The organism is Ruegeria sp. BF7 (assembly GCF_056538605.1).
Genome location: NZ_JBQFTM010000013.1, coordinates 53,037 through 106,985, shown reverse-complemented (window position 1 = coordinate 106,985; position 53,949 = coordinate 53,037). Strand labels below are relative to the sequence as shown.

The 53,949-nt window shown below is 59.6% G+C and carries 65 protein-coding genes (1 of these 65 cut by a window edge); 31 read left to right on the top strand and 34 right to left on the bottom strand.

Translation table 11 applies throughout. From position 1 onward, the window contains the following. A protein-coding gene (gene parC / locus ACR0IK_RS19940; RefSeq protein WP_480594590.1) for a DNA topoisomerase IV subunit A crosses the window boundary here: on the bottom strand, positions 1-1,143 show its 5' portion. The gene continues 1,206 nt to the left of window position 1, outside the view; the window shows 1,143 of its 2,349 coding nt (coding positions 1-1,143); the start codon lies at positions 1,141-1,143; its stop codon lies beyond the left edge, outside the window. A 200-nt stretch (positions 1,144-1,343) separates the two neighbouring features. Here parC and ACR0IK_RS19935 point away from each other — a divergent pair, with 200 nt between their 5' ends. From ACR0IK_RS19935 to ACR0IK_RS19910, 6 genes are all read left to right on the top strand, one after another. After that, complete coding sequence (locus ACR0IK_RS19935; RefSeq protein WP_480642912.1) at positions 1,344-1,952, top strand: SH3 domain-containing protein; 609 nt, start codon at positions 1,344-1,346, stop codon at positions 1,950-1,952. 69 nt (positions 1,953-2,021) lie between these two features. Then, positions 2,022-2,849: an SDR family NAD(P)-dependent oxidoreductase gene (locus ACR0IK_RS19930; RefSeq protein WP_480642910.1), complete on the top strand. Its 828-nt coding sequence runs from the start codon at positions 2,022-2,024 to the stop codon at positions 2,847-2,849. A gap of 80 nt (positions 2,850-2,929) precedes the next feature. Further along, complete coding sequence (locus ACR0IK_RS19925; protein WP_170333664.1) at positions 2,930-3,133, top strand: twin transmembrane helix small protein; 204 nt, start codon at positions 2,930-2,932, stop codon at positions 3,131-3,133. Continuing rightward, entirely contained in the window at positions 3,134-3,706 is a 573-nt protein-coding gene (locus ACR0IK_RS19920; protein WP_480594587.1) for a cob(I)yrinic acid a,c-diamide adenosyltransferase, read from the top strand. A gap of 162 nt (positions 3,707-3,868) precedes the next feature. Further along, on the top strand, positions 3,869-4,627 hold the full coding sequence (locus ACR0IK_RS19915; protein WP_480594586.1) for an electron transfer flavoprotein subunit beta/FixA family protein: 759 nt from the start codon (positions 3,869-3,871) through the stop codon (positions 4,625-4,627). Next, positions 4,627-5,556, top strand: coding sequence for an electron transfer flavoprotein subunit alpha/FixB family protein (locus tag ACR0IK_RS19910; RefSeq protein ID WP_480594585.1), 930 nt, complete (start codon positions 4,627-4,629; stop codon positions 5,554-5,556). The genes ACR0IK_RS19915 and ACR0IK_RS19910 overlap by 1 nt, the downstream gene beginning before the upstream one ends. Positions 5,557-5,615: 59 nt before the next feature. Here the strand turns inward: ACR0IK_RS19910 and ACR0IK_RS19905 are convergent, their stop codons facing one another. Beyond that, entirely contained in the window at positions 5,616-6,425 is an 810-nt protein-coding gene (locus tag ACR0IK_RS19905) for a DUF6473 family protein (RefSeq protein ID WP_480642907.1), read from the bottom strand. Positions 6,426-6,589: 164 nt separating this feature from the next. On the opposite strand from ACR0IK_RS19905, the gene ACR0IK_RS19900 reads away from it, so the two are divergent. Continuing rightward, positions 6,590-7,465: a 3-hydroxybutyryl-CoA dehydrogenase gene (locus tag ACR0IK_RS19900; protein WP_170328295.1), complete on the top strand. Its 876-nt coding sequence runs from the start codon at positions 6,590-6,592 to the stop codon at positions 7,463-7,465. Positions 7,466-7,540: 75 nt separating this feature from the next. Here ACR0IK_RS19900 and ACR0IK_RS19895 read toward each other — a convergent pair whose 3' ends face one another. Genes ACR0IK_RS19895 through ACR0IK_RS19865 form a run of 7 tightly spaced genes read right to left on the bottom strand, consistent with a single transcriptional unit; the run spans position 7,541 to position 12,964 of the window. Beyond that, positions 7,541-8,440: a lysophospholipid acyltransferase family protein gene (locus ACR0IK_RS19895; protein ID WP_480594583.1), complete on the bottom strand. Its 900-nt coding sequence runs from the start codon at positions 8,438-8,440 to the stop codon at positions 7,541-7,543. Between the two features lie 39 nt (positions 8,441-8,479). Continuing rightward, a complete protein-coding gene (locus ACR0IK_RS19890; protein WP_170328297.1) occupies positions 8,480-8,749 on the bottom strand; it encodes an HPr family phosphocarrier protein in 270 nt (89 codons plus the stop codon). 2 nt (positions 8,750-8,751) lie between these two features. After that, positions 8,752-9,159: a PTS sugar transporter subunit IIA gene (locus ACR0IK_RS19885; RefSeq protein ID WP_480594582.1), complete on the bottom strand. Its 408-nt coding sequence runs from the start codon at positions 9,157-9,159 to the stop codon at positions 8,752-8,754. Continuing rightward, positions 9,156-10,037 (bottom strand): RNase adapter RapZ, encoded by an 882-nt coding sequence (gene rapZ, locus ACR0IK_RS19880; protein ID WP_480642905.1) that lies wholly within the window; start codon positions 10,035-10,037, stop codon positions 9,156-9,158. Before rapZ ends, ACR0IK_RS19885 begins: the two co-directional genes overlap by 4 nt. Beyond that, positions 10,034-10,504, bottom strand: a complete 471-nt coding sequence (locus ACR0IK_RS19875; protein ID WP_480642904.1) for an HPr kinase/phosphorylase — start codon at positions 10,502-10,504, stop codon at positions 10,034-10,036. Before ACR0IK_RS19875 ends, rapZ begins: the two co-directional genes overlap by 4 nt. 4 nt (positions 10,505-10,508) lie before the next feature. Then, the gene (locus ACR0IK_RS19870) at positions 10,509-12,227 is read right to left on the bottom strand and encodes an ATP-binding protein (RefSeq protein ID WP_480594579.1); all 1,719 of its coding nucleotides are present in this window, start codon (positions 12,225-12,227) and stop codon (positions 10,509-10,511) included. A gap of 32 nt (positions 12,228-12,259) precedes the next feature. After that, a complete protein-coding gene (locus tag ACR0IK_RS19865) occupies positions 12,260-12,964 on the bottom strand; it encodes a response regulator transcription factor (RefSeq protein ID WP_480594578.1) in 705 nt (234 codons plus the stop codon). A gap of 347 nt (positions 12,965-13,311) precedes the next feature. Between ACR0IK_RS19865 and ACR0IK_RS19860 the strand changes: the two genes are divergently transcribed. From ACR0IK_RS19860 to ACR0IK_RS19850, 3 genes are all read left to right on the top strand, one after another. Beyond that, a complete protein-coding gene (locus ACR0IK_RS19860) occupies positions 13,312-14,910 on the top strand; it encodes a phosphoenolpyruvate carboxykinase (protein ID WP_480642902.1) in 1,599 nt (532 codons plus the stop codon). 362 nt (positions 14,911-15,272) lie between these two features. Continuing rightward, positions 15,273-15,563 (top strand): hypothetical protein, encoded by a 291-nt coding sequence (locus ACR0IK_RS19855; RefSeq protein ID WP_170328304.1) that lies wholly within the window; start codon positions 15,273-15,275, stop codon positions 15,561-15,563. Positions 15,564-15,590: 27 nt separating this feature from the next. Continuing rightward, on the top strand, positions 15,591-16,142 hold the full coding sequence (locus tag ACR0IK_RS19850; protein ID WP_480642901.1) for a hypothetical protein: 552 nt from the start codon (positions 15,591-15,593) through the stop codon (positions 16,140-16,142). Here the strand turns inward: ACR0IK_RS19850 and ACR0IK_RS19845 are convergent. After that, positions 16,139-16,903, bottom strand: a complete 765-nt coding sequence (locus ACR0IK_RS19845; protein WP_480642900.1) for a sulfite exporter TauE/SafE family protein — start codon at positions 16,901-16,903, stop codon at positions 16,139-16,141. The two genes, ACR0IK_RS19850 and ACR0IK_RS19845, sit on opposite strands and share 4 nt — an antisense overlap. Positions 16,904-17,048: 145 nt before the next feature. Between ACR0IK_RS19845 and ACR0IK_RS19840 the strand changes: the two genes are divergently transcribed. The 3 genes from ACR0IK_RS19840 (at position 17,049) to ACR0IK_RS19830 (ending at position 19,885) form a co-directional block, all read left to right on the top strand. Next, positions 17,049-18,740 carry an acyl-CoA dehydrogenase family protein gene (locus ACR0IK_RS19840; RefSeq protein ID WP_480642899.1) on the top strand — a complete coding sequence of 564 codons (1,692 nt, stop codon included), beginning with the start codon at positions 17,049-17,051 and terminating at the stop codon, positions 18,738-18,740. 159 nt (positions 18,741-18,899) lie between these two features. Next, the gene (locus tag ACR0IK_RS19835) at positions 18,900-19,454 is read left to right on the top strand and encodes a hypothetical protein (RefSeq protein ID WP_480642897.1); all 555 of its coding nucleotides are present in this window, start codon (positions 18,900-18,902) and stop codon (positions 19,452-19,454) included. 38 nt (positions 19,455-19,492) lie between these two features. Then, a complete protein-coding gene (locus ACR0IK_RS19830; RefSeq protein ID WP_480594570.1) occupies positions 19,493-19,885 on the top strand; it encodes an META domain-containing protein in 393 nt (130 codons plus the stop codon). On the opposite strand, the gene recO is transcribed toward ACR0IK_RS19830, so the two are convergent. Next, a complete protein-coding gene (gene recO / locus ACR0IK_RS19825) occupies positions 19,869-20,594 on the bottom strand; it encodes a DNA repair protein RecO (RefSeq protein WP_480594569.1) in 726 nt (241 codons plus the stop codon). The genes ACR0IK_RS19830 and recO overlap by 17 nt on opposite strands. Positions 20,595-20,817: 223 nt before the next feature. On the opposite strand from recO, the gene ACR0IK_RS19820 reads away from it, so the two are divergent. Continuing rightward, on the top strand, positions 20,818-21,207 hold the full coding sequence (locus tag ACR0IK_RS19820) for a VOC family protein (RefSeq protein ID WP_480642896.1): 390 nt from the start codon (positions 20,818-20,820) through the stop codon (positions 21,205-21,207). A 49-nt stretch (positions 21,208-21,256) separates the two neighbouring features. Here the strand turns inward: ACR0IK_RS19820 and ACR0IK_RS19815 are convergent, their stop codons facing one another. After that, the gene (locus tag ACR0IK_RS19815; protein WP_480594567.1) at positions 21,257-21,586 is read right to left on the bottom strand and encodes a DUF1491 family protein; all 330 of its coding nucleotides are present in this window, start codon (positions 21,584-21,586) and stop codon (positions 21,257-21,259) included. Beyond that, positions 21,583-22,491 carry a GTPase Era gene (gene era, locus ACR0IK_RS19810; RefSeq protein ID WP_480642894.1) on the bottom strand — a complete coding sequence of 303 codons (909 nt, stop codon included), beginning with the start codon at positions 22,489-22,491 and terminating at the stop codon, positions 21,583-21,585. The genes ACR0IK_RS19815 and era overlap by 4 nt, the downstream gene beginning before the upstream one ends. 156 nt (positions 22,492-22,647) lie before the next feature. Here era and ACR0IK_RS19805 point away from each other — a divergent pair, with 156 nt between their 5' ends. Continuing rightward, a complete protein-coding gene (locus tag ACR0IK_RS19805; RefSeq protein ID WP_480642893.1) occupies positions 22,648-24,024 on the top strand; it encodes a multicopper oxidase family protein in 1,377 nt (458 codons plus the stop codon). A 124-nt stretch (positions 24,025-24,148) separates the two neighbouring features. On the opposite strand, the gene rnc is transcribed toward ACR0IK_RS19805, so the two are convergent. From rnc to folK, 9 genes are all read right to left on the bottom strand, one after another. Beyond that, positions 24,149-24,829 carry a ribonuclease III gene (gene rnc, locus ACR0IK_RS19800; protein ID WP_480642892.1) on the bottom strand — a complete coding sequence of 227 codons (681 nt, stop codon included), beginning with the start codon at positions 24,827-24,829 and terminating at the stop codon, positions 24,149-24,151. Then, positions 24,826-25,665: a signal peptidase I gene (gene lepB, locus ACR0IK_RS19795; protein ID WP_480594563.1), complete on the bottom strand. Its 840-nt coding sequence runs from the start codon at positions 25,663-25,665 to the stop codon at positions 24,826-24,828. The genes rnc and lepB overlap by 4 nt, the downstream gene beginning before the upstream one ends. 56 nt (positions 25,666-25,721) lie before the next feature. After that, positions 25,722-26,141, bottom strand: a complete 420-nt coding sequence (gene acpS / locus ACR0IK_RS19790; protein WP_480594562.1) for a holo-ACP synthase — start codon at positions 26,139-26,141, stop codon at positions 25,722-25,724. Continuing rightward, on the bottom strand, positions 26,138-26,608 hold the full coding sequence (locus ACR0IK_RS19785; RefSeq protein WP_480642891.1) for a hypothetical protein: 471 nt from the start codon (positions 26,606-26,608) through the stop codon (positions 26,138-26,140). Before ACR0IK_RS19785 ends, acpS begins: the two co-directional genes overlap by 4 nt. After that, the gene (locus ACR0IK_RS19780) at positions 26,608-27,354 is read right to left on the bottom strand and encodes a pyridoxine 5'-phosphate synthase (protein WP_480594560.1); all 747 of its coding nucleotides are present in this window, start codon (positions 27,352-27,354) and stop codon (positions 26,608-26,610) included. The genes ACR0IK_RS19785 and ACR0IK_RS19780 overlap by 1 nt, the downstream gene beginning before the upstream one ends. Beyond that, positions 27,347-28,045 carry a DUF2062 domain-containing protein gene (locus ACR0IK_RS19775; RefSeq protein WP_480594559.1) on the bottom strand — a complete coding sequence of 233 codons (699 nt, stop codon included), beginning with the start codon at positions 28,043-28,045 and terminating at the stop codon, positions 27,347-27,349. The genes ACR0IK_RS19780 and ACR0IK_RS19775 overlap by 8 nt, the downstream gene beginning before the upstream one ends. Positions 28,046-28,061: 16 nt before the next feature. Continuing rightward, positions 28,062-30,194, bottom strand: coding sequence for a RelA/SpoT family protein (locus ACR0IK_RS19770; protein ID WP_480642890.1), 2,133 nt, complete (start codon positions 30,192-30,194; stop codon positions 28,062-28,064). 26 nt (positions 30,195-30,220) lie between these two features. Then, positions 30,221-30,574: a DNA-directed RNA polymerase subunit omega gene (gene rpoZ, locus ACR0IK_RS19765; RefSeq protein WP_480594557.1), complete on the bottom strand. Its 354-nt coding sequence runs from the start codon at positions 30,572-30,574 to the stop codon at positions 30,221-30,223. 94 nt (positions 30,575-30,668) lie between these two features. Next, the gene (gene folK, locus ACR0IK_RS19760; protein WP_480642887.1) at positions 30,669-31,238 is read right to left on the bottom strand and encodes a 2-amino-4-hydroxy-6-hydroxymethyldihydropteridine diphosphokinase; all 570 of its coding nucleotides are present in this window, start codon (positions 31,236-31,238) and stop codon (positions 30,669-30,671) included. Positions 31,239-31,378: 140 nt separating this feature from the next. Here folK and ACR0IK_RS19755 point away from each other — a divergent pair, with 140 nt between their 5' ends. From ACR0IK_RS19755 to ACR0IK_RS19725, 7 genes are all read left to right on the top strand, one after another. Then, positions 31,379-31,954 carry a LabA-like NYN domain-containing protein gene (locus tag ACR0IK_RS19755; RefSeq protein ID WP_058283597.1) on the top strand — a complete coding sequence of 192 codons (576 nt, stop codon included), beginning with the start codon at positions 31,379-31,381 and terminating at the stop codon, positions 31,952-31,954. Between the two features lie 197 nt (positions 31,955-32,151). After that, the gene (ispH, locus tag ACR0IK_RS19750; protein ID WP_480594554.1) at positions 32,152-33,102 is read left to right on the top strand and encodes a 4-hydroxy-3-methylbut-2-enyl diphosphate reductase; all 951 of its coding nucleotides are present in this window, start codon (positions 32,152-32,154) and stop codon (positions 33,100-33,102) included. Continuing rightward, positions 33,099-33,551 (top strand): DUF3429 domain-containing protein, encoded by a 453-nt coding sequence (locus ACR0IK_RS19745; RefSeq protein ID WP_480642886.1) that lies wholly within the window; start codon positions 33,099-33,101, stop codon positions 33,549-33,551. Before ispH ends, ACR0IK_RS19745 begins: the two co-directional genes overlap by 4 nt. Beyond that, positions 33,548-34,132 (top strand): class I SAM-dependent DNA methyltransferase, encoded by a 585-nt coding sequence (locus ACR0IK_RS19740; RefSeq protein ID WP_480594552.1) that lies wholly within the window; start codon positions 33,548-33,550, stop codon positions 34,130-34,132. Before ACR0IK_RS19745 ends, ACR0IK_RS19740 begins: the two co-directional genes overlap by 4 nt. Next, entirely contained in the window at positions 34,125-34,592 is a 468-nt protein-coding gene (rnhA, locus tag ACR0IK_RS19735) for a ribonuclease HI (RefSeq protein ID WP_480642884.1), read from the top strand. The genes ACR0IK_RS19740 and rnhA overlap by 8 nt, the downstream gene beginning before the upstream one ends. Next, positions 34,589-35,212 (top strand): trimeric intracellular cation channel family protein, encoded by a 624-nt coding sequence (locus tag ACR0IK_RS19730; protein WP_480642883.1) that lies wholly within the window; start codon positions 34,589-34,591, stop codon positions 35,210-35,212. The genes rnhA and ACR0IK_RS19730 overlap by 4 nt, the downstream gene beginning before the upstream one ends. A gap of 18 nt (positions 35,213-35,230) precedes the next feature. Continuing rightward, entirely contained in the window at positions 35,231-35,833 is a 603-nt protein-coding gene (locus ACR0IK_RS19725; protein WP_480642881.1) for a COG3904 family protein, read from the top strand. Positions 35,834-35,835: 2 nt separating this feature from the next. Here ACR0IK_RS19725 and speB read toward each other — a convergent pair whose 3' ends face one another. The 6 genes from speB to def (ACR0IK_RS19695) form a co-directional block, all read right to left on the bottom strand. Next, the gene (gene speB, locus ACR0IK_RS19720; RefSeq protein WP_480642880.1) at positions 35,836-36,657 is read right to left on the bottom strand and encodes an agmatinase; all 822 of its coding nucleotides are present in this window, start codon (positions 36,655-36,657) and stop codon (positions 35,836-35,838) included. Between the two features lie 62 nt (positions 36,658-36,719). Next, positions 36,720-36,956: a GlsB/YeaQ/YmgE family stress response membrane protein gene (locus tag ACR0IK_RS19715; protein WP_480642878.1), complete on the bottom strand. Its 237-nt coding sequence runs from the start codon at positions 36,954-36,956 to the stop codon at positions 36,720-36,722. 1 nt (position 36,957) lies between these two features. Further along, positions 36,958-37,194 (bottom strand): hypothetical protein, encoded by a 237-nt coding sequence (locus tag ACR0IK_RS19710; RefSeq protein WP_170328331.1) that lies wholly within the window; start codon positions 37,192-37,194, stop codon positions 36,958-36,960. 5 nt (positions 37,195-37,199) lie between these two features. Beyond that, positions 37,200-38,114 (bottom strand): methionyl-tRNA formyltransferase, encoded by a 915-nt coding sequence (gene fmt / locus ACR0IK_RS19705; RefSeq protein WP_480642916.1) that lies wholly within the window; start codon positions 38,112-38,114, stop codon positions 37,200-37,202. A 2-nt stretch (positions 38,115-38,116) separates the two neighbouring features. Next, positions 38,117-38,611, bottom strand: coding sequence for a peptide deformylase (def, locus tag ACR0IK_RS19700; RefSeq protein ID WP_480594546.1), 495 nt, complete (start codon positions 38,609-38,611; stop codon positions 38,117-38,119). Then, the gene (gene def, locus ACR0IK_RS19695) at positions 38,608-39,126 is read right to left on the bottom strand and encodes a peptide deformylase (RefSeq protein WP_480594593.1); all 519 of its coding nucleotides are present in this window, start codon (positions 39,124-39,126) and stop codon (positions 38,608-38,610) included. The genes def (ACR0IK_RS19700) and def (ACR0IK_RS19695) overlap by 4 nt, the downstream gene beginning before the upstream one ends. Before the next feature lie 94 nt (positions 39,127-39,220). Between def (ACR0IK_RS19695) and ACR0IK_RS19690 the strand changes: the two genes are divergently transcribed. Beyond that, complete coding sequence (locus ACR0IK_RS19690) at positions 39,221-40,393, top strand: MalY/PatB family protein (protein WP_480642876.1); 1,173 nt, start codon at positions 39,221-39,223, stop codon at positions 40,391-40,393. 4 nt (positions 40,394-40,397) lie between these two features. Further along, the gene (locus ACR0IK_RS19685; protein WP_480642875.1) at positions 40,398-40,925 is read left to right on the top strand and encodes a L,D-transpeptidase family protein; all 528 of its coding nucleotides are present in this window, start codon (positions 40,398-40,400) and stop codon (positions 40,923-40,925) included. Here ACR0IK_RS19685 and ACR0IK_RS19680 read toward each other — a convergent pair. Then, complete coding sequence (locus ACR0IK_RS19680; protein ID WP_480594543.1) at positions 40,922-41,275, bottom strand: hypothetical protein; 354 nt, start codon at positions 41,273-41,275, stop codon at positions 40,922-40,924. The two genes, ACR0IK_RS19685 and ACR0IK_RS19680, sit on opposite strands and share 4 nt — an antisense overlap. Positions 41,276-41,488: 213 nt before the next feature. Here ACR0IK_RS19680 and ACR0IK_RS19675 point away from each other — a divergent pair, with 213 nt between their 5' ends. Then, entirely contained in the window at positions 41,489-42,478 is a 990-nt protein-coding gene (locus tag ACR0IK_RS19675) for a glutathione S-transferase family protein (RefSeq protein ID WP_480642874.1), read from the top strand. On the opposite strand, the gene ACR0IK_RS19670 is transcribed toward ACR0IK_RS19675, so the two are convergent. Further along, positions 42,460-42,822, bottom strand: coding sequence for a response regulator transcription factor (locus tag ACR0IK_RS19670; RefSeq protein WP_170328338.1), 363 nt, complete (start codon positions 42,820-42,822; stop codon positions 42,460-42,462). The genes ACR0IK_RS19675 and ACR0IK_RS19670 overlap by 19 nt on opposite strands. A gap of 182 nt (positions 42,823-43,004) precedes the next feature. On the opposite strand from ACR0IK_RS19670, the gene ACR0IK_RS19665 reads away from it, so the two are divergent. The 4 genes from ACR0IK_RS19665 (at position 43,005) to ACR0IK_RS19650 (ending at position 46,938) form a co-directional block, all read left to right on the top strand. After that, positions 43,005-43,970: a threonine-phosphate decarboxylase gene (locus tag ACR0IK_RS19665; RefSeq protein ID WP_480642915.1), complete on the top strand. Its 966-nt coding sequence runs from the start codon at positions 43,005-43,007 to the stop codon at positions 43,968-43,970. Then, complete coding sequence (gene cbiB, locus ACR0IK_RS19660) at positions 43,967-44,887, top strand: adenosylcobinamide-phosphate synthase CbiB (protein WP_480642873.1); 921 nt, start codon at positions 43,967-43,969, stop codon at positions 44,885-44,887. Before ACR0IK_RS19665 ends, cbiB begins: the two co-directional genes overlap by 4 nt. A 10-nt stretch (positions 44,888-44,897) precedes the next feature. Beyond that, entirely contained in the window at positions 44,898-46,061 is a 1,164-nt protein-coding gene (locus tag ACR0IK_RS19655) for a lytic murein transglycosylase (protein WP_480642872.1), read from the top strand. Positions 46,062-46,206: 145 nt separating this feature from the next. Further along, positions 46,207-46,938 carry a hypothetical protein gene (locus ACR0IK_RS19650; RefSeq protein WP_480642871.1) on the top strand — a complete coding sequence of 244 codons (732 nt, stop codon included), beginning with the start codon at positions 46,207-46,209 and terminating at the stop codon, positions 46,936-46,938. Between the two features lie 43 nt (positions 46,939-46,981). On the opposite strand, the gene ACR0IK_RS19645 is transcribed toward ACR0IK_RS19650, so the two are convergent. The 4 genes from ACR0IK_RS19645 to ACR0IK_RS19630 form a co-directional block, all read right to left on the bottom strand. Next, complete coding sequence (locus ACR0IK_RS19645) at positions 46,982-47,332, bottom strand: hypothetical protein (protein ID WP_480594537.1); 351 nt, start codon at positions 47,330-47,332, stop codon at positions 46,982-46,984. Positions 47,333-47,386: 54 nt separating this feature from the next. Next, positions 47,387-50,842 carry a chromosome segregation SMC family protein gene (locus ACR0IK_RS19640; protein WP_480642869.1) on the bottom strand — a complete coding sequence of 1,152 codons (3,456 nt, stop codon included), beginning with the start codon at positions 50,840-50,842 and terminating at the stop codon, positions 47,387-47,389. Between the two features lie 139 nt (positions 50,843-50,981). Then, the gene (locus tag ACR0IK_RS19635; RefSeq protein WP_480642868.1) at positions 50,982-51,389 is read right to left on the bottom strand and encodes a hypothetical protein; all 408 of its coding nucleotides are present in this window, start codon (positions 51,387-51,389) and stop codon (positions 50,982-50,984) included. A 44-nt stretch (positions 51,390-51,433) separates the two neighbouring features. After that, a complete protein-coding gene (locus ACR0IK_RS19630) occupies positions 51,434-52,633 on the bottom strand; it encodes an aminotransferase-like domain-containing protein (RefSeq protein ID WP_480642867.1) in 1,200 nt (399 codons plus the stop codon). Positions 52,634-52,772: 139 nt separating this feature from the next. Between ACR0IK_RS19630 and ACR0IK_RS19625 the strand changes: the two genes are divergently transcribed. After that, entirely contained in the window at positions 52,773-53,543 is a 771-nt protein-coding gene (locus tag ACR0IK_RS19625; protein ID WP_480642865.1) for an FCD domain-containing protein, read from the top strand. Then, complete coding sequence (locus ACR0IK_RS19620) at positions 53,543-53,896, top strand: hypothetical protein (protein WP_480642864.1); 354 nt, start codon at positions 53,543-53,545, stop codon at positions 53,894-53,896. The genes ACR0IK_RS19625 and ACR0IK_RS19620 overlap by 1 nt, the downstream gene beginning before the upstream one ends. The last annotated feature ends 53 nt before the right edge of the window (positions 53,897-53,949 follow it).

The window sequence follows — 53,949 nt, the reverse complement described above, 5'->3', positions numbered from 1 at the left end:
CAGACGGTGACGCGAACGGCGGATCAGCACCTCTTGCCGGTGATCAAGGAAAGCGCGCAGCACCTCTTTCATCGAGCAGACCTTGGGCGTCACGCCGTCGATCAGCACGTTCATGTTCAGGCTGAACCGCACCTCAAGGTCCGAGTTGCGATAGAGCATGCCCATCAGCACCTCGGGGTCCACGTTCTTGGAGCGCGGCTCGAGGATCAGGCGGATATCATCGGCGGATTCGTCGCGGACATCGGCGAGGATCGGGACTTTCTTGGTCTGGATAAGTTCAGCGATCTTTTCGATCAGCTTGGATTTTTGAACCTGATAGGGAATCTCGGTGACCACGATCTGCCATTGACCACGGCCAAGATCTTCGACCTCGAATTTACAACGCAGGCGGAAAGACCCACGTCCGGTGCGATAGGCCTGCGCGATGTTCTCGGGCGGTTCAACGATCACGCCACCGGTCGGAAAGTCCGGACCTGGCACGTAGTTCAGCAGAGTGTCGTCGCGCGCGTCGGGCGTCTTGATCAGGTGCAGACAGGCGTCGCACAGCTCAGAAATATTGTGTGGCGGGATATTCGTCGCCATGCCCACCGCAATACCGCTGGCCCCATTGGCAAGCAGGTTGGGGAACTGCGCAGGCAGAACCACAGGTTCGGTCAGGGTGCCATCGTAGTTATCACGGAAATCAACAGCGTCTTCGTTCAGACCTTCAAGCAGCGCCTCGGCCACAATGGTCATCCGCGCCTCGGTGTATCGCGAAGCCGCCGGGTTGTCGCCGTCGATATTGCCAAAGTTCCCCTGTCCGTCGACCAGCGGATAGCGGACATTGAAATCCTGCGCCAGACGCGCCATCGCATCGTAGATCGCGGCGTCGCCATGCGGGTGATAATTGCCCATCACGTCGCCAGAAATCTTCGCAGACTTCCTGAAACCTCCGGTTGCACTGAGTCGCAGCTCGCGCATCGCGTAGAGGATTCGCCTGTGCACAGGCTTCAAACCATCCCGTGCATCCGGCAGTGCCCGGTGCATGATGGTGCTGAGCGCATAGGTCAGATAGCGTTCACCGATCGCGCGGCGCAGCGGTTCAGCTATCTCTCCCCCATTGCCGGGGGCCTTCATGTTGGGGTCATCGATCGTATCGTTCATATATGATGTGATACGCCGCAAGAGCGTCTTGGTAAAGCAAGCAGCACATATTTTGCTGGGGACAAGTGGCGCTTTTTGCAACAAGGGGAGCCAACCCCCGGATTTCCCCCGTTTTTCGACTCAGGGTAGAATTTATGATACCCTGAACGAATTGGACTGCTGACTATTTGTTGTTTCTTACGATTGCCGGGGGATGCGCCATGACGCGCCTGATTGTTATGACTTTCGCCGCACTTGGATGGTGCTTTTATGTAATGAGTGGTGGACCGGATTTCGAACCGCGCGGCGTGCGTGCCGAACAACCCGTTCGCATCGCCTCAGTTCCGAGCCCATCTGTAGCTCCTGCCAGGGCCGAAGAGCTTGTGACCAATGTCACGGCCCGCATTCCAACCGTTCGTATTCAGTCGGAACCGGCGGTGGAGGAAGTGGTCGAGTTCGTGGCGGATGACGCCACCCTCGAATCTTTCTCGCCCCTGTCGGTGTTCGAGGATCAGAGCGCCAACATCACGCTGGCCTCGCTTGAGGACGGCGTGGTCGGTCTGACACAGATCACCGACGAGGCGCAAGTAGACGTGGCGGCAACACCTGCCCTGCCCGAACCGGAGAAGGACATGCGCGAAATCTCGGGCACCCGGGTGAACATGCGCGACGGGCCGGGTACGATCTATCCGATCATTGGCAAGGCCACCATTGGCCAGCAGGTCGAGGTGCTGAGCGAATCCGGCACCGGCTGGCTGCGTCTGCGCGTGTTGCCGCAGCAACAGGTCGGATGGGTTTCTGCCTCGCTGGTGCGAAAAACCTCGAACTGACGTCGTGCTGACATTGTCCTGACCCGAACCTCGCAATAGCTTAAGCACAGGTTCAAAGTCAGGAAGATCATGCAAAAGACCATTCTTATCACCGGTTGCTCCTCGGGCATTGGCCTGGACGCGGCCCATGGGATGCGTGCGCGTGGATGGCGGGTGTTTGCATCCTGCCGCCAGCAGCGCGATTGCGACCGTCTGAGGGCGCAGGGATTCGAAAGCCCACAGATTGATTACACCGACGCAAACAGCATCACCTCGGGACTGGCTGAGGTTCTGGAGGCCACCGGCGGCACGCTGGACGCACTGTTCAACAACGGCGCGCATGGCTTGCCCGGTGCGGTCGAGGACCTGCCGACAGATGGTCTGCGCGCCATTTTCGAATCCAACTTCTTTGGCTGGCACGAGCTGACCCGGCAGGTGATTCCGGTCATGCGGGCGCAGGGGCATGGGCGAATCGTTCAGAACTCTTCGGTACTGGGGCTGGTGGCTTTTCCGTGGCGCGGGGCCTATGTGGCGACGAAATACGCGATCGAAGGTCTGACGGACACGCTGCGCCTGGAACTGGCCGACACCGACATCAAGATCATTTTGATCGAACCCGGCCCGATAACCTCGAAAATCCGCGAAAACTCGATCCCGTTTTTCGAACGGTTCATAAACTGGCAGAACTCGGCCCTGCGGGACCGGTACGAGGCATCCCTGTTGAAAAGACTGTACGAATCTTCGGGGCCAGACCGGTTCGAGCTGCCGGCCTCGGCGGTCACTGACAAACTGGCTCATGCAGTCGGATCGAAACGCCCCCGGGCGCGGTACTATGTGACAACGCCCACCTATATCGCCGGATATCTGCGTCGCATCCTGCCCACCCGCACCATCGACCGCATCCTCTCGGACGTATGAGGCAAAATTAACCGTTCGCTTTTCGGCCCTGTGGGTCTAGATGATAGACCAACGAAACAAGAAACGCGGACGGTGCACCCATGGACCTTTTGATGGTCATTTTGCTGTTGGCCATGGCGGCAGTGGTCGTCGTGCTGGCGATTGGCATCTCAAACTTCGGTAAAAGCGGCAAAAGCGCAGCTATGAAAAGTAACAGGATGATGCAACTGCGCATCCTGTTTCAGTTCATTGCCGTGGTGCTGATCGTGCTCTACGTCTGGCTGCGTGGACAAGGAGCACAGTAAATGGTTGTTCTGAACAAGATTTACACCCGCACCGGCGATGACGGGAAGACGGCGCTTGGCAATGGTGAACGGGTTGCCAAATACTCGGGCCGCGTAGCCGCCTATGGCACCGTGGACGAGTTGAACGCCTTTGTCGGCGTGGCCCGCACCGAGGCCGAAGGCGAGGTCAACGCCGCCCTGTCGCGTATTCAGAACGACCTGTTCGATCTGGGTGCCGATTTCTGTCGCCCCGACATGGAAAAGGACGCCGAGGCCGACTATCCACCTTTGCGTGTTATTGCCTCTCAGATCGACCGGCTTGAGGCTGAAATCGACGTCATGAACGAATCACTGGAACCGCTGCGCAGCTTCATCCTGCCCGGTGGATCGCGGCTGGCGGCGCAGCTGCATGTGTGCCGGACCGTGTCACGCCGGGCCGAACGGCTGGCGGTGGAACTGACCAACATGGAGCCGGTGAACGAGGTCGCGGTGAAATACCTCAACCGCCTGAGCGACTGGTTCTTCGTGGCCGCGCGCTGCGCCAATGAAAACGGCAAGCAGGACGTGCTGTGGGTTCCGGGCGCAAACCGCTAAGTTTCGGGCCGCAACGTCAAAAAACACGAAACGCGACGTCCCAAGCCCATGACGTGACGATTTTGCTCTGTTGCAGGGCGAATTCAGACGCTATTGAAACGTCCGAGAGCATTGGTGGAGTCGCGACGCGGCTTACCGGTATTTGTGAGGAGTAAGCGCAAAATGAAGGTACTCGTGCCTGTCAAACGCGTGATTGACTATAATGTGAAGGTCCGCGTGAAAGCGGACGGGAGCGGTGTCGATCTCGCCAATGTCAAAATGTCGATGAACCCGTTCGACGAGATCGCGGTGGAAGAAGCGATCCGCCTGAAAGAAGCGGGCAAGGCTGACGAAGTTGTTGCCGTTTCGATCGGCGTGAAGCAGGCGCAGGAAACACTGCGCACCGCGCTGGCCATGGGCGCTGACCGCGCGATCCTGGTTGTTGCGGCTGATGACGTACATCAGGACATTGAGCCTCTGGCCGTTGCCAAGATCCTGGCCAAAGTGGTCGAGGAAGAGCAGCCGGGCATCGTTCTGGCGGGCAAGCAGGCGATCGACAATGACATGAACGCCACCGGCCAGATGCTGTCGGCCCTGCTGGGTTGGTCGCAAGGCACTTTCGCGTCCGAGCTGGACATCGAAGGCGACAGCGCCAAGATCACCCGCGAGGTGGACGGCGGTCTGCAGACCATCAGCGTCAAAATGCCGACAATCGTCACCGTTGACCTGCGCCTGAACGAGCCGCGCTATGCGTCGCTGCCCAACATCATGAAGGCGAAGAAAAAGCCGCTGGATGAGAAAACCGCCGCCGATTACGGCGTCGACGTCACGCCGCGTCTGGAGATCGTCAAAACCGAAGAGCCGCCGGCACGCGCCGCAGGCATCATCGTGGGCTCGGTCGACGAACTGGTCGGGAAACTCAAAGAAGCGGGGGCTGTGTAATGGCTGTTCTTCTTCTCGCCGAAGTAAACAATGGTGAGCTGTCGCTGGACGCCACCGCCAAGGCCGTCAATGCCGCAAAGGCACTGGGCGACGTGACCGTTTTGGCCGCAGGTGGTTCTGCCGCCGCTGCCGGTGAGGCCGCCGCCAAGATCGACGGTGTGTCAAAGGTTCTGGTTGCCGAAGACGCTTCGCTGGGCCACCGCCTGGCGGAATCGACCGCGGCGTTGATCGTCTCGCTGGCCGATGGCTACGAACACATCGTCGCCCCCGCCACCACCGACGCCAAGAACGTGATGCCGCGCGTGGCCGCGCTGCTGGACGTGATGGTGATCTCGGATGCGTCCGGTGTCGTCGACGGCTCGACCTTCGAGCGTCCGATCTATGCGGGCAACGCGATCCAGACCGTGAAATCGAACGACGCCAAGAAGGTTGTCACCCTGCGGACCGCCAGCTTTGACGCGGCGGGCGAAGGCGGTTCGGCCCCGGTTGAGACCATCTCGGTTCCGGGCTCCGAAGGCCTGTCGTCCTGGGTCGAGGACAAGGTCGCCGAAAGCGATCGTCCGGAGCTGACCTCGGCTGGCGTTGTGGTCTCGGGCGGCCGCGGCGTTGGCTCGGAAGAGGACTTCAAACTGATCGAAACCCTGGCCGACAAGCTGGGCGCTGCGGTTGGCGCGTCGCGTGCCGCTGTTGACTCGGGCTATGCCCCGAACGACTGGCAGGTGGGTCAGACCGGCAAGGTGGTTGCCCCAGACCTCTATGTCGCCGTCGGCATCTCGGGCGCGATCCAGCACCTGGCGGGTATGAAGGACTCGAAGGTCATCGTTGCGATCAACAAGGACGAAGAAGCACCTATCTTCCAGGTCGCCGACTTCGGCTTGGTCGCAGACCTGTTCCAGGCTGTGCCGGAACTCACCGAGAAGCTCGGCTGAGCAAAGGACTGGAGTTTTCACGAAAAGTCTTGGAAGGCCCGCCTATTGGCGGGCCTTTTTCAGTTCAGGTTCCGAATCGGGCCAACTAGTGCATCAGCGATTGCCTTATGCGCCGCCGGGCCGATCATATGCTCAGCCATCGGCTGTTGCAGCGTGCCGAACAGCATATCCTCAAGCTCATCGGATTGACCGGACACATGGGCCGCAACCTCGACGCAGTCGGCGGTGTGCGATCGGACGGCCTCCAACATCTCAGCCGTAACCGTGACCGGCACCCTCTGACTGTCGTTGTCCTGCAGGACGCGAAGGCCCAGAAGAATGACCGGAATCTCAAGCCTACCCAGCAGGTCGCTGGTTTTTCGAACCCAGTTGCGGCGCAACTCCTCGGCTACAACCTCGAAACGGGCATCCTGACAGCCCTGCAGCAGGCGCATCAGGTGGCACACGAAATGGACATCGGCAAAATCCACCTCAGGGTACAGACCGATCAGATCCCGCGTTGGCGCTAGCACCCGGTCATTGCGCCGGGGGTGGACGCGGTAGAAGCGATTCGACTGGCTCAGAACGCCCGGAGCTTGCAGAATACACAGCTCTGCCCCGTTCAGCAGCGAGAACAGCCCCGCATCACCGCAGAGCCCGTCCAGCCCGCAGAACAGACTGCCCAGATTCAAACACCTACGGTCAAGCCGGTCTTCAAGAATCGCCGCAAAGGGTCGCTCGACAAACCGTCCATAGGTCTCATCCCCGCCAGCGCAAACCATATAGGCCGTGTCCAACGACCGCTGTGGCCCGCGGAACCAAAGGCGCGATTCACGGTATTGGCATACGTCATGCCCGGCCCCCGCCGAGCCTGTTTGATGATAGCTCATAACACTCACCCATTTTTCACCCGATTGCCATCTTGCGGCCCCATGTCTTTAGAAAGTGCTAATGTGCGCATTTGAAGCAAATTGTATGGGCTCGATCCCCTTGCCGCCCCTACCGATCTGCCGATACTGTCCTTCTCAATCCCGAGACACAGAGGCATCAAAAAATGGATGTAAAATCAGTCGGAGTGATCGGCGCGGGCCAGATGGGAAATGGCATCGCCCATGTCCTGGCGCTGGCGGACTATGATGTCCTGCTCACCGATGTGAACCAGGACGCGCTGAACGCCGCCGTGGCGACGATCGAAGGCAATATGGCGCGCCAGGCCTCGCGCGGGAAAATCACGGATGACGCGATGCAGGCCGCGATGGGGCGGATCAAGACGACGCTGCAACTGCCGGAACTGGGCCAAACGGATCTGGTGATCGAAGCCGCCACCGAGCGTGAGACAATCAAACAGGCGATTTTTGAAGACTTGCAGCCGCATCTACAGCCGCACACGATTCTGACCTCAAACACCTCGTCCATCTCGATCACGCGTCTGGCCAGCCGTACGGACCGGCCGGAAAAGTTCATGGGTTTCCATTTCATGAACCCCGTGCCGGTGATGCAACTGGTCGAACTGATCCGCGGCATCGCCACGGATGAAGAGACCTTTGGCACCTGCAAGGCCGTGGTGGACCGTTTGGGCAAGACTGCCGCCAGCGCCGAGGATTTCCCCGCCTTTATCGTGAATCGCATCCTGATGCCGATGATCAACGAAGCGGTCTACACCCTGTATGAAGGTGTCGGAAATGTGCAGTCGATCGACCAGTCGATGAAGCTGGGCGCGAACCATCCAATGGGGCCATTGGAGTTGGCTGATTTCATTGGCCTGGACACTTGTCTGGCTATCATGAATGTGTTGCACGACGGGTTGGCCGACACCAAGTACCGCCCTTGCCCGCTACTGACCAAATATGTCGAAGCCGGGTGGCTGGGCCGCAAGACCGAACGTGGGTTCTATGATTACCGGGGCGAGGTTCCGGTTCCGACAAGGTAAGGCCGAGGGCCAGTCCGCCCGGTTACCATCCGGGCGCACCCCCCGGGGCATTTTTTTGCCCGATAAAAAAGCGGCTCAGCGTTTGAACGACTCGCCCAGCGACAGGGTATGCTTTCTGAGCCATGCCATGAAACCGCGCGGATCGCGTTCCAATAGCTGCATATCCTCGTCCGAGATCGGTTCACCGATGACAGGGGATTGCGGTTTGTTGCAGGAACGCACGATTTCATGCAGCAAAAGCCCCTGCCGCAGGATCGCAGACAGCTTGTTCGCGATCTGATAGGCGCGCGAGTTACTGCCGGGGAAATAGATCGGTACCACGCGGGCTCCAGACCGGCGGATCATCTTGGCGGTGAACACGTTCCACTCCCGCTCTTGCGCCGGGCCGAACCAGTCATCCGATGACATCACCACACCCGATGGGAACAAGGCCACAACGCCACCCTCTTTCAGGTGGTCCATCGCCTTGCCGCGCATTTCCAGCATCTTGGTTTGCGCCTCGGGGTCATGCGGGAAGGGCACCGGGATCATGAAAGAGGTGGCGGCTTCGTCCAGGCCCGTCAGGACCGAACGGGTCAGAATACGATAGTCGCTGCGAACCCGACCGATCAGTTCAGCCAGAATCATGCCGTCGACCATACCGTGGGGATGGTTTGCCACTACGACCACAGGACCTTCTTTCGGGATACGCGCAAACTGCTCCTGCGGCGTGGTCAGGTTGATGCCCATGACCTCGAGCGCACCGCCCCAGAACCGCTGGCCGCGATAGTATTCGTTCTTTTTCTCAAACTTGTTGACCATGCGCAGGATGGTCAGCTTGCCCGTACACCATTCGATGGCGCGAATGGCTGTTGACGTCCAGGCATCATCGAACGAGTTCGCGTAGGTCAGGGTTCTACGGTCGTAGATTTCGCCCTGATCCGCTGTCCCATCCACAATCGGGCCTGTCTTGGTCTCGTGCGTCGTTTCCGCCAATTCCTGGTCTTCCCGTTCTTCGTAGCCCGGCCGATGGGATCAGAACCCTTCCCCGAACTTGTCGTTCACCAGGGTTTCCAAAGCATCAGCCAACGCCTCAGCATCCGGTCCGGACGTCTCGACGTCAATAGTCGTTCCGCGCGAGGCTGCCAACATCAAAAGGCCCATAATACTGTCGCCCGATGCAGAAAAGCCGTCCTTGGACACTTCGGCCTGTGCGTCAAAGCCCTCGACCACCTCAACCAGCTTGGCCGAGGCGCGGGCGTGCAGACCTTTTTCATTAATGATTTTCAAGCTTCGATTGGTCATTCTTAATCAATCCGGTCTTCTTCCAACGTCACATTTTGCGCATTGATATATTTGCGTCCAGCCTCCATCGCCTGCCGCACGGCATCCGCGATGGGTAGGTGGCGGGTTTTGGCCAATTTAATCAACATAGGCAGATTTGCACCGTAAAGAATTCGGCGATCCTGCGGCGCACAGGCTCGCAGACTCAAATTCGACGGGCTGCCTCCGAACAGATCTGTCACGACAACAACGCCATCTCCGGCATCAACGCTGTCGGCGGCCGCACAAATTTCGGCTTGTTTGGCCTCGCGATCATGATCGGGTTCGATCGATATGGCAACGAGGCCGGGTTGTTTTCCGACCACATGCTGCATGGCGGCCAGGTATTCCTGCGCCAGCCCACCATGTGCTACGAGTACAATCCCGATCAATCCGGCCTCACATTCAACGATCGACGTTCCATTTCGCGGTGCCTAATTGCCACTTGCTGCCCCTCCTCTGCAAGTGCCTTTGCAACTGCTTCGGCCATGGCCACCGATCTGTGTTGCCCTCCGGTACATCCAAAGGCCACGGACAGGTGCGCTTTGCCTTCGGCCCGGAAGGTCGGCAACAAGAGTTTAAGTAGGTCAACCACTCGGTCAAAAAACGGTGCGTAGTTTGTATCCGACTGAACATAGCGCGCCACATCCGGGTTTCGACCATCTTCTGCTCGCAACTCAGGTCGCCAGTAGGGATTAGCCAGAAACCGACAGTCGAACACCATGTCCAAACCCCGCGGCAGGCCGCGCTTGTACGAAAAAGACTCGATAGCCACCGCCAGATGCCGCCCGCCCTGTGGGGCGAACCAGCGCTCGACCTCTTCGCGCAGTTGATGGACGTTCAGTGGGCTGGTGTCGATCAGGATATCGGCGATTTCGCGGATCGGGGCCAGCAGTTCTTTTTCCTGCCGCACACCGGTTGCCGGGCTGGCATCTGACGCAACCGGGTGGCGGCGGCGGGTTTCCGAGAATCGCCGCAGCAGCACGTCGTCGCTGCAATCCAGGTACAGCGTCGTCAGATCAACCTGCTCCATTCGCCGCAACCTGACGGCCAGTTCGATAAAACCCGTGGTCGAGAAATCACGGTTTCGGGCGTCGATGCCCAGCGCCATCGGACGGTCGCTTTGCGGGCCTTCCAGCAGGCGCATCAAAAGACCCATCGGCAAGTTGTCGATAGCCTCAAAACCCAGATCTTCAAGAACACGTATTGCTGTCGAGCGGCCCGCGCCCGAGGGGCCGGTCACCAGGACGATGCGCCGTTGCGTTGTCATGTGCTGGGCCATTCCGGGTCCACGCGCCCCATCTTCAACAATTGCATAAGTGCCGCGGCCAAATTGGGCACACCTGCCGCCCGAAGCAAGGGAACAGTTTGCCTCAGCACCACGGTTCTTACCGGTTCCGGCAGACGTGCCGGTTCGCTCTGATCAAGGTCCACTACATAGCTGACCGGCACCGCCCCTGCAGCCTGTGCGCGAAGCAAGCCAATGCCGCGCGCCTCAATCAACCCTCGCAGATTCGGGGCGGCATCAGCCATGACTCCCTCACCGACCATACGCAGGTCTATCCGGTCGTCGCCAACCAACGACGCCCCAAGCCCCAACATTTGCAGTGCCAAGGTAGATTTCCCGACCCCCGATCGCCCCAAGATCAGCGCACCCCGCCCTTCGACGGCAACACATGTGGCGTGGAGTATGGCGGTGTCCTGATGCTGGATATCCTCGAGGATCTGACTGCGCATACGCTTACACAGGCAGACCCACGACGAAACGCGCGCCTTGCGGATCCGACGTGATGTCCGCTTCGGTCGGGCGGATGTTCTCGGCCCAGATCACGCCGCCATGCGCCTCGACAATCTGCTTCGAGATTGCCAGCCCAAGACCCGAGTTGTTGCCGAAGTGCTCGGCCGGGCGCTGCGAATAGAACCGCTTGAAAATTTTGGTCAACGCCTGCTCCGGAATGCCAGGGCCAGTATCCTCGACTACGATCAGAACGCGATTTTCACGCCGCCGCACCCACACCCGGATTGCGTCGCTTTCTTCGCAGAAGGAAATTGCGTTGGTGATCAGGTTGACAAAAACCTGCGCCAGACGTGCTTCAAGCCCGTTGATTGTGATCGGCTTGGACGGCAGGTCGGTGATATAGTCGATACCTTTGGCGCGGGCGTCCTCACCCAGAAACTGGCTGATATTGCCCAACAGTTTGAGCAGATCGAAAGGCTGTTCCTCTTCCTTGACAAGTTCGGCATCCAGCCGGGACGCGTTCGAGATATCACTGACCAGACGGTCCAGCCGCCGCACGTCATGTTCGATTACGCCCAGCAGCTTGTCGCGCTGATCGTCGCGCTTGACCATGCGCAGAGTACCCACCGCCGATTGCAGACTAGCCAGCGGATTCTTGATCTCGTGTGCCACATCGGCCGCGAACTGTTCGTTTGCATCAATACGATTGTAAAGCGCCGTCACCATCCCGCGCAGCGCACGGCTGAGGCGTCCGATTTCGTCCGGACGTGCGCTGAGGTCGGGGATTCGAATACGGCCCGGATTGACCCCGGCGCCCCGGTCCTTGCCCATTTCAGCAGCGGCTGCAAGATCGGCCAGAGGGTTGGCGATGGTCGAGGCCAGTACAAGGCTAAGCCCGATAGACACCAGCAGCGCTACAATAAACATCTGAAGAATGCGCTCCTGTTCTCGCCGGGCCAGCGCGTCAATCTCACCGGCGGGGCCAGCCATGGCCACTGCTCCAACTGGCTCTGCCTCCAGCAGGATTGGTGCCGCGCCAACGATGACGGTTTTACCCATGTCGTCCTGCACGGCCTGCACCTGCATCTGACCCTGCAGCGCTTGTGGAATGATTTCCTGCACCCTTTGCGCAAGGGTCGGTGCATCAGTGTCGACCCCGCCCGCAAAAACCCGGGACAAACCGGTCCAGACTGCGTTCAGCGCGTCGCTGATCAGTGTGCTGCCGGTCTGAACCTCGGATTCAGCCCTGAGAAGAACCGGCATTTGCGATAAGGTCGATGCCCCCCGGGTCCAGCCAATCAGAGTGCCACCACTATCATAGACAAAGACCTCACCTCCGTCAGGAAGGCTGAGGCCCGCAAGCGTGTCTTTCACGTTCAGCGCCGCCGTTTCCGAAGAACCCGCGGCCTGATTCTGACGCAGCTGGGCCTCGAACACGTTGCTGACCAGTTGCGCATCCCCAATCAGGTTGCGCGCGGTCTGCTGAACCTGTTCCTCACGGGAATCGTCAAGATACAGCAACCCGGTGACAAGGATCACCAGCGCGATCAGGTTCAAAGTGATAATCTTCCGTGCCAGCGGAGAGCCGCGCAACGAAAACAGGTTGCGCCGACGACGCGAGGCGCGCAGCTCGGCCGACTCCGGATCCTGCGGGATGACCCAATCATCCCCCAGAACGACATCACCGTCCCGTACTTCGATGGCTTGTTCCGTATCGCGCACCAGATCCGGTTACCCTTTTTCAGCGGCTACGCTTATTCTTCGTTATACCTGTATCCGATGCCATACAGCGTTTCGATGGCCGAAAACTCGGGATCTGCTGCCCGCATCTTTTTACGCAGCCGTTTGATATGGCTGTCAATGGTCCGGTCATCCACATAAACCTGATCGTCATAGGCAACGTCCATCAACTGATCGCGACTTTTGACGAAACCCGGACGCTGCGCCAGCGCCTGAAGCAGCAGGAACTCGGTCACAGTCAGAGAGACTTCCGCACCCTTCCAGCTGACCGCATGGCGCAACGGATCCATTCGCAGATCACCCCGCTCCATCACCTTGGTGTCGCCAGTATTGGAATTGGTGACATCGCCCGAATTCGCCTCTTGTCGGCGCAGCAGCGCGCGAATGCGTTCGACCAGCAAACGCTGCGAGAACGGCTTTTTAACATAGTCATCTGCGCCCATGCGCAGACCCAACACCTCGTCGATCTCATCATCTTTCGAGGTCAGAAAAATAACTGGCATCTGGGTTTTCTGCCGCAACCGTTGCAGCAGGTCCATGCCGTCCATCCTTGGCATCTTTATATCCAGCACGGCCATATCGGGCAGTTTTTTATTGAATGCATCCAGGGCCGCTTGCCCATCATTATAGGTTTCGACCTCGAATCCTTCGGCTTCAAGTGTCATGGACACAGACGTCAGGATATTTCTGTCGTCGTCCACTAGTGCAATCTTTGACATCGGGATTACCCCTATTCCTGCTCACTCACGCAATATTTCGCTTATTAGTAAGGCATCTTTGTCGATTTTGCGGCCGCGAATCAATCCGTATCTGCGAATCGCTCGTTTCTTGTCACACAGTTGCGGCAAAAAAGCCGTTTATCCGCGCAGAAAAGCGCCTTGTCTTTAGACATAAGAATCGTGATGGCGCTAAACCTTTGCTTGGTTGCGCTAACTACGCCAAACCTACCTGTTCATGCCCCAAATGACCGTGATAAGAGGCGCCCAGCCGCCGGACTTTCCCGGCACACTGCCCCAAGAGCGCACGTGGCCCAACCGCCGCAGCGCCGCCACAGGAGAAGACACACATGACATCTGGACGGGTTAACCCGCAATTCCGCCTCGAAGATCAGGGCATCGAGGGTCTGGGAAATGTCTATTACAACTTCATGGAACCGGCGCTGATCGAAGAGGCGCTGAAGCGCGGCGAAGGCACACTTGGCAATGGCGGTGCCTTTCTGGTCACCACCGGCAAGTTCACCGGCCGCTCTCCCAAGGACAAACACGTCGTCAAAACCGACAGCGTTGCCGACACCATCTGGTGGGAAAACAACGCCGCGATGAGCCCCGAGGGCTTCGACGCGTTGTACGAAGATATGCTGGCACACATGAAAGGCCGCGACTACTTTGTGCAAGACCTCGTCGGCGGCGCCGATCCGGCTTATTCTATCAACGTGCGTATGGTCACCGAACTGGCCTGGCACAACCTGTTCATCCGCCACCTGCTGCGCCGTCCGGATCGTGAAGATCTGAACGAGTTTACCGCAGACTTCACCATCATCAACTGCCCCAGCTTCAAAGCCGACCCGGCCAAGCACAACTGCCGCAGTGAGACTGTGATTGCGCTGAACTTCGACCGCAAAATGATCCTGATCGGCGGCACCGAGTATGCTGGCGAAAACAAGAAGTCGGTCTTTACCCTGCTGAACTACATGCTGCCGGAAAAAGGCGTGATGCCGATGCACTGCTCGGCCAACCACGCCGTTGGCAACCCGGTCGACACCGCGGTGTTCTTTGGTCTTTCGGGCACCGGTAAGACCACCCTGTCGGCCGATCCCTCGCGCATCCTGATCGGCGACGACGAACATGGCTGGTCGGATCGCGGTACCTTCAACTTCGAAGGCGGCTGCTACGCCAAGACGATCAACCTGAACGCCGAGGCTGAGCCGGAAATCTACGCGACCACCAGCAAGTTCGGTACAGTGATCGAGAACATGGTCTTCGATCCCGAAACCAAGGAATTGGATTTCGACGATGACTCCCTGACCGCGAACATGCGCTGCGCCTATCCGCTGGAGTACATCTCAAACGCCTCAAGCAGCGCTCTTGGCGGTCACCCCAAGAACATCATCATGCTGACCTGTGATGCATTTGGTGTTCTGCCTCCGATCGCACGGCTGACACCGGCGCAGGCGATGTACCACTTTCTGTCGGGCTTCACTTCGAAGGTCGCCGGAACCGAGCGGGGCATCACCGAGCCACAGCCCACCTTTTCGACTTGTTTCGGCGCGCCGTTCATGCCGCGTCGGCCCGAGGCGTATGGCAACCTGTTACGCGACAAAATCGCCCAGCACGGCGCGACATGCTGGCTGGTGAACACCGGATGGACCGGTGGCGCCTATGGCGTTGGCTCGCGGATGCCGATTAAGGCGACCCGCGCCCTGCTGACCGCAGCGCTGGACGGGTCGCTGCGCGACGCCGAATTCCGCAAGGACGCCAATTTCGGCTTTGACGTGCCTGTATCGGTGCCCGGCGTGGCCGAGGTTCTGCTGGACCCGCGCCGCACCTGGGACGATCAGGCCGCGTTCGACAAACAGGCGGAGAAGCTGGTGCAGATGTTCGCCGAGAACTTCGAACAGTATCTGCCCTTCATCGACGAAGATATCAAAGCCGTCGCAATCGGCTAACAAGAAAAGGGGGGCGCTTTCGCCCCCTTTACTTTTGATACCCCGCCACGAAGAAATCTCCCCCAGGTTGCATTATGCACAACACGGTTGCAAATACGTTGCCCGAGAACGTTTCATGGGGTAATTGATGACGTCATTATGACGAAAAAGCCCGGCGCAATTCTGCACCGGACCTAACTTGAAAAGACCTTGGGGTGGCTCGAGCAGACGATCACATCAGCAAATTGAGCAACCTAATCAGATACGTACTGTATTACAAAGGGGAAAAGTGTCAAGGTGAGACGCACTGATATCACTCAACTCAGCTTGTCAAACGGTGTCGCGGAACTGCGGCTGATGGCACTTTAAACGATGGGTAGAATATGACTGAAATCTCGAAACTGACCGAATTGCGCAAGCTGATGCAAAGCATGGAGCGGACACTGGGGCTGGAGCAACTGTCTCCGGTTGAGCGCGATATTTACTACGCCGCCGAAGAGCTTTCCAAATCCGACGAAGAGGTGCGTACCTTCGGACTGATCGAGCACACTCTTGTTCAAAGCGTCTCGCGCCCAACGTTCTTTCGTGCGTTGAAATCCTTGGTGCAGAAAGGTTACCTGTCACAAAGCGGCAGCGCCAACCGGGGCCGGTATATCGTTCATGCCCCCAAGTGATGCCTTGAACCTGCGCACAGGTAGCTGATGATCGACGTGCGCAGGTGGGCGATGGACACATTCTGTGCCTCGCTGGCATATATCGTGGCTTCGTACCTTACATTCCAGGTTCTGATGCCGCTTCAGAATGTGTTCTTTCCGGAATACCCAAGTCGGGCCAGTTTGCTTTTCCTTCCACACGGGGTGCGGGTTCTGTCGGCGTGGCTATTGGGATGGCGGGCGATCTTTGCCCTTCTGCCCGGCGTCTTTCTGGTCTTTGCCTTTCTCGGCGGTAGTGACGTGTTTCTACCAAGCCGGTTGATGGCAATCGTCATTGCCGTCACAACGGTGCCAGCGGTGTTTTATCTGTTCAAATGGGTCGGGTGGGATCTGTTTCCCCGACCAGACCGCAATCCCTGCTGGTCCTGCGTCATGGGGGTCGGGATTGTAACGTCCTTCCTTGTCTCAGGCTTGACCAACCTGGCCTTTGGCAGCGCGCGCGTGGAATACGTCGCCTTTCTGATAGGCGATATCTCGGGCCTGTTTTTCCTGATGCTGGGTCTATACTTCACCTTTCGGTTTGCCGACCGCCACAACTAGCCGATCAGTCCGCGCCGCAGAAGGTTCATGCCTGCAACCAGCAGAACCAGCAGCGTCACCTTGCGAAACACCGCCTGATCGATGCGTGACTGCAACCCCAACCCGATCCACATCCCAGTTAACGCCGGGAGGATCAGCACTGCCGAAAACGGCACCGTCTCGGCCCGCAGGATGCCTGAGCCCAGATGCGCCAGCATCAGCGCCACCGCCCCTAAACCGTATATCACGCCCTGCACGCGCATCTGCATTGCTTTGGGTGTGTTCAGCGCAGTCAGATAGGCAACAGTCGGCGGCCCCCAGATGCCCGACATCCCGCCGACAAACCCTGCAACCGCGCCGATCCCAACCTCAATCCGTGCAGACGGCTTACCCAGGGACAGTTTTACCCCCAGCACCTGAATCAACGCGAAGAACGTGACCGGAATGCCGATCATAAGCAAAAATGTTCGGGCGGGCACGGCGCTGACCAACTGTGCGCCGAGCAGCAGGAACACAAGCCCGACCATCAGAAATATCCGGAATTGTTTGATTGCCGAGACAGCGGCAGGCACGCCCTCGCGCAGGGCCTGAACGCTGTTGGTCACCAGCGTCGGCAGGATCAGTCCGGCAATCGCCAGATCGGGCGGCAGGAACATGCTAAGTCCGGACACCAGAACCATCGGCATCGCAAAACCGACTATGCCCTTGACCCACCCCGCCACGAAGGCGACGACCAGAGCCAGCATCAGATCTTGCGGAGTGAGTAACGAAAACAGGGTCATACGCCCGTGATATCACTCTTGGCGTGTGCTGCACCGCAAAATCGTCAAAGCAATTTTCGAACTTTTTAGCCGCACTTCACGTATTTTTGTTGCGCTGCACGTGCAGCATGATATGACCGGACGACACCAGAGAAGGACCTGATTCATGGCCCATGACGGACACGATATGACCCAGATGACAACATCCGCGATTTTGCCCGAGCTTCTGACGCTGACCCGTGCCGCCCTACCCGCGGTCGAAACCGTGTTCGAGCGCGCCCGCGAAACGGTTCGTGAGATGGTCATACAAGATGGCCGTGTTTCTGGCGCGCTGATCGAGGCAAACCAGACCGCCGCGCATGGCCTGGCCTGGCTGGCGACATACAACCAGTCTCTGCAACAGATGCAACGTTGGGCCGATGCGCTGCAGGCGGACGGCAAGTTGGGCGAAATGGAGCAACTGCTGCACCAGATCGCCTTTGGTGAATACCTGCATCAGGTCGCAGGCGGCATCCCGATGAACCAGGGCGAGGTTGTGCGCCTGCAGGATATGGGCCTTGGCTGGGACGCGCTGTCCGGCTTCCAATGCACCGAAGTGCAGACGCTGATGACACAGGCAAACTCCCAGGCCGCCCGTACGCGTCTGGTCGCGCTGATGGAAGATCAGGCCGGCGCGACCATGTTCGGAGCCTCGGGTCTGGATGAAGAACTGGAAATGATCCGCGACCAGTTCCGCCGATACGCGCAGGAAAAGGTCGAGCCCAACGCGCATGACTGGCACCTCAAGGACGAACTGATCCCGATCGAAATCATCGAAGAACTGGCCGAGATGGGTGTATTCGGCCTGACCATCCCTGAGGAATTCGGCGGCTTTGGCCTGTCCAAAGCCTCGATGTGTGTGGTCTCCGAAGAGCTGTCGCGCGGTTATATCGGCGTCGGCTCGCTGGGCACCCGGTCCGAGATTGCGGCTGAGCTGATCATCGCGGGCGGTACTGACGAGCAGAAAGCCAACTGGCTGCCAAAACTGGCCAGCGCGGAAATTCTGCCGACCGCCGTGTTCACCGAACCCAACACCGGTTCAGACCTTGGCAGCCTGCGTACACGCGCGGTCAAGAACGCGGACGGGGATTATGAGATTACTGGCAACAAGACATGGATTACCCATGCGGCACGCACCCATGTGATGACCCTGCTCGCGCGCACCAACCCCGACAGCACCGACCACCGCGGCCTGTCCATGTTCCTCGCTGAAAAAACACCGGGCACGGATGAGAACCCCTTCCCCACCCCGGGCATGACCGGCGGTGAGATCGAGGTTCTGGGCTATCGCGGCATGAAGGAATACGAGCTTGGCTTTGACGGTTTCAAGGTCAAGGGCGAGAACCTGTTGGGTGGTGAAGAAGGCAAAGGCTTCAAACAGCTTATGGAAACCTTCGAGAGCGCCCGCATTCAGACCGCAGCCCGTGCTATCGGCGTGGCGCAAAGCGCACTGGATATCGCCATGCAGTACGCGCAGGATCGTAAGCAGTTTGGCAAATCGCTGATTAACTTCCCTCGCGTGTCCGGCAAGCTGGCTATGATGGCGGTTGAGATCATGATTGCGCGCCAGCTGACCTATTTCTCGGCCTGGGAAAAGGATCATGGCCAGCGTTGCGACCTTGAGGCCGGAATGGCCAAATTGCTTGGCGCGCGGGTGGCATGGGCGGCTGCGGATAACGGTCTGCAGATCCATGGCGGCAACGGTTTTGCGCTGGAATACAAGATCAGCCGCGTCCTGTGCGATGCGCGCATTCTGAACATTTTCGAAGGGGCTGCCGAAATTCAGGCACAGGTCATCGCGCGGCGTTTGCTGGGCTGACCTTTCTCGGCATTCCTGTTTCCCCGACTGGCCCGGCCTTTGTGCCGGGTCTTTTTCAGTTAGGCGCCGGTTGTGATCCGCCGACCCGTGAACTTCCCCTTTGATCTCTGACGGCAACCCGGTTACAGCACCTTGCGCTTCAAAAGAACGGCATCCGGAATGACCAGACGACTTTTCGCACTTTGGGCGGTCCTTGCAGCCCTCACTCTGGGCGGCTGCGCCAAGACACAGCCGACCGCCACACAAAACGATATCGACGATCTTGCACAGGCCATTCGATCCCTCGACCCGAAAGTCGACCCAACCGAGGCGCAACAGGCCGCCACAATCGCCTATACCTACTCGCAACAGTTGAAGCACGAATGGAACGTCACCGACCCGGCCATCATTCACAACGCCAAAGTCATCAACGGCTTTCGCGAAAAGGGTCTGTGCAATGACTGGGCGCAAGCCATGACCACGCGCCTGCGGCAGGCAAATTTCCGTACACTGGACGTGCACTGGGCCACATCTCCGCCGACAGAATTTCGGATCATCCACCACTCGGGTCTGATTAGCGCCAAGGGGGAGTCGATGTATGAAGGGATCATCCTTGATCCGTGGCGTGCAAGTGGCGCGCTGACATGGGCACCGGTGCGAGAGGACACCCGGTACAACTGGCGTCCTCGTCTGGACGTACGGGAGGAGTTGATCAGCGGCGAACTCCCCTACTAGCGGTTCCGTCGACCGCCCTGCTGCGCTAAGACCGACCTATGACACGCCTGATCCTGACCCTGCCCCTGCTCGCCCTGTTTCAATGCGACAAGGATGAGACGGTTGCCGCCTACGGCGCAGCGCAGCGGACATGGGCGCTGCAAGAGATCGACGGTCAACCATTCGAAGCCAGCGCCCTGCTGCGCTTTCCCGAGAAAGGCAGGATCGAAGGCAACGCGCCCTGCAATAGCTACAGCGGCACACTGAACGCGCCCTACCCCTGGTTCGAGATCGCGGATTTGGCCGCCACCCGCGCCGCCTGTTCCGGACTTGAGGACGAGGGATTCTACTTCGCCGCCCTCATGGCCATGACTCAATCTGAGGTATCAGGTGATGTGCTGATCCTGAGCAACGAAGATGGGCACGAGATGGTGTTCACAGCCGTCGAATAAACTGATCCACAAACCGAGCCCGCGCCTCGGGCAGCGGATAGTGACCCAGCGAGGGCGCAACCCTGTGTTCCAAAAAGTACCCGGTCGCCCGCATCGCCTCGGCGATCTCGGCATCCGGCGCAGCCCCTTCGCCACGCAAGCAGGGCGGTAGCGGCAACAGCTTTTCCGCCCACTCCCCCGCACCTTGAACGCTGACGGCCCGGCCGGTCTTGGGTGAGACATAGACCAAATCCTCGGTCGCCCCTGTCACCGCACAGGCAGACAGGTCCAGACCAAAGCCCAACTCCTCAAGCAGCGCCAGTTCCCAGCGCAGGTAGGCCAGCGGCCAAATATCGTCCTGACCTAGCAGATCCATCAGTTGCTCGGTCTGCTTGTAAATTGCCGGGTGCGGTTCCCGTTCCGGCAAGCAGAACGACAACAACGACACCACTGCATTTAGCCCGGCCAGCGCCAACCGCCCCGAAAACGCCGCTGCTGCCCGAGACCGCAAGGGTTCCACCTGAAACGTCCCGATATGCTCTTCAAGCCGCGCGCGCCACGACACATCCAGCTGCGCGCCGGGCTGCAGGATTGGCGCAATCTTGCGGCTGGTTCCGCCGCGCACAACACCGGCATGGCGCCCATGACCTTCGGTGAAGACCTCGATAATCGCCGCCGTTTCACCGTGGCGGCGGGAGGTCAGAAGTATGCCATGATCGCGCCAGTCCAAAATTGGCTCCGTTAAGTCCGTGGATCAGTGTGCAGAAAATCTTAAGGCAGTTGCGCGTGCAAGGTACAAACTGGCTCAGGTGCATAAACACTAACGGCAATCTGCCGAACGCCAACCACATTTGCGGTTGAAGGTCGTTTATGCAACACGGCAGAAACACATTGCATGCGACTAAGACACACATTAATGTTCCCCTTACGTTCCAGATGTCAGGATTTAAAAAATGTCACTGAACTATGTTATGCTCGGTTCAAACGATGTCGCTAATGCCCGCACCTTCTACGACGCGGTCATGGCCGGAATTGGCGGCAAAGTCATTGCTGAATACATGCCATACGCCGTCTGCTATGAACTACGCGGCGGCGGGCGCGTCTGGGTTTCTGTGCCACACGATCAAAAAACGGCAACACCCGGAAACGGCAACATGGTCGGTTTGTTGTGCCAGAGCGAAGAAGAGGTGCGCGATGTCCATGCGGCGGCGCTGGCCAACGGCGGCGCCAACGAAGGCGATCCTGGCCCGCGCCCGCAGTATGGCCCGGATTTTTTTGGCGCATATGCCCGCGATCTGGATGGCAACAAGATGAGCTTTGTCTATTTTGCTGACGCGAGTTGATCGCATTTGCGCTCAGTAAACTGAATGGGTTTTGACTCCTCTTGAAGTGTCAATCCAACCCTTCTTCGCCCAGCAAATGCCGCCCTTGACTGTCCTCGACCTCGATCACCCAGAGGTCGGGGTCAAAGCTGCGCTGGCGTTGGATGGCGGTGTCCACATCGGCCTCGGGGCCGGAGGACAGTTCGACCCATTTGCGCTCGCCGCTCATCAGGTCAAAGCTGCGCTGGAAGGCTACCGCCTGACCGTCCAGCGTGTTCAGCTTGACCATTACTGCACCCGCCGTGTCGTCGCCATGGGTCACGACAAAGGCCGGTATCTCCTGAAAGCGGAGCCGTGCCAGATAGGCATGGACCCAGAATTCGGCCGTCAGGCGGCTCATGCGTTGCCGTCTTTGAAATCCAGACCCATTTCCGAATAGCGCTCGGATTCCTCCAGCCAGTTGGGCCGGACCTTGACCTGCAGGAACAGATGGATCTTGCGGTCGAGGAACTCTTCCAGCTCGGCCCGCGCCGCTTGGCTGACGGCCTTGATCGTCTCACCGCGTTTGCCCAGAACGATGCCCTTGTGGCCGTCGCGCATGACATAGATGACCTGATCGATCTTGGCCGAGCCATCCTTGCGCTCTTCCCAGCTCTCGGTCTCGACGGTCAGTTGGTAGGGCAGTTCCTGATGCAGGCGCAGGGTCAGTTTCTCGCGCGTCATCTCGGCCGCGATCATGCGCAGGGGGAGATCGGCGATCTGGTCTTCGGGGTAGAGCCAGGGACCTTCGGGCAGTTCCGAAGCGAGCCATTTGCGCAGATCGTCAACGCCATGACCCTTTTCAGCGGAAATCATGAAGGTTTCAGAAAAGGGATAGCGCCCGTTCAGGTCGCTGGTCAGCGCGAGCAGCTTCTCGGAGGGTATCTTGTCGATCTTGTTGATCGCCAAAGCGATGGTGCGGCCCTGTCCGATCTCGTCCAGACCTTCGAGGATGCGTTCCACCCCTTCGGTGATGCCACGATGCGCTTCGACCATCAACACAACGATATCGGCATCCGCGGCGCCACCCCAGGCGGCGGCAACCATGGCGCGGTCCAGTCGGCGGCGCGGTTTGAACAGGCCGGGGGTGTCCACGAAGACCAGCTGCGCATCGCCCTCCATCGCCACGCCGCGAATGCGGGCGCGGGTGGTCTGCACCTTGTGCGTCACGATCGAGACCTTGGCCCCGACCATGCGGTTCAGAAGGGTGGATTTGCCTGCGTTGGGCTCTCCGATCAGAGCGATAAATCCGGCGCGTGTGGTCATGTGTTATGCGATCCTGTTTGCAAGTGCGCACCCCTATAGCAGAAAGGTCCCTTGGACCAGAGGGATTTGTCGCATTGCGGTCATGCAGTTATGGTGGCAGGACCACATCACGCCGTGCCAGATCCAGCCAGGCATTCCTTCTTCTATGAGGCGACAATGAAACGTCGTGAGTTTCTTTTCGGCAGCGGAGCCGCTGCCGGTGCGTTGGGCTTGGGTGGCTTCGGACTGGCAGCCGACGCGCAGGAGCTGGTTGTGCAACCCGCCAGCTTTGTTCTGCGTGATCACGTGACCACCGGCATGATCAGCCTGTCGCCGGACGCGCCACCTCCGGTTCTCTATGGCAAACAGGGTGAGGCGATGCGCTTGCCGGTGCGTAGTTCCCTGCCCGATTACACGGCGATGCACTGGCACGGGTTACGCATTCCCAACAGAATGGACGGGGTGCCCTATCTGACCCAGATGCCGATCGGGCCGGGTGAAGTGTTCAACTATGAATTCACGCCTCCGGACGCGGGCACCTATTGGTACCACCCCCATTGCATGACGATGGAGCAAATGGCCCATGGTCTTACCGGCGTGATGGTGATTGCCGAGGCCGATTACCCTGGGTTTGACAGCGAGCAGGTAGTCAACCTTCGCGATTTCCGTCTGGATGATGACGGCTCTTTCCTGCCGGTCTACACAGCGCGTGGAGCAGCGCGGGCCGGTACATTCGGCAACGTCCAAACGGTGAATTGGCTGAGCGGCCCGGTCTATGATCACGCGGCAGGCAGTCTGGTGCGGCTGCGGGTGGTCAACACGGACACGACCCGTATCTACAAGATGCGTCTGGACGGCGCCGAGGCCCGGATCCTCGCCTGGGACGGCCACCCGGTCGAAGTTGCGGTGCAGATGCCCAACGCAGAAGCCCCTCTGCTGGTTGGGCCCGGGCAAAGAGTGGACTTTGCGGTGCAGATGCCGGTGGGTGAAGGACAGACCGTTGACCTGATAGTAAAACTCCCAGGCCAACAGCATCAGGCGATGACCCGTTTGCGCGCGATTGGCGCGTCCGCGGCACGCGATCTGAACGAGTTGCACCCCTTGCCGGTGAACCCGGTGGCCAAACCCGATCTGAACAAGGCTGAGCTGCACGAATTCGTCTTCGGCTGGACGCCCGAGGGTGGTGAACCAACCAACGGGTTTTGTGGCTCGCTAGGCTATAACTTCTGGTCGATCAACCGGAAACCATGGCCCGGTGACGCGGCGCAGGGGGTTGGCCCGCTGGCGACGCTTGAGATGGGTAAAAGCTATGTCCTGCGTCTGCGTAACGAGTCGCCGAACCTACACCCGATCCATTTGCACGGGCTGGTCTTTATGCCCATCAAGTCAAACCTGCGCAGCTTGCCGCCGCTGACGACAGACACAATGTTGCTGCTGAAGGATGAAATCGTGGACATCGCTCTGGTTGCAGACAATCCCGGAGACTGGGCGTTCCATTGTCATGTGATCGAGCATCAGAAAACCGGGCTAACCGGGTTCATTCGGGTGGTCTGAGTCTCGAATTGGCTGCGCCAATTCGACCGGCAGGGGGCCGGCCCGCTAGCTCTGTTTTCGCCCGACCTCACCCCCGAGGCATGTGTAGCCAGATGAAGAAAGACCCCGTGGCAAACAGGGGCGGTTACTTCGACAGGCTTTCAAGCAAGGTCTTGGCCGCGGCCTGTTCGGCCTGACGTTTTGATCCCGCGGTTGCCTGTGCCTCGGTCCCGTCCTGCAAGCGGGCGGCGATGGTAAATACGGGTGCGTGATCCGGCCCGCTGCGTTTTATCTCGACATAGCTTGGCGGTTTCTGCCCCCGCGCCTGCGCCCATTCCTGAAGCGAGGTCTTGGCATCGCGGGCGTCCGCCTCGACCATGTGAATGCGATCGCCCCAGAGCGCAAGGATCACATCCCGCGCGGCCTCAAACCCAGCGTCACGGTAGATGGCAGCGATGACGGCCTCCATCGCGTCACCCAACAGGGCCTGTTTGCGACGGCCGCCAGACAGCATCTCGGACCGACCGAGTTTCAATACGGCGCCCAGATCAATTTGACGGGCGACGTCGGCGCAGGCTTCTTTACGGACCAGAGCGTTGAAACGGGGGGCGAGCTGGCCTTCAGACGCTTTCTTGTCTGCCTCAAGCAGCGCGGTGGCCATGACCAGGCCCAGAACCCGGTCACCCAGGAACTCCAGCCGCTGGTTGTCGGGCCGGGTGGCCGAGGAGACGGATCCATGCGTCAATGCGCGCACAAGCAATTCGGTATTGGCGAATTCATACCCCAAACGCTGCTGAAACGCTTTTATTTCGGCTGAAAGCTTCAATTGACCGCCTTGAAGAACCGGTCGCCGCGCCATGTCCAGAAGAACAGCATCGACCGGCCTGCGGACGAGAACATGATCCGGTCGGCCCGACCGATCAAGTTTTCATAGGGCACATAGCCCACTCCGCCAGCGGAAAGCGGCAGGCGACTGTCGCTGGAATTGTCGCGATTGTCCCCCATGAAGAAATAGTGACTTTCGGGCACGGTGTAGATGCCGGTATTGTCGGACGCCTGATTACCGATATTCAGCACATCATAAGTGACGCCGTTAGGGAGGGTTTCAATCGACCTGGATTTTTCGCAAGCGCCGCCAACGCCCACCGGTCCGTTTTCACAGCGCGGGCGCAGGCGTTGCGGACCTTGCGGCGCTGCGGTTTCGGTGAAAACACCATCGGGTTTTTGCGGAACCGGCGTGCCGTTCAGTATGATCTGGCCGTCGCGGATCTGGATACGGTCACCCGGCAAGCCAATCAGGCGTTTGATATAGTCGCGCCCGGTAGCAGGGTGGCGAAAAACGATGACATCACCACGCTCGGGCTCTCCGCCCAGAAAGCGGGAATTCTCGTCGCCTTGCATCCAACCACAGATATCCTCGGCGTCGATATTCAGGCCGATTCGGGGGATGATCAGACTGGGGCAGGACGCGTAGGAATACCCATAGGCCATCTTATTGACGAACAGGAAATCCCCGATCAGCAGGGTCTGTTTCATTGACCCCGAGGGGATCCAGAACGGCTGAAAGAACAGAGTGCGGAAAACGCCTGCAATTAGCAGGGCGTAGACGATGGTTTTAATCGTCTCCCATACGGGATTTCCGGTTTTGACGTCCTCGGCCATACTGCTCTCCGGTTCTTGCGTTGTTGGGTGCTACATGCGGGGCCAAGGGGGGCAAGTCAAGGCTGCGCGCCCTGATCTTGAAGCGGCCGCGCTTCGATCACCACGAAGGCCTGCGCCCAGGGATGATCATCAGTCAAGGTAACGTGGATGATCGCTTCATGCCCTTCGGGTGTCATCTCTTTCAGACGTTCGGCGGCCCAGCCGGTGACGTGCATGACCGGTTGGCCGGTGCGCAGGTTTGTGACCGCCATATCCTTCCACGCGATGCCCATGCGCAGGCCGGTGCCCAGAGCCTTGGAACAAGCCTCTTTCGCGGCCCAGCGTTTGGCATAGGTTCCTGCCGTGTCGGCGCGACGCTCGGCCTTGCCCTGTTCGGTGTCGGTGAAAACGCGATTGCGAAATCGGTCGCCAAACCGGTCGAGTGTGCCTTGAATGCGGTCAATATTCGCAAGGTCCGTGCCGATACCCAGAATCATGTGCTTTGTTTCTTCTTCAGATACTTCGCAAAACCCTTTTTGACGCCGAGCATGAAGGCAAATCGGCACAGAACGAATGAAACAAAACCGACAACAACGATCTGGACGGCATATCGTATCAGCCCTGTTCCGTCCGCCATCAGCGTCCAAAGACCCAACGCTAAAACCTGAAACAGGAAAAGCCCCAGAACGATGCACAGGCCGGTCAGAACCATTTTTCTGGCAATGACCCAGCTTTTGAAGGACGGGTCGCAGTGCTTACCACTCCGACCGGACCACACCCCATATAAGAACGCGGCCGCTACGAGTGCAAAGCTCATTGGCATGAGCGGGAACGGCAAATCAAATTCCAACACGCGCCTGACGATGGAAAAGGCCACCAAAACAGCAAAGACGAGGCCCACGTAAGTAACGTGGTCAAGCCTTACAGTGGTTTCTGTCGTGGGAGCCGGAATCTCTCGAGCCATTATGCCCGCGCCTCATCCATCAAGCGGCGCATCTCGGCTATTGCCGGAGTGAGGCCGCGAAATATCGCCTCGCCGATTAGAAAGTGACCGATATTCAGCTCACGCACTTCGGGGAAGGCTGCAACGGGCTTTACCGTGTCATAAGTCAGGCCGTGGCCCGCGTGGACCTCAAGCCCCAGCGAGTGGGCAAAGGCAGACATTTCCCGCAGGCTTTCAAGCTCGCGGGCGGCCTCGTCCATCCGACCCTCGGCATGGGCATCGCAATAGGCACCGGTGTGCAATTCGATCACCTCAGCGCCGATACGGTTGGCGGCTTCAATCTGGCGCTGGTCAGCGGCGATGAAAATGGACACACGACACCCCGCCTTGCGCAGAGGTGCGATATAGTGTGCCAACTTGTTTTCCTCGCGTGCGACCTCAAGCCCGCCTTCAGTCGTGCGTTCCTCGCGCTTTTCGGGAACAATGCAGACGGCGTGCGGTTTATGACGCAGGGCGATCTGTTGCATCTCGGGCGTAGCGGCCATTTCAAAGTTCAGCGGTACCGACAGAACCTCCATCAGCCCATCAATATCAGCGTCCGAGATATGACGGCGGTCCTCACGCAGATGGGCGGTAATTCCGTCCGCTCCAGCTTCTTCGGCCAGTTTGGCGGCGCGCAGCGGGTCGGGATAAGCACCGCCTCGGGCGTTGCGCACTGTGGCCACGTGGTCGATATTCACACCCAGGCGCAGGTTGTTTTCAGACATCGCTTGTATCCTTTTCCGTGCTCCGGTCCGAGCCTACAGGAGTTGCAATCGGCGCGGCCAGCTCAGTTTCGGCCAGCCGTTTGATTTCATCGAATTTCGCCTTGATCCGGGCGCGGCGGCGCTGCTGGTAGGTCCGAACCACCGGCAGGCTGAGGTAATAACAGATGAACCCTGCCAGAAGCCCTGGCAAGATACCCCCGATCAGATAGGGAAAGAACACTTCGTCATAAAACACGGCAAGACCGCGCCAGTCGGCAACACGGTCCGTGAACATCGCCATGAAGTTGTTCTTAAGGTCGCTCAGCGCCTTGAAAAAGCTATCCATCAGGCCGTGGGTTTCGCCTTCGTCAAAATCGTCGCCCAGCAGGTAGTTTCCGGTCTGCAGACAAACGACCCCGATGGGCACATAGGTCAGAGGGTTGCCGAAGAATGTACCACTGAGCGAAGCCAGAAGGTTGCCGTTGATCAGGCGACTGATCAGAGCCGCGATAACGAAGTGGAACCCATAAAACGGCGTGAACGCGGTGAACACGCCCGCACCGACACCGCGCGCGATGCGTTCAGGCGAATCCGGCAGGCGCCTTATGCGGTGTTTGACGTAGTGAAAGGCCCGGGTCCACCCGCCGCGCGGATAGACGAATTCCGAGGCGATCTGAATGGGCGAGCGTCGGTCTCGGCGCTTGAAAACCACTCCTGATCACCCCTTCTCAACCAGCCGCAACCGCGGTTTTTTCCCGATCACGATGCCGTTCGACCGAGGCGACATCGCTTTCAGCCTCAAGCATCAGCATCAGCGAATGCAGTTGCTCAAGGTCGCGCAGTTCGACACTGATCAGCAGGCGATAAAAATCCGGTTTGCGATCAACGAATTCCAGGTTCGAGATATTGGCCTTTTTCTCGCCGATCAATGTGCAAATGCGTCCCAAGACCCCTGCGTCGTTGCCGATGGTCAGATCCAGCGCCACACCATAGACGGCCGGGTGCGTACCCGAATGCCAGTGCAGGTCGACCCAACGGTCAGGTTCGCCTTCGAATTCGGACAGGCGGTCGCAATCGATGGCATGCACGACCACGCCCCTGCCGCGATAGGTGATACCGACGATGCGTTCACCCGGTAGAGGCTGACAGCACGGCGCACGTTCGAATTTTTGCCCCGGCTCCAGACCAATTACCGCGCGACGCGGCGAGATTGCGTCGCCCTCGTCCTGCGTCAGTTCCGGATAGACCGCGCTGACCACATCATGTGCCGTTAGCTCGGCACTGCCGAGACGGGCCAGCAGCTCGTGCCGGTCTTTCAGGCGCAGGTGTTTGGCGGCGGTGTCCAGCGCCTTGTCCGTGGCCTTGCGACCCACGTGGTCAAAACCCGAACGCGCCAGTTCCTTGCCCAGCTTGATGAACCGTTCGCGGTCGACCTCGCGCAAGGCGCGGCGAATGGATGTGCGAGCCTTGCCTGTGACCGCGATCTCAAGCCACGTGACTTGAGGGGTCTGGCCATCTGCGGTGATGATGTCCACAGATTGCCCATTCTTGATCCGGGTCCAGAGCGGTACGCGGATGCCATCGACCTTGGCGCCCACGCAGGCGTGACCGATCCGGGTGTGGATGGCATAGGCAAAATCAATCGGTGTCGCACCGCGTGGCAGCTTCACCACATCGCCTTTGGGTGTAAAGCAGAACACCTGGTCCGAATACATCTCGAGCTTGACGGCTTCGAGGAAATCCTCGTGATCCTCTTCGCTGTCGAACTGTTCGGTCAGATTGGCGATCCACTTCGCCGGATCTACCGCAAAAGGGTTTTCTGAGCGCACGCCATCGCGATAGGACCAATGCGCCGCAACCCCGGTTTCGGCCACGTCATGCATCTGGCGGGTGCGGATTTGAACCTCGACCCGTTTACCGTCACGGCCAGAAACCGTTGTGTGGATCGAGCGATACCCGTTGGATTTTGGCTGACTGATGTAATCCTTGAACCGCCCCGGCACCGCGCGCCAGCGCTGGTGGATCGCGCCAAGGGTGCGATAGCAGTCTTCCTCGGTCTGGGTAATGATACGGAAACCGTAGATATCGGACAGGCGCGAGAAGCCCTGATCCTTTTCCTGCATCTTGCGCCAGATCGAATAGGGTTTCTTGGCGCGGCCAAACACTTCGGCATCGATACCCGCTTTTTCCAATTCGTGGCGCATGTCACCGGTGATCCGGTGGATCACGTCGCCCGTTTCGCGCTGCAGAGTGATAAAGCGACGGATTATCGATTGGCGACCTTCGGGGTTCAGAACACGAAAGGCGAGGTCTTCCAACTCCTCACGCATCCACTGCATCCCCATCCGGCCCGCAAGCGGCGCGTAGATATCCATCGTCTCCCGCGCTTTGACGATCTGCTTTTCGGGGCGCATCGCCTTGATCGTACGCATGTTGTGCAGACGGTCAGCCAGTTTGACCAAAATGACCCGCAAGTCCTTGGACATGGCCATGAACAGCTTGCGGAAGTTCTCGGCCTGCTTGGTTTCGCGGCTGGAGAGCTGCAGGTTGGTCAGCTTGGTGACGCCATCAACGAGTTTGGCGACCTCTTCACCGAACAACTCGGACACCTTGCTGTAATTGGCCTTGGTGTCCTCGATTGTGTCGTGTAGCAGCGCCGTAATTATGGTCGCATCATCCAGACGCTGTTCGGTCAGGATGGCGGCAACGGCAACAGGGTGCGAAAAATAGGGCTCGCCGGAATGGCGAAACTGACCCTCGTGCATCTGCTGCCCGAACGCATAGGCTCGGGCGATGCGGTCAGCATTTGTCTTGGGGTTGTAGTTGCGGACCAGCGCAATCAGGTCGTCAGCAGAAATCATCCGGTCCGCACCTTCGTGTTTGGGAATTACCCCTGGCCTTGAGCCTCCATCAGAGCGCGCAGCAGCTTCTCCTCCGACATGTCGTCATCGGCCGGTTTGTCCGTTTCCGCACCCATCAGCAGAGCCATCTGATCTTCTTCGGGCTCGTCCACCTCAATCTGAGTCTGGTTCGCCTCGATCAGGCGCTCGCGAAGCTCATCGGCGCTCTGGGTTTCATCGGCGATCTCGCGCAGCGACACGACAGGGTTCTTGTCGTTGTCACGGTCGACGGTGATCGACGCACCGGCGGAAATCTCGCGCGCACGATGGGCGGCAAGCATCACCAGTTCAAACCGGTTCGGAACCTTGTCTACGCAATCTTCAACCGTCACGCGGGCCATGGGGCGCTCTCCGTTACTGAATCCATGTCAGGAAGACGTTTATCTAAGCGCGAATCCCTGCCTTGACAAGCAAGAAATGCCGCAAATGCATCATTCAAAGGGGCGTCACCGCCGCAATATCCTCGGCAGGCAGCTCTGCCAGCATCTCGGTGACGGTCAGCCCCAGTACCGGGTGACGCCAGTCAGGGGCTACATCCGCCATAGGAACCAACACGAATGCGCGATCCTGCAAGCGCGGATGCGGCAGGATTAGCTGATCCGGAGTTTGCTGCGTCTGCGCCTCGGGCGGCAGCGCATGCCACCGGTCAAACACGGTGCGATCCGGCAGAATCAAATCACCGTAGCAGACCAGATCCAAATCCAGCGTGCGCATCCCCCAACGCTGCACCCGCTCGCGGCCGAATTCATGTTCGACCTCATGCAGCACCTGCAACAGTTCGCTCGGGGTCTTGTCGGTCTCAATCAGGGCGGCGGCGTTCACGTAATCCGGCCCAGCGCCAGGCGGAAAACACGGGGTCTCAAAAAAGCGGCTGACAGTGCGAATCATCACACCATGACGCGAAATCGCGTCAATTCCCTTTTTAAGTGTCACGTTGGGTTCTAATTCTCTCAAACTGAGATTTCCACCCAGTGCAATCACCGCTTCAGTTGAAAAATTGCTCATAAGACTCCCTATATCCGGCGAATTGCGTGCTTGCGATACACATCAAATGCCCTAATTATAGGTGTATCAGCGTGCCGCATTTATTCTAGCTCACTCACCTAACACTCGGTGTCGCTGGTTTGTACCGGAAGGAACTATTTATGTTTTATAAAGACGAACGGCTAGCGCTGTTCATCGACGGCTCGAATCTTTATGCGGCCGCAAAAGCACTGGGGTTTGACATCGACTATAAGTTGCTGCGCCAAGAGTTCATGCGCCGCGGCAAGATGCTTCGTGCTTTCTATTACACAGCGCTGCTCGAAAACGACGAGTATTCGCCGATCCGTCCTCTGGTTGACTGGCTGCATTACAACGGCTTCACCATGGTGACAAAACCGGCAAAAGAATACACCGACAGCATGGGGCGTCGGAAAGTCAAGGGAAACATGGACATCGAACTGACTGTCGATGCCATGGAACTGGCGCCACGCGTCGATCATATCGTGCTGTTCTCGGGCGATGGGGATTTCCGCCCGCTGATTGCCAGCCTGCAACGTCAAGGCGTGCGTGTGTCGGTCGTCTCGACCATTCGCAGCCAGCCGCCGATGATCTCGGACGAGCTGCGCCGTCAGGCTGACAACTTCATCGAACTGGAAGACCTGCGCGACGTGATCGGGCGGCCTCCCCGTGAAATGCCGATGGAGCCGCGCAGCGTTGCGGCTGCCGGTGGGCAGTAAAACCCCGGCCACTCACCAAACCGGGGTTAAAGAAACAGGCGCGGTCAGGGTATGAAAACCTGACCGTGCCTTTTTTAACTAAGAACAGGTGCTGAAAACGCCTTATGGCTAGCACCGATTCATGTCAGGCAAATGACAAGTTGGCGTCTGGACCAGGGCCGGGAAAAGACTTACCTGTGGCCTATGGAGACCGCTACATGACCAAGCCCCCTCTGACCCTTTACCTTGCCGCCCCGCGCGGCTTTTGCGCCGGTGTGGACCGGGCCATCAAGATCGTCGAAATGGCGCTGCAGAAATGGGGCGCTCCTGTCTATGTGCGCCACGAGATCGTGCACAACAAATTCGTCGTCGACGGGCTGCGCGCGCAGGGTGCCGTGTTTGTCGAGGAGCTGGACGAATGCCCCGATGACCGGCCTGTGATCTTTTCCGCCCATGGCGTACCGAAATCCGTGCCCGCCACGGCCGCCCAACGCGAGATGATCTATGTCGACGCTACCTGCCCGCTGGTCTCCAAAGTGCATGTCGAAGCCCAACGCCACGCCGATGCCGGTTTGCAGATGATCATGATTGGCCACAAGGGCCACCCTGAAACGGTCGGCACCATGGGGCAATTGCCTGATGGTGAGGTTCTGCTGGTCGAAACTGTCGAAGATGTGGCCACCGTACAGGTGCGCAATCCGGACAAGCTGGCCTATGTCACCCAGACCACCCTTTCGGTGGACGACACCAAGGATATCGTTGCCGCGCTCGAAGCGCGTTTCCCGGCCATCGTCGGCCCCCACAAGGAAGACATCTGCTACGCCACCACCAACCGGCAAGAGGCCGTGAAAGCCGTGGCCCCGAAATCGGATGCTCTGCTGGTGGTCGGCGCTCCGAACTCGTCGAACTCACGCCGTTTGGTCGAGGTCGCCTCGCGCGCCGGGTGCACCTATACGCAACTGGTGCAACGCGCGACCGATATCGACTGGCGCGCGCTTCAGGGTATCTCGTCCGTGGCCATCACCGCGGGCGCATCGGCCCCCGAAGTTCTGGTCAATGAAGTGATCGACGCATTCCGGGATCATTTCGACGTGACCGTCGAAATGGTCGAAACCGCCGTCGAGAACGTCGAGTTCAAGGTCCCTCGCGTTCTGAGGCAACCCGCATGAGGGGCATTCCAAGGGCCCCGCTATTTCTGGGGCTGGCTGGGCTGATCCCGTTCATCTGGGGCGCACTGACCTATCTGAACGATGATCTGCACGCCTGGGGAACACAGACGCTTGGATCGCGCTTTGTGGGGCCGTATGTGCAGCTGTTCTACGGTTCGGTGATCCTCAGCTTCATGTCGGGGGTCCTGTGGGGGTTCGCCACCAAGACCTCGGGCAGCAAGGCGGCGACCTGCTATCTGCTGTCGGTTTTGCCTGCGCTGTGGGCATTCTTCAAAACCGGCGGCGGCCCGGTCAGCACTGGCACCAACCTGATGTACGGGTTTGCTGGAGTGCTGGTTCTGGACGCCCTCTTTGCCTATTGGCGCCTGACCCCAACCTGGTGGTTGCGACTGCGCGTGACGCTGACCGCCATCGTACTGGCCTGCCTTGCAGTAGGAGTTTACCTGTGACCGACGAAAGAACGATCAACGCCTATACGACCCGCGTGGCCGACTATCTTCAGATCCCGCTGCCCCCGGAACAGATCGAAGCCCGCATGGCCTTTGCCGAGGCGGTAGGTTCTGGCTACATTCTGGATCTCGGCGCAGGCCCCGGGGCGGACAGCGGTTTTTTCATGCGCGAGGGCTTGACGGTGCGGGCACTGGACGCGACCCCAGCCTTTGTCGAGCACGCTCGCGAAAACGGCGTCGATGCGCATCTGGGCACGTTTGACGATGTGACCGAAGAGGCCGAGTATGACGGCATCTATGCCAGCTTTTCCCTGCTGCACGCCCCGCGCGCGGATTTTGCCCGCCATCTGGCGGCTATCCACCGGGCACTGAAACCCCAGGGTATCTTTTTTCTCGGCCTGAAACTGGGCACGGGTGAACATCGCGACGATCTGGATCGCTACTACACTTATTTCTCGCAGACCGAGATCGAAGAAGCTCTGGAGCAGGCTGGTTTTACCATCGACCGGATCACCACCGGCATGGGCACGGGTCTGGCCGGGTCCTATGACGGGTTCATTCTGGTGCTGGCCCATGCCTGAGCTGTTTGCCTATACCGACGGCGCCTGTTCCGGCAATCCCGGCCCCGGCGGCTGGGGCGTGCTGCTGCGCGCGGTCGATGGCGACAAAGTCCTGAAAGAGCGCGAACTGAAGGGCGGTGAGGCCGAGACCACCAACAACCGCATGGAATTGCTGGCCGCGATCAGCGCGCTGGAAACGCTGGAGCGCGCCTCGAAAATCACCGTCGTCACTGACAGCGCCTATGTGAAAAACGGCGTCACGGGCTGGATCTTCGGGTGGAAACGAAACGGCTGGAAAACTTCAAACAAGAAACCGGTCAAGAATGTCGATCTTTGGCAGCGGTTGGATGAGGCGCAGACCCGCCATGATGTGACCTGGGAATGGGTCAAGGGCCACGCAGGCCACCCCGAAAACGAAAAGGCGGATGAGCTGGCCCGCGCGGGCATGGCCCCGTTCAAGCCGAAAAAGGCGCAGACGTGAGCGGGCTGGCCCTGCTGGACTATGCCTCGGTTCTGGTTTTTGGCCTGACTGGTGCGCTGGTGGCCAGCCGGGCGCAACTGGATCTGGTGGGGTTTGCCTTCATTGCCTGCCTGACGGCGGTAGGCGGCGGCACGGTGCGTGACCTGCTGCTGAACCGGCATCCGGTTTTCTGGGTCGGGCAACCCGATTATATCCTCATCGCCGTCGCTGCGGCAGTTCTGGTGTTCTTTACCGCCCATCTGGTCGAAAGCCGATACAACTGGCTGGTCTGGCTGGACAGTTTCGCCCTGTCCATCGCGGTGGCCGCCGGTACCGGTGCCGCGCTTGCGCTCGGCCAGTCGGGCATAATTGTCGTATTGATGGGCATTTCCACCGGTTGTCTGGGCGGGTTGATGCGCGACGTGGTCTGTAACGAGGTGCCTCTGGTTCTGAAACAGGGCGAGCTGTATGTCTCCTGCGCGTTTGCAGGGGCGCTGACCGCCGTGTTGGCAAACCGTCTTGGGTTTGAAGAGCTTGTCACCCTTGCCGCCTGTGCGCTGATTTGCTGGGCTTTGCGGGCCGGGTCACTGCTGTTTGGCTGGCAACTACCCGTCTACAAAAGCCGCCCGCCTCGTAACTGAGAAAGGTCGATCCCGAGAATGAAAAAGCCGTTGATTTTCACCGCAACAGGTTTCGTGCTTCTGACCGCATGTGCGGACCAATACGAACCGGTCCGATTTGAGGCGCTAAGGAATGAGATTGTGGTTGTCGGCACAATTGACCACACAACACTTTCCGCGTTTGAGGAGGTCACTCGACAGAACCCGCAGATCAAAACCCTTGTGCTGCAATACATCGAAGGGTCAGTGGATGACGATGCCAACGTCGTCTTCTCTCGTGCTGTGCGCGAACTGGGTTTTGATACGGTTGTGCCCTCGGACGGAATGATCGCCTCGGGCGGGACAGACCTGTTTCTGGCGGGCAACCGGCGCGTTCTGGAACCCGGGGCCTGTGTTGGCGTCCACAGCTGGGGCGGCTGGAACATCGTCGCCACCGAAATCCCCGAAGATGACCCTGAGCATGACCGTTATCTCGACTATTACGAGGATATCGGCGTTGACGACGCGTTCTACTGGTACACGTTAGACTCCGCGCCCGCCGATGGGATGCACTGGATGACCGCCGCCGAGGCTGATCGATACGATCTGACCACGGGCAGAGCCCCGCGCCTTGGATCGCCCGCTATCTGCGACGAACGCTAAGCTCAGCGCGACAGCAGCCGCGCTCCGATTTCCTTGACAAACTTCGCCGCCACCATCGCCGTCATCCCGTAGGGATCGCGGTGCGGGTTCAACTCGACAATATCTGCACCAACCAATTGGCCTTTGAACCGGTGGATCAGGTTGATCACCTCTCGGGTGCTGAGCCCGCCGGGTTCGTGATGCGACACGCCCGGTGCAAAGGCGGGATCCAGAGCGTCCAGATCCAGCGACAGATAGACCGGACCATCAAAGCTAATCTCAAGATCGGGGCGCCAGTTCTGCATATCGATCACCTCGACCCCGAACTTGTCCGCCTGCTCCTGCTGATGCTTGTTCATCGTGCGGATACCAACCTGAACCAGTCGGTTGATCTGGCAGGTCTCCATCACTCGCGCGAAGGGGCAGCCATGGCCCAGCGGGCCGATCTGCTGACTGTCATAGAGGTCCGGGTGCGAGTCGATATGCAGGATGTTCAACGCCTCGTACCGCTCGGCATGGGCCTTGATCAGTGGATAGGCCACCGAATGATCGCCGCCCAGCGACAATAGCCGCGCGCCGGTTGTGATGCGGGCAGCCGCACCCGATTCTATCCGGTCGATCGGTTCTTGCCCCGCCATTTCAAACACATCCAGATCGCCTGTGTCCTTGAACCGGTCGGTCCAGCCAAGATCGGTGCCATCCTCGGCGGTCAGGTTGGCCGCACCGGAATGCAGCGCCTCGCGAATGCGGCCCGGCGCAAAGGCTGGCCCCTGCAGAAAAGATGAGTGCAGATCCAGTGGCACGCCCATCAGGGCGACGTCACCGGGGTTCAGATCATACGGCATGGCATTTCTTTCGGGTCGGGTGTTTCGGCGAACTGGTCGGGAATCCGCCCGTTGGTAAGAAGTTAGCGGCGCAAGTACGTCTGCCAGATCCATATCACCAGCAACGCGCCCAGAACGGCACCAACAAAGCCTGACAGCCAGCCTGCCACGGTGATCAGCGCACGCAACAGGAACCCGCCGACCAAAGCACCTACGATACCGATCAGCATGGTCGTGGGAATATCCGACTCGATCCGCATCAACCGGGTGGCCAGAAACCCGGCAGCAGCACCGATAACGATCAGGGCGATAACAGGCACGTTATTTCCTCCAATGCGTCGGCACGATGATCAGCGCGCCGATTGATGAGATCACAGCATTCAGGCCCGGCGGGCCAAAGCTGATCCCGAACATGATGCGCACGAAATAAAACAGGAAGGCACCGCCCACGCAAATGATGATCGAGGGCAGATAACCGTTATGCGTGAACCCGGTTTTTTCGGACAAGTAGCCCACAATACCGGCAATCACGACGGTGCCCATCAGGACCATGAACATCTGGCTTACTCCGAATTCAGGCGGGTTCCGGCCGCGACCGGCCAGCCCCGCAGGAAGGATTCCGTATCCTGTGCACCCTTTCCTGCCCTTTGCAGGCGCAACAGGTCAATCGCCCCTTCGCCACACGCCACGCGGAGCGTGCCGTTCAGAACCTCTCCGGGCGCGCCCTGCCCGTCGGCCAATGTTGAGGCCAGCAGCTTGACTCGGTCGTCCGCAATCTCGGTCCAGGCACCGGGAAAAGGTGACAGGCCGCGGATCTGGCGATCAACTTCAACCGCCGGGCGGGACCAGTCCACCCGCGCCTCGGCCTTGTCGATTTTCGCAGCATAGGTCACGCCGTCCTCGGGCTGCGGCTCGGGTGTCAGTTCGGGTAGACGGCCCAGAGCCTCGACGATCAGACGGGCCCCCATGGGCGCAAGTCGGTCATGCAGTTGCGCCGTGGTTTCCTGTGACCCGATATCGGTGGCCTGCCGCAGCAGAACGGGGCCGGTGTCCAGCCCGGCCTCCATCTGCATGATGCAGATACCGGTTTGCGCGTCGCCCGCCATGATTGCGCGATGGATCGGCGCGGCCCCGCGCCAGCGCGGCAACAGGCTGGCATGGATATTCAGGCAGCCATGAGCGGGCGCATCCAGAATGGGTTGCGGCAGCAACAGCCCGTAAGCCACAACCACCGCTACATCAGCGTTCAGATCGGCAAAAGCTGCCTGTTCCTCGGGGGATTTCAGCGAGACAGGGTGGCGTACGGTCAGATCCAACGCCTCGGCCCGTGCGTGAACCGGTGTCGCGCGATCTTTCTTCCCCCGCCCCGCCGGGCGCGGAGGCTGGCAATAGACGGCGGCGATCTCATGCCCGGCCTCAAACAGCGCGTCCAGCACCGGAACCGAAAACTCGGGTGTTCCCATGAAGACAACGCGCATGTTCACCCCTGTTTCCTGGCTTTACGCAGCAGCATGTCACGTTTGACCTTGCTGAGCCGGTCGAAATACATCCGGCCGTTCAAATGGTCGATCTGATGCTGCACGCTGGTGGCCTCGATCCCCACGAAATCGCGGCGGTCGATCATGCCCTGTTCGTTCAGGAATTTAACCGTCACCGCGCGGGGGCGTTTCACAGTGGCCGACACGCCGGGCAGGTTCGGGCTGGCCTCTTCATGCTCGCGCAACTCAATCGAGCTGTGCAGGATTTCGGGGTTCGCCAACCGCACCGCCTTGCCACGCTCGGTCGAACCATCCACAACCGCCAGCCGCAGCATCACCCCGATCTGCGGGCCTGCGAGGCCAACACCGGGCATCGCTTCCATCGTGTCGATCATGTCATCCCAGATGGCGCGGATTTCATCGGTGATCTCGGCCACTTCCTCGGCCTTGGTCCGCAGACGATTGTCCGGCCACGGCAGGCAGGTGCGCACGGTCATGCGCGGGCCTGTTCGCGTTTCAGTTTCTGCATCTTGCGCGTGATCATCTGGCGCTTCAACGGCTTGAGATAGTCAATGAACAGCTTGCCGTTCAGGTGGTCGATCTCATGCTGCACGCAGGTCGCCCAAAGCCCATCAAAGGTTTCCTGCTGCAAATTGCCATCGCGATCCATCCAGGTCACGTCGACCACTTTGGGCCGGGTCACTTCTGCGAATTGCTCGGGGATGGACAGGCAGCCTTCCTCATAGACGTTGGTTTCCTCCGAGGCCGCAATGACCTCGGGATTGAACATGATCAGCGGGCGCGGCGCCTCGCCTTCTTCCTTGATGCAGTCCATCACGATTAGACGGTCCAGCACGCCAACTTGCGGCGCCGCCAGCCCGATACCGGGGGCGTCATACATCGTCTCAAGCATGTCGTCGGCCAGTTTGCGCAGCTCGTCCGACAGGTCGGCAACAGGGGCGCAGACCTTTTTCAGACGGGGGTCGGGATGGATCAGGATATTGCGTTTCATGGGGTTGATGTAGGCCATCCCGCCCCCCGCCGCAACGCCCCCCTTGCGCCCGCTGGAATTGTGGCTAGCTTTCCCCCCAACAGACGGAGCAGACATGACTTTCAACGACCTGATCGACCGCCGGGGAACGAACAGTTCCAAATGGGACAAGATGGAAGACCTGTACGGCGTGCCGCTACAGGACGGGCTGGCCATGTGGACGGCCGATTCCGACTATGCCACCGCACCCTGTGTGATCAAAGCGGTTCGCGAAGCGGCCGATCACGGTATCTTTGGCTATTCCTGGACACATCCAGACTATCTGGCCTCGGTCCAATGGTGGATGAAGAACCGCCACGACTGGGAAATCGACACCGACTGGGCGTTGACTTCGCAGGGGCTGGGCAACGCAATTGCACTGTGTCTGGACGTTTGGACCGACCCGGGTGACGGGGTGGTGATCTTCACGCCTGTCTACCATGAGTTTGCCTACAAGGTGAACAAATCCGGCCGCCGCTTGGTGGAGTGTCCACTGGTCCGTGAAGGCGACAGCTATGGCGTCGATCTGGAAGACGCACAGTCGCGGCTGGACGGGTCGGAAAAGATGCTGCTGTGGTGCTCGCCGCAGAACCCCTCGGGGCGCGTCTGGGCGTCGGACGAACTGCGCGCCGTAGCCGCGTTTGCCGAGCGGAACGGGTTGGTCCTGGTCTCGGACGAGATTCACCACGATCTGGTCTACCCCGGCCACAAATTTGTGCCGATGGATGTGGCCGCACCCGATGCAAGACCATGGACGGTGACGCTGACGGCGGCGTCCAAAACGTTCAATATCGCGGGTCAGCGCACTGGCAACATGATCATCCCCGACCCCGAGCTGCGCGCGGCCATGCGCTATCGGCTGCACACGCTGGACTATGCCCCCAGTGCGCTGGGTGTCGCCATGATCACCGCCGCCTATTCCCCAGAAGGTGCGGCTTGGGTCGATGAGCAGATCGCCCATCTGGACAGTAACCGCAAACTGTTCGACGCGACCATCGCCGACATCCCCGGCCTGTGGTCGATGCCCCTGCAGGCGACCTATCTGGCCTGGGTCGATTTCTCGGGCACTGGGATGTCGCATGATGATTTCGTTCGCCGCCTGCGCGAAGACGCCAGAATCGCCACCTCCTCCGGCCCAGGGTTTGGCGCAGGTGGTGAAAATTTCGAACGGTTCAACCTCGCCACGCAACGCACGCGGGTGGAAGAGGCCTGCGCCCGCCTGAAAAACGCGTTTGCCGATTTGCAATAAGGTCATGCGGCGGGTAGCGCGTATCGTCCTGTTGATCTGCCTGATGGGCGCGGTGTGGATTGGTTGGCATCGGTTCGGGCCACGTCCACCCACGCCGCCAATGGTCCCCGAGGCCACGCAAATCGACTATATCCTGATCGAAAAACCCGACCGCAAACTGATCGCATCATTGAACGGTGCGATTGTCATGCAGGCGGATATCGCACTGGGGTTTGAGCCCGACGGCGACAAACAGCAAGAAGGTGACGGCAAGACCCCGATTGGAATCTTTCGGATCGACCGACGCAACCCGCAGAGCGCTTTCCACCTATCACTCGGGATCAACTATCCGTTGCCAGAAGATATCGACCGCGCGCAAAACCAGGGCATTGATCCGGGCGGAGACATTTTCATCCACGGGCAGCCGAACGGCGTCACTGGCCTGACCCTGCCCGGTGATTGGACTGCGGGCTGCATCGCCCTGTCGAATACCGAAATGACGCGGCTTTGGAGCATGACGCCCACCGGCACCGTTGTGGAAATCCGCCCCTAGTCCTCGTACCCCAACAACGCAATCGGTGCGTCCGGCGCGCGGTAGAAATCCAGCGGAGCCTTGTCGGCCGCGGCAGTGCTGCGCTTGAATTCATAACGCATCTCGCCCGCTTCCTCGTCATCTGCGATGATCAGGCATTGGTACAGGTGACGCGAACCATCGTAAATATCGACCAGCCCGCGCAATTGCGGCGTGGTTTCGGCCTCGACCGTGAAGCCATCTTTCCACAATCTGAGGATTTTGAAGGTATTGTCGCCAAATTCCACACGAAGGCGGCTGGTTTTCTTCAATCCTGCGATTCGCGCCGCATCCAATTCGGCACTCATCTCCTTAGAAACATAGGTTGTCATAATAAGTTCCCCCCGGAAAACGGACTCCATTGTGCGGCATTGACTGTAAAAATCCAGTGAAGGCGGTCACATAGCGAGGTACAAATTCAACCTGTTGCGCGGAAATCTCAATCAGGGTTGTGCGTCCACGCAGACCCAATGCGCGGCTTCTGACGTGGGATGGCCCCGCACAAAGCCCTATCTTTGCTGAAATCGAAAAGCGGAGGATGCGCAATGGGCCTGTTGGTTGACGGCAAATGGCACGACACATGGTATGACACCAAATCTACCGGCGGCGCGTTCAAACGCAGCGCCGCGCAGTTTCGCAACTGGCTGACTGCGGATGGCAGTGCAGGCCCATCCGGCAAAGGTGGTTTCAAGGTAGAACCCGATCGCTATCACCTCTATGTCAGCCACGCCTGCCCCTGGGCGCACCGCACGTTGATATTCCGCGAGTTGAAGGGGCTGAGCGACCTGATCTCGGTTTCAGTTGTGCATCCGGACATGCTGGACAAGGGCTGGACATTCGAAACAGATGACCACGGCGCGACGGGCGATACGCTCTATGATTTCGATTTCGCGCACCAGATTTATACCAAGGCCGGCCCCAGCTATACGGGTCGTGTCACCGTTCCAATCCTGTGGGACAAGCTGCAAGAGACCATCGTTTCCAACGAAAGCTCGGAAATCATCCGAATGTTCAATGCGGCCTTTGACGGCATCACTGGCAATACTGACGACTACTGGCCCGAAGCGATACGGGATGAAATCGAAGAAATCAACGCGCGCGTCTATTCCGACGTCAATAACGGCGTCTACAAGGCAGGCTTTGCCACTACCCAACAGGCTTATGACGCGGCCGTAGCCCCGCTGTTCGACACGCTGGACTGGCTCGACGACCGCCTGTCCCGGAACCGCTACCTGATGGGTGACCGCGTGACCGAGGCCGACTGGCGCCTGTTCACCACCCTGATCCGGTTTGACCCGGTCTACCACCTGCATTTCAAATGCAACCGTCGTCGGCTGGCCGATTACCCGAATCTATGGGCCTATACCCGCGAACTGTATCAGTGGCCGGGCGTCGCCGGCACAGTGAACATGGCCCATATCGTGCGCCACTACCACTTCAGCCACGACACGATTAACCCGCACCGGATCATCCCGGTGAACCCCATTCTGGACTATTTGGAACCTCATGGACGGGATCAGCGACCTGCCGCGTAGTGTTCGACCATCGCCGCCAGATCCTCTGGCGGCGTCGCGCTTTGCACATAGGCGCAAGCGTTGGGGCTGTGGGCAAAAATCGACCCGTCCGAGAAAAAAGTGGTGTTGGTGACAAAGATCACCCGCGCCTCTGGGCGGCGGTAGCTGGCGAAATCAGCCACTGCCAACGCACTGCCGGTTTCCAGCACCAAGTCCAGCACAATGATATCGAAGTCCTGACCGTAGAGCGCAAGAATCGCAGCCTCTTGCCCCGGCACCAGCGTTACTTCGGCGCCGTGCCGTTCAAGATGCCTTTTCCACACCCGACCAAGATCGGGATTACTCTCAACTATCAAAACATTCATTCGCAACAACCTCGGCACATGATAGAGTGTCTGGTGCCGTCCCCCGTAAATCGTGATCACGCTTATTCCTTAACAAAGTGTTAACGACGCCGGTTGGCAGCACTGAACGGGCGGATTTGCTTGTGTAAATGGCAAAAATCCGCTTGAAGCAGGCCGAAACTAGCGATTCCGGCGAGAAATCCATGGCAAGCGATACCGATAATTTGAACCCACGCGCCGCGCGTGACCATGGCGGAGGGCTGGATGGGGCCATCGCCCACTATGGTGGAACCCGCGCGGATTGGATGGACTTGTCCACCGGAATAAACCCTCACCCATACGAGGTTTCGGGCCTGACGCCCTCGGACTGGGCCGAATTGCCCGATCACGGCGCGTTTGAACGTCTGACAGAGGCCGCGCGCCAATTCTGGTTCGTCCCAGAGGGTGCCGCGATTCTGCCTGCACCCGGTGCCTCGGCCGTGATTGCACGCATTCCTGCGCTGGCGCCACAAAGCCGGGTTCAGATCACGACACCCACCTACAATGAACACGCCGCCGCCTTCACCGCGCAGGGATGGTCTGTGCGGCCCGACGGCCCGGCTCAGGCCCGCGTCATCGTGCATCCGAACAACCCTGACGGGCGGGCCTGGACCGAGGCGGACGCAAGCGCCCCTTTGACCGTGATCGACGAGAGCTTTTGCGATGTCTGCCCCGAGGCATCGTTGATCCACCTGGCCACGCGGCCCGGCGTAGTCGTACTGAAGAGTTTCGGCAAATTCTGGGGCTTGGCCGGGTTGCGGCTGGGTTTCGCCATCGGCCAGCCCGACCTGATCGCCCGGCTGAACGATTTGACCGGCCCGTGGACCGTCTCTGGACCCGCCCTGCGGATCGGAACGCGCGCTTTGCAGGACATTGAATGGGCCAACGCCACACGCCAACGGTTGACCACCGAGACCACCCGGCTGGACGATCTGATGACCGCCAGAGGTGCAGCCCTTGTGGGCGGCACCACCCTGTTCCGTCTGTATGAAGTTGACAGCGCCACCGACTGGCAGGACCGCCTTGCCCTCTCCCATATCTGGAGCCGCGTCTTTCCGTATTCCAAAACCTACCTGCGGCTTGGCCTGCCCCCTGCGGACGGTTGGAGCAGATTGGAGGCCGCGTTGTGAGCACGGCCTTCCTGCTGGTCTGCGCCATGTGTATGGACGCCGCCCTGGGTGAGCCGGAGTGGTTGTGGTCACGGGTGAAACACCCGGCAGTGATGATGGGAAACATTATCGGCTGGTTGGACGAGCGCCTGAATCACGGGGCACAACGGCGGTTGAAAGGGGTTGCCGTGGTGGCCTTGCTGCTTTGCGGCTCGCTGGTCTTGGGGCAATTGCTGGCCCTGCTGGGTCCGGTAGTCGAGATTGTCATTTGCGCCATCCTGCTGGCCCAGAAATCGCTGGTGACCCATGTGCGCGACGTGGGAGACGGGCTGCAAACGTCGCTTTCCGAAGGTCGCGCAAAGGTCGCGATGATCGTTTCGCGCGACACGCGCGACATGACCGAGGCGCAGGTGGCCCGGTCAGCAATTGAAAGCGCTGCGGAAAACCTCAGTGACGGGATCATTGCGCCCGCATTCTGGTTTCTGGTCGCCGGTTTGCCGGGCCTGCTGATCTACAAGGCGATCAATACCGCCGACAGCATGATTGGCTACCGCACCGAAAAATACCGCGACTTCGGCTGGGCCGCTGCCCGTCTGGATGACGTGCTGAACCTGATCCCTGCCCGTTTGACCTGCTTGATGATCGTGGCGCTGTCCGACCAACGGACGCGCTGGCCCGAGATGGTGACGGATGCGCGCCGCCACATCTCACCCAATGCCGGTTGGCCCGAGGCCGCGATGGCGCGCGCCCTGAACGTCGCCCTCGCCGGCCCGCGCAGCTATGACGGGCAGGTCCGCGATCTGGCCTGGGTTAACGGCAATGCTCCGCGCGAAATCGGCGCGCCGGAGGTTTTCCGCGCATGTAACATGCTGTGGAAGGTCTGGGGGCTTGCGCTTGGCCTCGTGTCGGTGTGGGTTGGGCTCAACTTTATTTTCTGACGGAGCCACCATGCGCATTCTCTCTGGCCTTGTTGCCGCCGCCCTGCTCGCCTCGCCTGCTCTGGCCGAATGCGGTGGCGGTTTCAATTCCTTCATCAAGGGTTTGAAGGGCGAGGCCGTTCAACAAGGTTTCGACAAATCCACCGTCAACGCATTTTTCAAAGGCGTGCAGCAGGACGGCGCGGTATTGAAAGCCGATCGCGCGCAGGGCGTGTTCCAGAAACCGTTCATTGACTTTTCCCGCCACCTGATCTCGCAAAACCGGATTGAACGCGGTCAGGCCATGTCACGCAAATACGACGCTGTGTTCGACCGGATCGAGGCAGAATACGGCGTCTCGCGCGGGGTGCTTCTGGCCTTCTGGGCGTTCGAGACCGATTACGGCGCGTTTCAGGGCGATTTCAACACCCGCAACGCGCTGGTGACGCTGGCTCATGACTGCCGCCGCCCCGAGTTGTTCCGCCCGCAGGTGTTCGCCGCGATTGAGCTGTACCAACAGGGCAATTTCGACCCCGCCCGCACCACTGGCGCCTGGGCCGGAGAGATCGGCATGGTACAGATGCTGCCGCGTGACATTATCGAAAACGGTGTGGACGGGGATGGCGATGGTAAGGTCTCGCTGAAAACCTCGGCCCCGGATGCCCTGATGTCGGGCGCCAAGATGCTGTCGCATCTGGGCTGGCAACCGGGTCAGCCCTGGTTGCAAGAGGTCACGGTGCCCGCGCAGATGGACTGGTCGCTGTCCGGCCCCGGCAAACCGCGCTCGATCTCTGAATGGCAGGCAATGGGGGTCAAGGCGCGCAGCGGATCGCTGGCCAATCTGCCCGCCTCGCTGATCCTACCGCAGGGGCACAACGGACCCGCCTTTCTGGCCTACCCCAATTTCGACGTCTATTTCGAATGGAACCAGAGCTTTGTCTACGTCCTGACCGCTGCCTATTTCGGTACTCGGCTTGAGGGTGCGCAAGTCTACGACGCGGGCAACGCGACACCAAGCCTGTCTGGTGCGCAGATGAAGCAGTTGCAGAGTAAACTGCAGGCACGTGGCCATGATGTTGGCAAGATCGACGGCATTCTGGGGGCTGGCACCCGGGCAGCCGTTCAGGCGGAGCAGGCGCGGTTAGGGCTTCCGGCGGATGCCTGGCCTACAGCGGACCTACTTGGGCGTCTTTGAGATCCAGCCGTGTTCTCCGGAGGTCATCAGAGACTCTGTTGATCCGTAAGTTCGGGATTTGGTCATTCGAGCCATCAATCGTTTGCGGAGAAATCGACAATTCTCTAGGATGATCCAAGCACATGCGAAGCACTGAGACCTATTCATGACAATTGATGACCGCCGGAAATTGCTCGCTGATGTTTTGCGCCCTTATGATGTGGGGCATTCCTTGATCCGGATTGGGGCTTTCGGCGACGGGGGCTATCTGGTTCCCAATGATCTTGCTGGTATCAAGGCGTGTTTTTCACCCGGCGTTTCGCAACAGTCGAGCTTTGAGCTTGATCTGGCCAAATGGGGTATTCCGTCGATCATGGCCGACGCTTCGGTGGATGGGCCTGCAGAACAAATTCCCGGTGCGGTTTTCTCAAAGCAGTATTTGGGTGCACAAACTGAAGGCGATGTGATTTCACTTGCGGACTGGATGGTGCAGCACGCTCCGGAAACCGGGGATCTGATGCTTCAAATGGATATCGAAGCGGCCGAGTACCCGGTCTTTGAAAGCGTTCCCGAGGCTTGCATTGATCGGTTCCGGATCATTGTGATCGAGCTTCACCGGATTCCATCCATCCTGACCAAACCGAACTTTTTTGAAAAAGCGAAACCGCTGTACACGGCAATTGGGGCAAAATTCACCTGCACCCATCTGCATACCAACAATGCGTCTGGATCGGTGACGATCGAAGGCGTTGAATTCCCCCGCGTCGTCGAAGCCACGTTTATCCGCAATGATCGCATTAAAGAAAAACGACCGATTTCAAAGCTGCCGCACCCTCTGGATGTGGCGCATCACGCCGTACGACCAGAGATCGCAGTGCCGGGGGAGTGGTTGACCTGACCGGCCGAGCAGGTTGGACAGCAGGTTGCGGAGATCGTCCGCCTCACTCCGAACGTACTGGGTAGCGATCTCCTTTCTCATCGATCAGGATCAACCGCTCGCCGCTGCGCACATACAGGTCACACCGGCTAAACCCGTTGCGATAGGCGATACAGACGCTGCCGTCCTCAGCGATGGAGTAAGTGCCAAAGGCCGCGTCTCCGCTAGCGTAGGTATAGGAATAGGAGCCTCCGGCCGAAAAAGCGGCCTGTCCGTCATCGTAGAAGGTGAACGTCTGGCCCGCCAAGGCGCTTAGTTCCTCGGGGGACAGGGGCACATCTCCGGGCTTGGTGGGCCACTCGGCGGCGATGGTCGGGCTGGCTGTCAGCAGGGCAAGGATCAGATATCGGGTCATGCGGCCAGCTTACCCTGTGGTGCCACCAGATGGTCATAACGTTGCAGTGAACTGTCAGGCCACCATCTGCTCGGCCTTCTTCAGGTCGACCGAGACCAGTTGGCTGACGCCCTGTTCCTGCATGGTCACGCCGAACAGCCGGTCCATCCGCGCCATCGTCACTGCGTGGTGGGTGATGATCAGGAACCGCGTGTCGGTCTGGCGGCACATCTCGTCCAGCAGGTCGCAGAACCTGGTCACGTTGGCATCGTCCAAAGGCGCATCGACCTCGTCCAGAACGCAAATCGGGGCGGGGTTGGCAAGGAAGACGCCAAAGATCAGCGCGGTGGCGGTCAGGGTCTGTTCCCCGCCCGACAACAGGCTGAGGGTCGAGAGTTTCTTGCCCGGCGGCTGGCACATGATCTCAAGGCCCGCGTCCAGCGGGTCGTCACTTTCAACCATTACCAGATTGGCCTCACCACCGCCGAACAGGTGCTTGAACAGCATGGCAAAGTTCGAGTTCACCTGTTCGAATGCGGTCAGCAGACGTTCGCGCCCTTCCCGGTTGAGACTGGCAATACCGCTGCGTAGGGCCTTGATCGCCTCTTCCAGGTCCGCCTTTTCGGTATTCAGCGTGTCAAACTCTTCCTGAACTTCCTTACTGTCCTCTTCGGCCCGCAGGTTTACAGCCCCCATCGCATCGCGCTGACGCTTGTGGCGGTTAACTTCGGCCTCCAAGGCATCGGCCGCGGGCATCTGGTCGGGGTTTGCATCCAGCTGGTTCAGCAACTGGTTCGGCGTCAGTTGCTGATCCTCGGCAATCCGTTCTGCAGCAGCCGTCACGCTTTCCTTGGCCGCATCGCATCGCGCCTCAGCCGCAGCACGGGACTCACGCACTTCCGAAGCCAGACGTTCTGCATCCCGCTCCGCTATCACGGCTTCACGCTGCTGTGTCTCGGCTTTGGCCAGCTTGTCGCCGGCCTCGGCACGACGGGCTTCCGCGGCTTCGATCAACTCGTTCAGTTCTTCCCGCGCCTCGGCGATCTCAGAGGGGGCGGCCATGGCATCGGACAGCTCCTCTTCCGAGCCCTCCTTGCGTTCCGCCAATTCTGAGATTCGTTTTTCGGCCGTCTCCAGACGGTGCTTCCAGCCGCTGAGGTCCTTGGTCACTTCCTGTGTGCGGCGCGTGCGGGCTTCGCCCTCGCGGCGCAGCTCGTCATGGGAAGAGCGATGGGTCAGCATGGTGATCCGCGCCGCCTCGACCGTCTGTTTGATATCCTCAACCTGAGCACGGGCGCTGTCGAGGTTACCCAGACCGGCCAGCGCGCCCTCGGCCTCGCGCAATTGCGCGCGAGCGGACATGGCATCTTCCTTGTGGCGGTCGACGGCAAGAGTCAGGGTCTCCAGCTTGCCCTGAGCCAGATTGCGGTCCGCTTCGGCCCGGCTGAGCTGACGCGCGGTTTCGGCCATGCGCTGATCGGCGGCGCGGCGGGCTTCTCGTGCGCGACGGTCAGCTTCTGTCACGTCCGCCAGTTGCTGCGACAACGCCTCATGCGCGGCGCGAGCACCATCGGCCTGCGCCTCGGTCCTGGCAAGTTCCTGTTTCAGCGCTTCCAGCTTGTTGAGTTGTTCCAAACGCAGAGCCGCCGCACTGGGTGCATCCTCGGCCCAAGCGCGAAACCCGTCCCAGCGCCACAGGTCACCCGAGCGCGACACCAACCGCTGACCCGGTTTCAACGAGGTCTGCAAACGCGCGCCCTGATCCGCATCAACCAATCCGATCTGCGCGATCCGGCGGCTCAGCCGATCCGGGCCAGACACATGCAGCGCCAGCGGTTCAACCCCATCCGGCAAAGTCTGGTCAGCATCGTAACCCGCAACCTGCACCCAGCCGGAGGGACCATCCCCTTCGACCAGGGGCGCGCGCAAATCATCAGCCAATGCCGCGCCCAAAGCCTTCTCGTAACCAGGTTCCACACGCAGCAGGTCAAGCACCTGCCCGCCCTCAGCCGTGTCGCGTTCGACCAACTTGGCCAAAGCGGTGGTCTCGGCCCGGATCGCACCCAGTTCACCCTCGGCCTCGGAACGTTGCGCGCGGGCTTCGGCCTCACGCGCCTGTGTGTCGTTGCGCAACTCGTCGGCTGCAGCCAGCGCCTCTTCGGCGGCTTCGGCGGCTTCGCGGGCCTCTTCCTCACCCTCTTGCGCCGACTCGAACGCTTCGCTGGCGCGGGTCAGAGCGGTACGAGCTTCCTCCACCGCCGCGCGCGCCTTTTCTTCTTCACCCTCGGACCGGGCCAGCGTCTTGCGGCTGTCTTCTACCAAACGCTGCGCCGACTGGTGGCGGGCAACCAGCCGCGCCATGTCCTCGGTTTCCTGCGACAGGTGATCTTCCCGGTTCTGCAACACCGCAGCCGCCTCGTGGGCGATCTCGGCAGCCTCGGCGACCTTGTCTTCGTGTCCCTCCGCAGCCTTGGCCAGCTCACGGGCTTCCCACTCCAAACGCTCGATCATCTGACCTGCGTCACGGTTCAGGCCGGTCTCGCGTTCGATATCATGGGCCAATTGCTGGATACGGTTGGTCAGCGTTTCAATCGTCTGGCGGGCGCGGGTTTCCTGATCCGACAGTTGATCGCGCTGCACCTGTTGGCGTTGCAGAACAGCAGCGGCAATGGCCTCTTCCTCGCGCAGCGGCGGCAGGGTCTCTTCGATCTCGGCACGATTTGTGGCGGCAGCGCGGGCCTCGGCCTCGGCGCGCGAGGCCTCGGTGATCCGATCGCGTAGTTTTTCCTCGGCCTGCTGGCGAGCCATGTCTGCCTCTTTCCAACGGCGATAGAGCAGCATGCCTTCAGCTTGGCGCAACTGCTCGCCAATCTCGCGATAACGCGCGGCCTGCCGAGCCTGACGCGCGAGTTGCGCCAGTTGGGTGCCCAGCTGTTCCAGCACGTCATCCACGCGGGTCAGGTTGGCCTCGGTACCCTTCAACTTCAGCTCGGCCTCGTGACGGCGCTGATACAGGCCCGAGATCCCGGCAGCCTCTTCCAGAATGCGGCGACGGGCGCGGGGCTTGGCGTTGATCAGTTCGGCAATGCGGTTCTGCCCCACCAACGCGGGCGAATGCGCCCCAGTCGAAGCATCCGCAAACAGCATCTGCACATCGCGCGCCCGTACATCCTTGCCGTTGGTCTTATAGGCACTGCCGACATCCCGCGTGATGCGACGCACGATTTCCAACTGATCCGCGTCGTTGAACCCAGACGGCGCCAGCCGTTCCGAGTTGTCCATGGTCAGGACAACCTCGGCAAAGTTTCGGGCGGGGCGCGTCGCCGCCCCAGCGAAAATCACATCCTCCATCGCGCCACCGCGCATGGACTTAGGGCGGTTTTCGCCCATCACCCAACGCAACGCTTCCAGAAGATTTGACTTGCCGCAGCCGTTCGGACCCACCACACCAGTCAACCCATCCGCGATGATCAGATCGGTCGGATCAACAAAGCTTTTAAAGCCGGTGAGTTTGAGTTTGCTAAAGCGCAAAGGCAATGGGTCCTGTGATTCCTATAACTGGAAGTGTGCGCAACCGATTGGGGGTGAGTCAACGGAGATGCGCAGGATGTGGGATATCAGGTCGACTTATCCACAATATCTTGCCAAAATACGCAGAAATAAGCGTATCTCAGTAGGGCGTGCACTCAAAAACCTGATAGCCGCTCCCGCTGCCGATGTTTTCATAGATACCGTAATCGATGCATTCGTAATTGGGGGTCGACACAGCCGTCAGCAGCAACCGTTCCCCTGCCTCACGGTCGCATCCCAGCACGCCAACGGTCACCGCCGCATCACCCAATACATCCAGAATCGGACAGCCCGAGACCTGCGCCATGGCCAACCCGGCCCGGTCACGGATCGGCCCAAGACGCGGCGCGTATTGGGTGTTGACCCGAACTGCCTCGGCCAGCTCTCCGCGCACACGCACATCGAAGATACTGCCATTCACCGCGATCCGGGTGGCAGGCACGTCGCGAAAGTAAGGCGTGCCGGCCGAACAAGCGGCCAGCACGAGGAGGGGAAGATACCGGATCATACCACCAGCTATGCCGCAATACAGTTAACAGAACCTTTCCCGGTTCATGCGCGCAGCACTTCGCCCAAGCGGCGAACACCCTCGCGGACTGTTTCCTCATCCGAGTTCGAAAAACTCAGCCGGATCGTGTTGGCACCGGACCCGTCCGGAAAAAAAGCTTGACCGGGGACAAATGCCACTTTGACCGTTTCCAGCGCCCGCGCCAGCAGTTCGGATCCAACCGTGCCCTTAGGGAGCGTCACCCAGATGAACATACCGCCTTCGGGTTTGGTCCACTCAACCCCGTCCGGCATGTGTTCCCGCAACGCAGCCAACATTGCGTCACGACGCGCACCGTAAACGCGGCGCAGCATCGGGATATGGGTGTCAAAGCAGGCCCGTGCCACGTCGTTGATGGCCATCTGATTGATCGTCGCTGAATGCAGATCGGCGGCCTGTTTCATCAGCACAAGTTGCGAGATCACTTGCTTGGCCGCCACGACCCACCCGACCCGCAATCCCGGAGACAAGGTCTTCGAGAAACTACCGCAATAGACCGTCCGACAGTTTTCAATAGAGCCCTTGCGCGCCAGTTCCATCGCCAGAACCGGCGGGATCGCCTCTCCGTCATAGCGCAGCGCCTGATAAGCGCCGTCTTCGATGACGGCACAGTTCAGGTCTTCGGCCAGGTCCAGCAAGGTTTCGCGTCCACGAAGATCCACGGTCTCTCCGGTCGGGTTGGCGAAGTCCGGCGAGAGATAAGCGAACTTCACCACTCCCTCACCCGCTGCTGCCCTGTATTCTGCGGCGCCGCGATTGCCGTTGATGCTGAGCCGATCAAAACGCGGCTCGTAGGCGTTGAACGCCGCCAATGCCCCCAGATAGGTGGGCCATCCGACCAGTGCGGTATCACCCGGCGACAGGTAGAGCTTGCCCAGATAGTCCAGCGCCTGCTGCGAGCCCGAGGTGATCAGGATGTTGTCCAGTCCGCAATCGATACCGATCTGACGCATGTGATCGACCAGCCATTCGCGCAGCGGCACATACCCTTCACTGATGGAGTATTGCAACGCCTGCGCCTGGCTCTCGGATCCCAACGCGTTCTGGAATGCCAAGGCAAAGCCATCCGCAGGGAACAGCGCTGGATCGGGAATACCACCGGCAAAGGAAATGATCCCCGGCTGGTCCAGCAGCTTGAGCAACTCGCGAATTTCGGACGCCTTCATCCGCGACGCCCGCGTGGCAAACAGGTCTTTCGTCGACATCAATCTCCTCCGCTTTGACGACAGGCAGATTAGGCGTCGCGCTCTTAATGTCAATAGTTCTGACCTATTGTAATAAACGGGCGTTCTTGAACCCACTCGGAATACGTGGTCATATGATTTGACCAATTTCGGAACGCCCATGCCTTTTCAGAAAATCCAGCCCGCAAAACTGTCCATCGCGGTGGTCAAACAGATCGAGATGCTGATCCTGCGAGGTATCCTGCGCCCGGGTGAACGGCTTCCGGCAGAACGTGAACTGGCGGACCGGTTGGGCGTTTCCCGGCCTTCGCTGCGCGAGGCAATCTCGGACCTGCAGGATCAGGGTCTGCTGACCGCCAAGGCAGGCTCTGGCATCTACGTGGCCGAGGTTCTGGGCTCGGCCTTTTCCCCGGCGCTGGTCCGGTTGTTCGGCAGCCATGAAGAGGCGGTGTTCGATTACCTCTCGTTCCGCAAGGATCTTGAGGGCCTCGCCGCCGAACGCGCCGCGCGACTGGGATCGGACAGCGATCTGAAAGTCGTGCAGGCGATCTTTGACAAGATGCAAGCCGCCCATGAGCGCAACGCCTCCGAAGATGAGGCGCAGTTGGACGCCCAGTTCCACATGGCCATCATCGAAGCGAGCCATAACGTGGTGATGCTGCACATGATGCGTTCGATGTACGAGTTGCTGCAACAGGGCGTGTTCTACAACCGCCAGATCATGTTCCAGCAGCAAACCACGCGCGGGGCTATTCTGGACCAGCACCGAGCCATCAACACCGCCCTGCAAGCCCGAGACCCTCAGGGCGCACGCGATGCGGTTCATAGGCATCTCAGCTTTGTCCAGAGATGCATGGACGACCACCAGAAAGCCCAGCGCAACGAAGCCATCGCGCAGCAACGGCTGCAACACGAGACAGGTCAGACCTGATGTTCATCGGGCATTTACCAGGGGCCTATCTGGTCTTTCGGGCGACCACGCCAAATGTCGGGAAAACGGTCTTCACCGCTGCGATGCTCGGCGCGATCGCACCGGATCTGGACATGCTATGGTTCTATCTGGTCGACGACCAGGCACATCACCACCACGCATACCTCACGCATCGCCCGGTTTTGTGGGCGGGTATCGTATTGTTGGGGTTTGTCACCGGATTGCGCCGGCCCCAGGCGGGCGTGTCGTGGCCTATTTTGGGGCCGGTGGGCTGGTCCATATGGCGCTGGATTCCATCGTCGGTGAAATCACCTGGCTATGGCCGCTTTCGGACTTTTCCCACCCAATCGTAACTGTTGAGGCCACGCACTCGCATTGGATTCTCTCATTTCTCAACCACTGGACG

What these genes read in the sequence shown, in the direction of transcription:
- ACR0IK_RS19935 (WP_480642912.1), top strand. Translation starts at nt 1,344, where the DNA reads ATGACGCGCCTGATTGTTATGACTTTCGCCGCACTTGGATGGTGCTTT.
- ACR0IK_RS19930 (WP_480642910.1), top strand. Translation starts at nt 2,022, where the DNA reads ATGCAAAAGACCATTCTTATCACCGGTTGCTCCTCGGGCATTGGCCTG.
- ACR0IK_RS19925 (WP_170333664.1), top strand. Translation starts at nt 2,930, where the DNA reads ATGGACCTTTTGATGGTCATTTTGCTGTTGGCCATGGCGGCAGTGGTC.
- ACR0IK_RS19920 (WP_480594587.1), top strand. Translation starts at nt 3,134, where the DNA reads ATGGTTGTTCTGAACAAGATTTACACCCGCACCGGCGATGACGGGAAG.
- ACR0IK_RS19915 (WP_480594586.1), top strand. Translation starts at nt 3,869, where the DNA reads ATGAAGGTACTCGTGCCTGTCAAACGCGTGATTGACTATAATGTGAAG.
- ACR0IK_RS19910 (WP_480594585.1), top strand. Translation starts at nt 4,627, where the DNA reads ATGGCTGTTCTTCTTCTCGCCGAAGTAAACAATGGTGAGCTGTCGCTG.
- ACR0IK_RS19905 (WP_480642907.1), bottom strand. Translation starts at nt 6,425, where the DNA reads ATGAGCTATCATCAAACAGGCTCGGCGGGGGCCGGGCATGACGTATGC.
- ACR0IK_RS19900 (WP_170328295.1), top strand. Translation starts at nt 6,590, where the DNA reads ATGGATGTAAAATCAGTCGGAGTGATCGGCGCGGGCCAGATGGGAAAT.
- ACR0IK_RS19890 (WP_170328297.1), bottom strand. Translation starts at nt 8,749, where the DNA reads ATGACCAATCGAAGCTTGAAAATCATTAATGAAAAAGGTCTGCACGCC.
- rapZ (WP_480642905.1), bottom strand. Translation starts at nt 10,037, where the DNA reads ATGACAACGCAACGGCGCATCGTCCTGGTGACCGGCCCCTCGGGCGCG.
- ACR0IK_RS19875 (WP_480642904.1), bottom strand. Translation starts at nt 10,504, where the DNA reads ATGCGCAGTCAGATCCTCGAGGATATCCAGCATCAGGACACCGCCATA.
- ACR0IK_RS19865 (WP_480594578.1), bottom strand. Translation starts at nt 12,964, where the DNA reads ATGTCAAAGATTGCACTAGTGGACGACGACAGAAATATCCTGACGTCT.
- ACR0IK_RS19860 (WP_480642902.1), top strand. Translation starts at nt 13,312, where the DNA reads ATGACATCTGGACGGGTTAACCCGCAATTCCGCCTCGAAGATCAGGGC.
- ACR0IK_RS19855 (WP_170328304.1), top strand. Translation starts at nt 15,273, where the DNA reads ATGACTGAAATCTCGAAACTGACCGAATTGCGCAAGCTGATGCAAAGC.
- ACR0IK_RS19850 (WP_480642901.1), top strand. Translation starts at nt 15,591, where the DNA reads ATGATCGACGTGCGCAGGTGGGCGATGGACACATTCTGTGCCTCGCTG.
- ACR0IK_RS19845 (WP_480642900.1), bottom strand. Translation starts at nt 16,903, where the DNA reads ATGACCCTGTTTTCGTTACTCACTCCGCAAGATCTGATGCTGGCTCTG.
- ACR0IK_RS19840 (WP_480642899.1), top strand. Translation starts at nt 17,049, where the DNA reads ATGGCCCATGACGGACACGATATGACCCAGATGACAACATCCGCGATT.
- ACR0IK_RS19835 (WP_480642897.1), top strand. Translation starts at nt 18,900, where the DNA reads ATGACCAGACGACTTTTCGCACTTTGGGCGGTCCTTGCAGCCCTCACT.
- ACR0IK_RS19830 (WP_480594570.1), top strand. Translation starts at nt 19,493, where the DNA reads ATGACACGCCTGATCCTGACCCTGCCCCTGCTCGCCCTGTTTCAATGC.
- ACR0IK_RS19820 (WP_480642896.1), top strand. Translation starts at nt 20,818, where the DNA reads ATGTCACTGAACTATGTTATGCTCGGTTCAAACGATGTCGCTAATGCC.
- ACR0IK_RS19815 (WP_480594567.1), bottom strand. Translation starts at nt 21,586, where the DNA reads ATGAGCCGCCTGACGGCCGAATTCTGGGTCCATGCCTATCTGGCACGG.
- era (WP_480642894.1), bottom strand. Translation starts at nt 22,491, where the DNA reads ATGACCACACGCGCCGGATTTATCGCTCTGATCGGAGAGCCCAACGCA.
- ACR0IK_RS19805 (WP_480642893.1), top strand. Translation starts at nt 22,648, where the DNA reads ATGAAACGTCGTGAGTTTCTTTTCGGCAGCGGAGCCGCTGCCGGTGCG.
- lepB (WP_480594563.1), bottom strand. Translation starts at nt 25,665, where the DNA reads ATGGCCGAGGACGTCAAAACCGGAAATCCCGTATGGGAGACGATTAAA.
- acpS (WP_480594562.1), bottom strand. Translation starts at nt 26,141, where the DNA reads ATGATTCTGGGTATCGGCACGGACCTTGCGAATATTGACCGCATTCAA.
- ACR0IK_RS19785 (WP_480642891.1), bottom strand. Translation starts at nt 26,608, where the DNA reads ATGGCTCGAGAGATTCCGGCTCCCACGACAGAAACCACTGTAAGGCTT.
- ACR0IK_RS19780 (WP_480594560.1), bottom strand. Translation starts at nt 27,354, where the DNA reads ATGTCTGAAAACAACCTGCGCCTGGGTGTGAATATCGACCACGTGGCC.
- ACR0IK_RS19770 (WP_480642890.1), bottom strand. Translation starts at nt 30,194, where the DNA reads ATGATTTCTGCTGACGACCTGATTGCGCTGGTCCGCAACTACAACCCC.
- rpoZ (WP_480594557.1), bottom strand. Translation starts at nt 30,574, where the DNA reads ATGGCCCGCGTGACGGTTGAAGATTGCGTAGACAAGGTTCCGAACCGG.
- folK (WP_480642887.1), bottom strand. Translation starts at nt 31,238, where the DNA reads ATGAGCAATTTTTCAACTGAAGCGGTGATTGCACTGGGTGGAAATCTC.
- ACR0IK_RS19755 (WP_058283597.1), top strand. Translation starts at nt 31,379, where the DNA reads ATGTTTTATAAAGACGAACGGCTAGCGCTGTTCATCGACGGCTCGAAT.
- ispH (WP_480594554.1), top strand. Translation starts at nt 32,152, where the DNA reads ATGACCAAGCCCCCTCTGACCCTTTACCTTGCCGCCCCGCGCGGCTTT.
- ACR0IK_RS19745 (WP_480642886.1), top strand. Translation starts at nt 33,099, where the DNA reads ATGAGGGGCATTCCAAGGGCCCCGCTATTTCTGGGGCTGGCTGGGCTG.
- rnhA (WP_480642884.1), top strand. Translation starts at nt 34,125, where the DNA reads ATGCCTGAGCTGTTTGCCTATACCGACGGCGCCTGTTCCGGCAATCCC.
- ACR0IK_RS19725 (WP_480642881.1), top strand. Translation starts at nt 35,231, where the DNA reads ATGAAAAAGCCGTTGATTTTCACCGCAACAGGTTTCGTGCTTCTGACC.
- speB (WP_480642880.1), bottom strand. Translation starts at nt 36,657, where the DNA reads ATGCCGTATGATCTGAACCCCGGTGACGTCGCCCTGATGGGCGTGCCA.
- ACR0IK_RS19710 (WP_170328331.1), bottom strand. Translation starts at nt 37,194, where the DNA reads ATGTTCATGGTCCTGATGGGCACCGTCGTGATTGCCGGTATTGTGGGC.
- fmt (WP_480642916.1), bottom strand. Translation starts at nt 38,114, where the DNA reads ATGCGCGTTGTCTTCATGGGAACACCCGAGTTTTCGGTTCCGGTGCTG.
- def (WP_480594546.1), bottom strand. Translation starts at nt 38,611, where the DNA reads ATGACCGTGCGCACCTGCCTGCCGTGGCCGGACAATCGTCTGCGGACC.
- def (WP_480594593.1), bottom strand. Translation starts at nt 39,126, where the DNA reads ATGAAACGCAATATCCTGATCCATCCCGACCCCCGTCTGAAAAAGGTC.
- ACR0IK_RS19690 (WP_480642876.1), top strand. Translation starts at nt 39,221, where the DNA reads ATGACTTTCAACGACCTGATCGACCGCCGGGGAACGAACAGTTCCAAA.
- ACR0IK_RS19685 (WP_480642875.1), top strand. Translation starts at nt 40,398, where the DNA reads ATGCGGCGGGTAGCGCGTATCGTCCTGTTGATCTGCCTGATGGGCGCG.
- ACR0IK_RS19680 (WP_480594543.1), bottom strand. Translation starts at nt 41,275, where the DNA reads ATGACAACCTATGTTTCTAAGGAGATGAGTGCCGAATTGGATGCGGCG.
- ACR0IK_RS19675 (WP_480642874.1), top strand. Translation starts at nt 41,489, where the DNA reads ATGGGCCTGTTGGTTGACGGCAAATGGCACGACACATGGTATGACACC.
- ACR0IK_RS19670 (WP_170328338.1), bottom strand. Translation starts at nt 42,822, where the DNA reads ATGAATGTTTTGATAGTTGAGAGTAATCCCGATCTTGGTCGGGTGTGG.
- ACR0IK_RS19665 (WP_480642915.1), top strand. Translation starts at nt 43,005, where the DNA reads ATGGCAAGCGATACCGATAATTTGAACCCACGCGCCGCGCGTGACCAT.
- ACR0IK_RS19655 (WP_480642872.1), top strand. Translation starts at nt 44,898, where the DNA reads ATGCGCATTCTCTCTGGCCTTGTTGCCGCCGCCCTGCTCGCCTCGCCT.
- ACR0IK_RS19650 (WP_480642871.1), top strand. Translation starts at nt 46,207, where the DNA reads ATGACAATTGATGACCGCCGGAAATTGCTCGCTGATGTTTTGCGCCCT.
- ACR0IK_RS19645 (WP_480594537.1), bottom strand. Translation starts at nt 47,332, where the DNA reads ATGACCCGATATCTGATCCTTGCCCTGCTGACAGCCAGCCCGACCATC.
- ACR0IK_RS19635 (WP_480642868.1), bottom strand. Translation starts at nt 51,389, where the DNA reads ATGATCCGGTATCTTCCCCTCCTCGTGCTGGCCGCTTGTTCGGCCGGC.
- ACR0IK_RS19630 (WP_480642867.1), bottom strand. Translation starts at nt 52,633, where the DNA reads ATGTCGACGAAAGACCTGTTTGCCACGCGGGCGTCGCGGATGAAGGCG.
- ACR0IK_RS19625 (WP_480642865.1), top strand. Translation starts at nt 52,773, where the DNA reads ATGCCTTTTCAGAAAATCCAGCCCGCAAAACTGTCCATCGCGGTGGTC.
- ACR0IK_RS19620 (WP_480642864.1), top strand. Translation starts at nt 53,543, where the DNA reads ATGTTCATCGGGCATTTACCAGGGGCCTATCTGGTCTTTCGGGCGACC.